Below are 56,946 nucleotides of genomic sequence, written 5' to 3'. Positions count from 1 at the left end.
ATGTGAGCACACCGAGCTCCATCACCGCCGGACCGGCCCGATCGCACCAGGTGCGGAGAGTTCGCGTGACAACACGCAGAACCCGGCCCGGCTGACTAGCCTGAACAACGGCGGCGCAGGGCGCACCCCTATCCGCAACAGTCGAGCGAAGGAGCCACAACCGTGTCCAGTGAATCCGCAGACGGCAATCCCACCCGATCAGCCAACCCGAGCCAGGCCGTCGGGATCGACGTCGGCGGTTCGGGGATCAAGGGCGGCATCGTCGACCTCGAGTCCGGTGAGCTCATCGGCGAACGGTTCAAGGTCCTCACTCCCCATCCGGCCACACCGCAGGCCGTCGCCGGCGGGATCCGTGAGGTTGTCGACCATTTCGAATGGACAGGTCCGGTCGGGGTGACCCTCCCCGCTGTGGTGACAGGCGGGATCGCGCGGACGGCGGCCAACATCGACAAGTCCTGGATCGGTACGGACGTCTATGAACTCCTCACCGCCGAGCTCGGCGACCGCTCGCTGTCGGTCCTCAACGACGCCGACGCCGCCGGGATGGCCGAGGAACACTACGGCGCAGGCAAGGACTACAACGGCGTGGTCATGTTGCTGACATTCGGCACCGGCATCGGTTCGGCGATCATGTACAACGGTGTGCTCATACCCAACACCGAGCTCGGTCACATGCAGGTCGGTAAGAAGGAAGCCGAACACCAGGCGTCCTCCAAGGTCAAAGAAGACAACGACCTCTCGTACCACCACTGGGCCAAAGAAGTCTCCAAGGTGCTGAGTGCCTACGAGGCGCTGTTTTGGCCCGAGGTGTTCATCGCAGGCGGCGGGATCAGCCGCAAAGCCCATAAATGGATTCCACTTCTGACCAACCGAACACCGGTTGTACCGGCGACTTTGCAGAATACGGCCGGCATTGTCGGCGCCGCGATGGCGGTGGCTGCGGGGTTGCGGCCCTGAGTGCCGTTACAATGGCACACAGGCTGGCTTCGAGCCGGTTCCCCCAAGCCCCAGCTTCGCCGAGTTCACTCGGCCTGACACTGCCGCCGCGACGCACCTCCCCGCGGCACAGTGTCGTGTAGATAGCCCGAAAGGTAGTACGTGGCAGCCACGAAGACCCGCCAAACTGAACCAGATGCCGAGCAGTCGGAATCGGAATCAGAGTCGGTGACCGCGCCGCGGGCACGCAAGGCGCCCGCAAAGAAAGCAGCCGCCAAAAAGGCCCCGGCCAAGAAGGCCGCCAAAAAGGCGCCTGCGAAGAAGGCCGGCGCCAAGCGTGGTCCCAAGGACGGCGATGTCGACGGCATCGACGGCGACGGCGTCGAGAATGAAGCCTCGATCGACGACATCGATGTCAACGAGGACGAACTCGAAGACGTCACAGTCGATGATGACGATGACGACGAGGCGACCCCCGCGGTCGCCGTCGCAGCTCCCGGCAAGGCTGCCGCAAAGACCAAGAAGGCCGAAGACGAACCGTCGGAGTCCGACAAGGCGTCCGGCGACTTCGTCTGGGACGAGGACGAGTCCGAGGCACTGCGCCAGGCCCGCAAGGATGCCGAGCTCACCGCCTCTGCCGACTCGGTCCGCGCGTACCTGAAGCAGATCGGCAAGGTCGCACTGCTCAACGCCGAAGAAGAGGTCGAGCTCGCCAAGCGCATCGAGGCCGGACTCTTCGCCACCGAGCGGATGCGTCGACTCGCCGAGGCAGGCGAGAAGCTCACCGTTGCGCAGCGTCGCGACCTGTCGTGGGTCTCCCGCGACGGCGGCCGGGCCAAGAACCATCTGCTCGAGGCGAACCTTCGACTCGTGGTCTCGCTGGCGAAGCGCTACACCGGACGCGGCATGGCCTTCCTCGACCTCATCCAGGAAGGCAACCTCGGTCTGATCCGTGCGGTCGAGAAGTTCGACTACACCAAGGGCTACAAGTTCTCGACCTACGCCACCTGGTGGATTCGTCAGGCGATCACCCGCGCGATGGCCGATCAGGCCCGCACCATCCGTATTCCGGTGCACATGGTCGAGGTCATCAACAAGCTCGGTCGTATCCAGCGTGAGCTGCTCCAGGATCTGGGCCGTGAGCCCACTCCCGAAGAGCTGGCGAAGGAAATGGACATCACGCCGGAGAAGGTGCTGGAAATCCAGCAGTACGCGCGTGAGCCGATCTCGCTCGACCAGACCATCGGTGACGAAGGCGACAGCCAGCTCGGTGACTTCATCGAGGATTCCGAAGCAGTCGTGGCCGTTGACGCCGTCTCGTTCACACTTCTCCAGGATCAACTGCAGTCAGTCCTCGAGACGCTGTCCGAGCGTGAGGCCGGCGTTGTCCGGTTGCGCTTCGGACTCACCGACGGACAGCCGCGCACCCTCGACGAGATCGGTCAGGTCTACGGCGTGACCCGCGAGCGGATCCGGCAGATCGAATCGAAGACGATGTCGAAGCTTCGGCACCCGTCGCGCTCGCAGGTCCTGCGCGACTACCTCGACTAGTCACACCCGCAGCAACCGAACAATTGGCCGGACCCCCCTGGGGGCCCGGCCATTTGTCATTCGCCCTGTTCGACAACTTCGGCAAGCCAATCAAGGATCTCGCCGCGCACCTGCGCCCGATTGGTTTCGTTGAGAACCTCGTGTCGAGCGCCTGCGAAGACCCGGACGCTGACGTCCTCCAGACCGCCGTTGCGATAGTGCGCCGCAAGTAGATCCACCAGCGCTCCCCCACCGTTCACCGGATCTTTGTCGCCAACCGCGATGAGGATCGGCAGATCCGGCCGGATCGCGGCCACCGCGGATCGTTCCGCGATCCGCCGGGCACCGGCGAACATAGCCCGGGCCGAGGCGACGTCGATGCCGAACCCGCACAGGGGGTCGGCGATGTAGTCGTCGACGACGGCGTCGTCGCGGGAGAGCCAGTCGTAGTCCGTTCTGGCGGGGGCGAACGGCGCGTTGAACAGTTTCAGGTCGAGTTCGGCGTCGAGGTCGAGTGCGGGCTCGAGGCCGTCGAGCGCCGCGGTCCCGGTCAGGACCACAGCGTCGATCTGGTTGCTGTCGTCTAGTAGATATTGCTGCATCGCAAACGAACCTATGCTGTGCGCGATCACGACCAACGGCAGATCGGGCTGCTCGGTGTGGACCATCGAGACCACCCGCCCGATGTCCGCGACCAGTTGTTGCCAACCGTCCGGACCGAGGTCGCCGAGGTCGCGGTCAGGCAGTTTGGATCGTCCGTGGCCGCGATGGTCGTAGCCGTACACGACGTATCCGTCGTCCGCCAAGGCCTCAGCGGTCTCGGAATATCGCCGGATGTGTTCACCCATGCCGTGGATCAGGAGCACCGCCGCCACCGGTTCATCGGTGGGATCCCACCGAATACCCGAAATCGTTGCGCCGCGACTCGAATCGACCGTGAACTCGGAAGGCATGTATTCCTTTCAGCTGCGATATGCCGGCAACATCTGCCGGGATATCCGATGATTGCATCTGGTTTCGTATTCTGAGCTATCAATCGGAGTACACCGGCGCTTTCCATCACGCCCGACTGCGCGTGTCGTGTTCCGACCGCCGGATGTTCGGCGTACTTCGGCCATGTCTGACCGTCCTCGATGCAGAGTTGCACACCAGTGACGGGTCCATCTGTGCGGTGTCTATCTGGCGCTGCGCTCGGGCCACGGTCAGCTCTAGCGCCTGATGTCCAACACAGACACCGTCGTGGTCTCGATTCTTGTTGATGCGCAACACGAATCCGCCTCCGATACTGCCAGAGCTTGTTCATTGCTCGGGACATCGCACGACACAGGTCTTCGCACCGAGCTGCTGCTGCAACGACTGTGATTGCGAGATGGTTGTGATTGCTGCGACTTCTGGTCGGCGTCGCGCAGGAACGGTGTCGCGCAGGAACGGTGTCGCGAAACTAGTGCAGCTGCGGGTAACGCCCGGACCCGTCGACGTCATAGCGCTCCACCGCGGTCACCGCACCAGCCGGCAGAGCGCCGTACAGGTGAGGGAACTGCAACCCCGACGGGTCGGGTGGATCTCCGTCCTCCCACACGATTTCGGCGCCGACCCGAAGCGGATCGATGGTCAGCAACACCAGATCGGAGTGATCCAGATACAGGAGATTCGCGGGGATGTGAACCTGCCGACGTTCAGACAAGTGCACGAAACCCTGTTCGGCCAGGGACGCGGGTTCGATCGATCCCGTCGTCCTGGCCTCTAGCCAGTCGGAGATCGAACAGAGATGGACCAGGCTCGTTCCTGCGCTCACCCCACCAGCCTGCCGTATCAGCCCGGCAGCGCGCCAGGGGCAATTTCATCGCCGGCGCCAGGGGCAATTTCATCGCCGGCGCCAGGGGCAATTTCATCGCCGGCGCCAGGGGCAATTTCATCGCCGGCGCCAGGAGTAACTTCACGACCCGCGCCGTGGCGGCGTTCGTCGCGAGCCGTGAAGACGATGGCCGCGATGACCAGTGCAATGCCACACAGTTCGGTTGGCGACGGTATCTGGGACAACATCAGCGCGCCGACCACCGTCGCCGTCACCGGGAGCAACGCCAACAGCAGTGCGAATCGAGCCCGGGCCAGGCGTGCCAACACGATCTGGTCGAGCAGGTACGGAATCGCACTCGAGAGCACACCGACTCCGATACCGAGTGCCAATATCCGCCAATCCCACAGTGCCCCGGGGTCGGTGGCCGTGCTCACCCCGATCACCAGCGGGGCGCAGATCACAGCAGCCATGGACAAGCCGATCGCCAGATCGTCGATGCCGTCCCGCCAGGGCTGCTCCGAGGTTCCGTTGCCCGAAACCAACTTCCCGATCAGGATGTAGCCCGCCCACAGTGCAGCGGCCATCAGCGCGAACACCACTCCGATGGGTGATCCGGAGAAACTGGCACCGCTCAGGAGCACCACACCGACCAGGACCACGAGCACCGCAACGCCGTCCGCCACCCGCCGCGAGCCGGCCGCCGCGACAACGATCGGCCCCAGGAACTCGATCGCCACGGCCACACCGAGATCGATGTGATCGATGGCCAGATAGAACGCCACGTTCATGCCCAGTGTCACCAGACCGAAGGCCGAGGCGATCAGCAGCCGTCTGCGGCCGAACGACACACCAACGCGCGGCCAGCGCCATCCGGCCAGCGGCCACCAGATCGCCAAGAGCGTGGCGCCTGCCCCCAACGTTCGCAACCAGGCAACCGCCGCGGGGTTCAGGTCATCGAACAACGGGACGGCGATCGAGGCGCCGACGTACTGACAGATCGCCCCGACAACAAACAACAGGGGCAACAGTGCGACGCGTCCACCTGAGCGCGGGATGGTGTTGGCGGACCGGGGCATCGATTCACTGTAAGTGCCAGGTGTCGTGGGATTTGCGTCACACCGCCCCGGTTACATATGTTGCAGATCGCGGGTCCGCTGTTACGGGTGAGTGACGACACACCCGAAGGACCTCGGGAACAAAGACGATTCGCAAATCGTCTGAGAGAGTGAGACCTGGATACACCGCCCCGGTGTGTTAGCTCGCGAAGGGAACCGCGCCACGCAGGCCCGGGACGGAGGAAAAATGTCAGACACCATCACCACGCCCCCGATCGCCATGCAACTGACCACTGCTGACCGCTGTGATCGTTGCGGTGCCGCAGCACGAGTGCGCGCCACGCTCTCGACCGGTGGAGAGCTTCTGTTCTGCCGTCACCACTTCAACGAGCACGAAGCACGACTTGTTGACATGGGCGCGACAGTTACATCCGAGGACGAGCTCGTCTAAGACAAATCAAAATAAGCACACTGCCGCGGTTCACCTCAGGTGGACCGCGGCAGTGTTGTATCTCCGGTGTTCGCCACATCGGGCGGTGACGAGGGCCGAGCCCGGCCTCAGCGCCACTTACGCAGTGCGTCGATCCGCTCCTGCAACTGCTCGGCCGTGGCCATCGCGGTGGGTGGACCACCGAGGCGTTCGCGCAGCTCGTTGTGCACCTGACCGTGAGGCCGCCCGGTGCGATGATGATGCATGGCCACCAGGCTGTTCAGTTCTTTGCGCATGGCGGTGAGCTGTTTGCCCACGGACGGGGCCCGTTCGACGGGCGGCGTCGGCGCAGAGTCCGCGCTTCGGTTCTCCACCTGATCGGACTGCCGCTTCCGGAGCAGGTCACGCACCTGGTCGGCGTCGAGGAGCCCCGGCAGGCCGAGGTAGTCGGCTTCTTCGTCGCTACCGGAGAACGTCGCGGTACCGAAGGACGACCCGTCGAAGATGACCTGATCTAGTTCGGCATCGGCATGCAGGGACTCGAATCCCTTCTCGTCCTCACCCGCTTCGTCTTTTTGTTTGTTGGCGTCGTTGAGCAATGCATCTTCGAGGCCGTCGGATTCCCGGTGCGGCTTGCCGAGCACGTGATCGCGCTGCGCCTCGAGCTGGCTGGCCAACTGCAACAACACCGGCACCGACGGCAGGAACACGCTGGCGTTCTCCCCCGGTCGCCGCGATCGCACGAATCGGCCGATGGCCTGGGCGAAATACAGCGGGGTCGACGCGCTGGTCGCGTAGACGCCGACGGCCAGACGCGGAACGTCGACACCTTCGGACACCATCCGGACAGCGACCATCCACTCGTCCTTGGATTCGCTGAACGAGGCGATCCGCCCCGACGCCTTCGGATCATCCGAGAGCACCACCGTTGGCATCTTTCCGGTGATCGCCTCCAGCAGTTCGGCATAGTCGCGCGCGACGGTCTGATCGGTCGCGATCACCAGACCGCCGGCATCGGGCATACCGGTGCTGCGTAGTTGCCTCAGGCGCGTGTGCGCCGCCTGCAGGACGGCCGGGATCCAGTCGCCGTGCGGGTCCAGTGCGGTGCGCCAGGCGCGTGCGGTGTGTTCGGCAGACAGTGGTTCACCGAGCCGGGCGGTGAACTCTTCGCCCGCGTTGTTGCGCCAACTCGCCTCACCTGAATAGGCCAGGAACACCACCGGGCGCACAACGCCGTCGGCGAGCGCGTCGGAGTAGCCGTAGGTGTAGTCGGCGACCGATCGGGCGCCGCCGCCGGGCTCGGGCTCGTACGTGATGAATGGGATGGGGCTGTCGTCGGACCGGAAGGGTGTTCCGGTCAGTGAGAGCCGCCGGGTGGCGTCGGAGAAGGCCTCACGGATCGCATCACCCCAGCTTTTGGCGTCACCGCCGTGGTGGATCTCGTCCAGGATCACCAGGGTGCGGCGATTCTCGGTGCGGACGCGGTGTCGCGACGGGTGCGCCGCAACCTGGGCGTAGGTCAGGACCACGCCGTTGAAGTCGGAGCTGGTCTGGCCCGCGGAGTTGCTGAAGTTCGGATCCAGGGCGATACCCACGCGCGCTGCCGCACCAGCCCACTGATGCTTGAGATGTTCGGTGGGTGCGACCACCGTGATCTGGTCCACCGTGCGGTCGGCCAATAGTTCGGCGGCGATCCGCAGACCGAAGGTGGTCTTACCGGCACCCGGGGTGGCCACTGCCAAGAAGTCTTTCGGCGCGGCCGACAGGTACTTGGTCAGCGCCCGTCGCTGCCAGGTCCGTAGCGACGACGCTGCCGGCGCCGGGGCCGGGGTGGTTGTCGATGGCTCGGAAACGGCTGTGGGTCGGGTCACGGCAGAGCACAACTCCTTGACGCAGTTGAGGTTTGAACAGTGGTGCACCGTTCGACGAAGTCGGACGAGTGCGCCTGGCGGTCGGTGTCGGCGACGAAGCGCTCGGCGAGCCCAGGCATCGGGGAATGCTACCGCGAATCGACAGGCGATCGGGTGCAGGGCGGTGGCGGCGCGGCAACACGCATCGAATCGGAACTTCGGCAATGCTTGACACCATCAGCGCATCAGCCGGGCCCGCCCCCGATTCCGTTCCCGACCCCACGCCGTCGACACAGACCCGTGGTGATGACGCAGATAGACCCACGATTTCGGGGGTCACGAAGCGCCTGCCCTGGATGCTCTGGCGGACCATCACGAAGTCGTGGGACGACTCGATCTTCGCGATGGCAGCGCAGGCGGCGTTCTGGCAGACGCTCTCGCTACCCCCGCTTCTCCTGGGATTGCTGGGCACTGTGGGGTATATCGCAAATTGGTTCGGGCCGGACACCGAAGAGATCATCTCCGACCGGATCATCAGTTTTTCGGATCGGACCTTCAGCGCGAACGTCGTCGACGAGATCATCCGGCCCACCGTCGACAACGTGTTGGTCAGCGGCCGCGCCGAAGTGATCTCGCTGGGCTTCCTGCTGTCCCTGTGGGCGGGATCGTCAGCCATGGCCAGTTTTGTCGACTCGATCGTGATCGCACACGGCCAGCACAACGTGCGGCATCCGGTCACCCAGCGACTGTTCGCACTGTGGCTGTACGTGTGTTTCCTGGTACTCGCGGTGCTCACCCTGCCACTGGTCGCACTCGGGCCCACCTACGTACGCGACGTCATCCCCGATTCGTGGCATCCGGCGAGCACCGTGGCCATCGAGTACGGCTACTTCCCGGCCGTCGCGCTGCTGTTGATCGCGGGCTTGACCACGCTCTATCGGGTGGCCCTTGCCAAACCATTGCCCTGGCACCGGCTGGTCTGCGGCGCGCTGCTGGCCGGGTTGGTGTTCTGGTGCGCCAGCGCGGTGCTGCGCTGGTATCTGGCGGTCATCACCCAGACCGGATACAGCTACGGCGCGCTGGCCACACCGATCGCGTTCCTGCTGTTCACGTTCTTCCTCGGTTTTGCCATCGTGGTCGGCGCCGAGTTCAACTCGATCGTGCAGCAGTTGTGGCCGGCCAATCCCACCAAGATCGACCAGATGCGCGACTGGGTGTCACAGCAGACCAGCGACATCACCGATCAGTTCCGCAGCACTCCCCAATGGCTGCCGACCGGTCCGATCCAGAAGAAGCCCGACCCGATCAAGAACAGGCCGGCAGACGATCAAGGTCCCTCACCGCAGGCCTGAAGACCGGCCACCGGCCTGCGCGACTACTCGCCTTTTTTCATCTTCGCGTAGATCTTCTTGCACTTCGGGCAGACCGGCGAACCCGGCTTGGCCGAACGCGTGACGGGGAACGTCTCGCCGCAGAGCGCCACGACGATGTTGCCCATGACCGCACTTTCGGCGATCTTGTTCTTCTTGACGTAGTGGAAGAACTTCGGGGTGTCTTCCTCGGTGGTTTCGTCGGTGGTGACGTCTGGCTTGTCGAGTGTCTGGGTATCCATGAGATCAATTCTGCATCGACCTGGCCCGCCGGGCCAATATCGACCCGATGTGGCCGACGCAGGGCAGAAAGAGGATAGTAGAAATCGTGGGTTCGAAAGATGACGCGCCCGAAACGTTTCTCATCACCGAGGCACAGACCTCCCTGGAAGAACAACATCGCGCTCGCGTGCGCAGATACCTGACGTTGATGGCTTTTCGCATTCCGGCACTGGTCATCGCGGGAATCGTCTATGCGACCACACAAAACGGACTCCTGGCACTCGGCGTGATCGTGCTGTCCATCCCGATCCCATGGATCGCGGTACTGATGGCCAACGACCGGCCACCACGCTCCAAAGACGAAGTGCTCCACTACAAGTACAGCGGTCCGTATTCACGGAGACTGACCGACGGCAACGATTTCCACGAAATCGATCGACGCAAAGAGTGACCATCACAGAACAAACGGCCGACCTGTACACCCAGGCTGACGGCCTACACGAGGCATTCCTGCGCGCCGACTACACCACCGATGGTGTGCTGCGCCTGCTCGGCGAAGAGGCGCATGCGGCCCTCGGTCGCGGCGAACCCGTCCCGGCGCGCCGAATATGCGCCGATGGCGGCGAACTCGGCGTCCTGGTCCGACTACTCCTGCTCGGCGATACCTGTTCGGAATCTGAGGTCAGCGCCGCATTGCGTCCGGTGTCGGTCGACGACGCGCTCCGACATGGCATCGTCCGCCGCGACGACCGCGGGCTCTACGCCGCCATCGACCTGCGGCCCTTCGACTTCGGTGCGGGCAACCGGTGGCTGTTCTCCGATCTCGACGGCACGCTCCGACGCCACAGCATCACCGAGGACCACGTCCTCGGTGTCGGCCACGCCTCCCTGTCACTGCTCCGGGCCACCCCCACCGAGCCAGTCGGCCGACTGCTCGACGTCGGCACGGGCTGCGGTGTGCAGGCCGTGAACGCCGCGGATTTCGCCGGACATCTCACAGCCACCGACATCACGGACCGATCGCTGGCGTTGACCCGCGCGGGCATGGCCATCAACGACATCGCCCCCTCGCGGTACTCGCTGCTCAAAGGTCCATGGTTCGGTCCGGTCGGCGGACAGAAGTTCGATCAGATCGTCGCGAACCCACCTTTTGTCGTGGGCCCACCGAAGGTCACCCACACGTACCGCGACTCCGGGCTCGATCTCGACGGTGCCAGCGAACTGATGTGCCGGACCGCACCGAACTTCCTGAACGAGGGCGGAACCGCGTCGATGCTCGCCTCCTGGGTGATCACCGGCGACGACTGGCGTGAGCGGATCGCGCAGTGGATCCCCGATGAGGGTGTCGACGCCTGGGTGGTCCAACGTGATGTCGCCGATCCGGCGCTGTACGTCGGCACGTGGTTGCGCGACGCCGGCCACGATCCGCGCGATCCGGCTTCGGCCGAGATGGCCGACCGATGGCTGACCCACCTGCACAAGGCGGGCGTACGCGGCATCGGATTCGGCTTTGTGTTCATGCGCCGCACCGATGAGCCCACCGACCTGCTGGCCGAAGAACTCAGTCATACCTTCGAGGACCCGCTCGGCCCCGAGGCAACCGACTATCTGCGCCGTGTCGCCTGGCTGCGCAGCCACGACGTGGGCGACGAACAGTTCTCGGTCGCCGACGGCGTTGCTCTCGAGCAGGTGTCGACGCTGGCAGAAGAAGGTGGCTGGGAGCGCATCATCACGCGCATCCACCGCCCCGACGGTCCACGCTGGAGCCACGAGATCGACGAGCTGGGGCAGTCTCTGCTCGCCGGTCTGAACCCTGATGGATTGTGTCTGGACGAGATCACCGAACTGCTCGCGGTGGCGACCGGCGAAGAGCACATCGATGCCGCGGCCGTGCACGAATTGGTCGAGGGTTTGGTGCGCCACGGCATCGTCCTGCCTGCCCACTGGGAGCCCCTCAGCCAGAAAACTTCAGTACACTCTCAGTAACTTCTCAGCCCGGTTCTCGAAAGACGCAGGTCACAGGGTTCACATCGGGATCCTGGTTCGGAACTATCTGCACCGGCCCCTCCGTTGAACAGTGTGAAAGCAACCGCACTTGAGGAGGCCGACATGTCCAGCCCTACCACCACCATCCGTCCGGCGATGACCGAACAGGACCTGGATGCGCAGAGCCCGGCCTCGGATTTGGTCCGTGTCTATCTGAACGGGATCGGCCGCACCGCGCTGCTCACCGCCGAACAAGAAGTCGATCTCGCCAAGCAGATCGAGGTCGGTCTCTACGCCAAGCACGTACTGGCGACGCGTAAGCGTCTGTCCGCGGTGAAGAAGAAGGACCTGGCCCAGCTGGTCCGCGAGGGCGAGTCGGCACGCGCCCACCTCCTCGAGGCCAACCTGCGCCTGGTTGTCTCGCTGGCCAAGCGTTACACCGGTCGCGGCATGCCGCTGCTCGACCTGATCCAGGAAGGCAACCTCGGACTGATTCGTGCGATGGAGAAGTTCGACTACGCCAAGGGCTTCAAGTTCTCGACTTACGCCACCTGGTGGATCCGTCAGGCGATCACCCGCGGTATGGCAGATCAGAGCCGCACGATCCGGCTCCCCGTCCACCTCGTGGAGCAGGTCAACAAGCTGGCCCGTATCAAGCGCGAACTGCATCAGCAGCTCGGACGTGAGGCCACCGACGACGAGTTGTCGTCGGAGTCGGGCATCCCCGCGGAGAAGATCGCCGATCTCCTCGATCACAGTCGCGACCCGGTGAGCCTCGACATGCCCGTCGGCAGCGACGAAGAGGCACCACTGGGCGACTTCATCGAGGATGCCGAGGCAACCTCGGCCGAGAACGCCGTGATCGCCGGACTCCTGCACAGCGACGTGCGGTCCGTCCTGTCCACGCTCGATGAGCGCGAACAGCAGGTCATCCGCCTGCGCTTCGGACTCGACGACGGCCAGCCGCGCACCCTCGACCAGATCGGCCGCATGTTCGGTCTGTCCCGCGAGCGGGTTCGCCAGATCGAGCGCGAGGTCATGTCGAAGCTTCGCCAGGGTGAGCGGGCCGAGCGCCTGCGCGACTACGCCAGCTGACACACACAACGTTCATCGCCTAGATCAGCCGCCACCAGACATCGTCGGTGGCGGCTGATCGCTGTGGCGGACCCGGCCCGAAAATCCGGGCCCCGGTGCGTCAGAGCCGGCGAGGTCCGGAATCGTGTTTGGTCGGCACCGGCCCCACGGTCATCCGGGCGGACAGCACGGCAACGCCGCCGGGGGTGGCGTGTATCGGATCGCACACCACGTCCCGCGTCTCGGGTATGTCGTCGACCAGTGCCGAGATCCTGATCACGAGGTCGATCAGGGCCTCCTTGTCGACCGGTTCGGATCCGCCGTACCCGGACAACAGTGGCGCCGAGCGCGGCGCTTCGATGAGATCGGCGGCGTCGTTCTCGGTCAACGGCAGCGCCCGGTAGGCGCGGTCCCCCAGCAGATCACTGGTCACGCCGGCGAGTCCGAACGACATCAATGAACCGAAAGACGGATCGTCTTGAACCCGGATAACGGTGCTGATGCCCTTCGGAGCCATCTTCTGCACGTGCAACCGGGACTCTCCGGTGACCTCCGTGAGTTCGACCATCGCGAGTTCCACAGCGTGCTGATCCGGCAGATCCAGCCGGGCGCCCTCGCGGTCGGCCCGCCCGCGCCACACCGACGAGAATGCCTTGACCACGACCGGATAGCCGAGTTCGTTTGCCGCTGCGACACTTTCTTCGACCGTACTGACCTCCCGGAACGGGACGATCTCGATTCCGTAGCAGCGCAGGACCTGCGCGGTGAGCTCATCATCGAGATCGATGACCGCGCCGCCTGCTCTTTCCACCGCTTCCCGGACGAGTCGCCGAGCCAGATCGGGATCGACGTCGACCGGACGCTTGACCTGCGATGCCGGACGCGAACGCCACTGCGCGTACCGCCAGGCGTGTCCCAATGCTTCGGCGGCCCGCTCTGGACTCGGATAGGACGGGATGGAGCCACGCGCCGGGGTGCCGTATGGCCCCAGGACCGTCAGATGCTGCGGAATACCCTCCACCGCAAGGAATGTGGTGACCACCGGCTTGTCGGCCCCGGACATCCCGGTCATCAGTGCTTGCGCGTATCGATCGACACTGACCGCGACCGGCGGCACGAACACGGCGATGAGCGCGTCGACGTCGTCATCGGCGGCGGCGGTACGCACCGCTTCCTCGAAGGTCTCCGGCGTTGCTCCCGGCCCCAGATCGACGCGCTGGACGACCTGCAGTCCGAAGTGACTGCCCGCCTCCTGCGCCAGCACACCGAGCGCCGTCGAGTTCCCGACGATGCTCACCCGCGGCCCGCGGGGCAACGGCTGATAGGCGAAAACCGTTGCGCAGTCGAACAGTTGGCCGATGGTGCTGACCTGGATGACCCCGGCCTGGGCGAGCAGCGCGCGGGTACTGGCGTCGTCGAGCGAATGGTCGGCAGCTGCCATCGCCGGCGGTACCGCACCGCGGCCCGACTTCACCGCGACCACCGGTTTGCCACTGGCGACCCGTCGCGCGAGTCTGGTGAACTTCCGCGGGTTACCGAAACTCTCGAGGTACAGCAGCACCACTTCCGTGTCGGGATCGGTGTCCCAGTACTGCAGTAGATCGTTGCCCGACACGTCGGCGCGGTTGCCTGCCGAGACGAATGTCGAGAGGCCGAGCTGCCTGCGGGCGGCGGTGTCGAGGATCGCGATGCCCAAAGCGCCGGATTGACAGAAGAATCCGACCGCACCGCGACCGGGCACATGCGGGGCGAGCGTGGCGTTGAGGGAGATCGCCGGGTCGGTGTTGACCACGCCCAGCGCGTTGGGACCCACCAGGCGCATGCCGTGTTCCCGAACCGATTCGACCAGACGCCGCTCCGAGGCGAGCCCCGAATCGCTGGTGTCACCGAATCCCGCGGAGAGCACCAGCATCGTCTTGACGCCCTTGTGAAGACAGTCGTCGAGCACCTCTTCGACGGCGTCGGCCGGAACCGCGACGATCGCCAGATCCACCGGGTCGGGGATGTCCCGCACCGTGGAGTAGGCCCGGATGCCGCGGACCGCACGGTGTTCGGAGTTGACCGGGAAGACCGGGCCGGTGAATCCGCCTGCGACCACATTGGCCAGCACCGCATTTCCCACCTTGAGCCGGTCCACCGATGCGCCGATCACCGCAACGGACCCCGGACGCAACAGGTTGGCGACACTGCGTGCCTCGGATGCGCGTTCGCGGGCATTGCGCACCGACAACAACGCCTCGGTGGGGTCGATGGTGAACTCGACGTGGATGGTGCTGCCGTCGAAACTGCGGCGCAGCTGATAACCGGCGTCACGGAACACCGCGACCATGTTCGGGTTCTCCGCGAGGACCTCTGCCTCGAACTTCTCGAACCCGCATTCGGCGGCCGCGCCCGCGAGATGTTCGAGCAGCACCGGACCGAGCCCGCGACCCTGATGCTCGTCGGCGACGACGAAGGCGACCTCGGCCGTGGTGGGCTTGCCGCTCGCGGCCAGACCCTCGTAGATCCCGATGGCGATGATCTCACCGCCCAGGACACCCACGAACGCCACCCGCGAGTAGTGGTCGACGGTCGTCATCCGGGCGAGTTCGCGTGCCGGGATGTGCGGGAAGGGGCCGAAATATCGTAGGTAGCGCGTGCGTTCGGAGAGTCCCGAATGGAACCGGACCAGCGCGTCGGCGTCCTCCGGCACGATGGGCCGCAGGTGGACCACACCACCGTCGCTGGCAAGCACATCGGCGATCCAGTGGCGCGGATAGTCGTGCGGTCCACGCTGATCGGGCCGGACGTTCTCGGTCACCGGATCGCTGATCTCAGAATTGTCAGTCACGGGGATCCTCCGGGTCTAGACCGCACATCGGGTACACAGCTCGACGCGTGGCCATGATGGTGGCGTCGAGGCGGGTCTGAGCCGCCTCGGTGACACCCTCCATGAGCGGGCCTCCACCGTCACCGTTCCAGGGTAGGTAGTCCAGGTCGCCACCGTCGGTCATGGTGGGTGCCGGATCACCGCGGAGCGACTCGTCGAGCAACTGCGTTTCGACTTTGGCTGCCTCGCGCCAACTTTCATCGATGATCGTATCGGGTGCGATGTCGTTGTCGGTGACCGCGGCGATCAGATGAGTCCAACTGCGGGGCACCACATCGACGATGCCGTAACCGCCACCACCGACGGCGAGCCACCGGCCCTCGCAGTATTTGTCGGCAAGATCACGCATTGTCAGGATCGCGGCGCGCTGACCGTCGACCGTGAGCGACAGGTCGGTCAGCGGATCGCGGACGTGACTGTCGGCACCACATTGGCTGACGATGAGCTGCGGACGGAACTGGTCGATCATGGCCGGAACGATCGCGTTGAACGACCGCAGCCAGAGTTTGTCGTTGGTTTCCGGCATCAGGGCGATGTTGACCGCCGTCCCCCGCGCGTCCTGCTCACCCACCTCTTCGGGCCAGCCGGTCGCCGGCCAGAGCGTTGCCGGATGCTGGTGCAGCGACACCGTCAGCACGCGGGGATCGGCGGCGAACACCTTCTGGACGCCATCCCCGTGGTGGGCGTCGATGTCGATGTACGCGATCCGGTCGTAGCCCTGGTCGAGGAGCCAGCGGATCGCGACCGCACAGTCGTTGTAGATGCAAAAACCTGCCGCGTGCCCGGGCATCGCGTGGTGCATGCCACCGCCGATGTTGACGGCCCGCTTCACCGACCCGGAGGCGATCGCCGCCGCTGCAGCCATCGTTCCCCCGACCAACACACTCGCCGCGCCGTGCATGCCCTCGAAGGCCGGGTTGTCGGCGCTGCCGAGCCCGAACAAACGCTCCAGTAGGTGCGCGGCGCCCTTGCTGTGGTCGTCGATGTTCGATGCGGCCCGGACCGCGTCGAGGTAGGACGAGGTGTGGACGGTCTGCAGCAGCCGGTCGTCCACCGGCATCGGAGCACGGGTCTCGATACCGTCGAGCACCCCGAGGGACCGCGACAGAGACATGGTCAGCGCCAGCCTGACCGGGTTCATCGGGTGTGCGGGCGTCCACCGGTAGCGCAGGAATTCGTCGCTCCAGATCACTGCCGCGGACTGGGGATTCGACGTATGTGACCGAGTACTCATGAATTGAGCCTAGTGTCCTGCTCGACACCACACGTTGATGTGACCCACGACCTCCCGCGGGGCTACCAACAACACCCTTCCGGGCAGGTAACCTGGGTCAAGACGAAAGGGATGGAGATCGTGAACGAACTGATCGATACGACTGAGATGTATCTCCGGACGATCTACGACCTCGAAGAAGAAGGCATTGTTCCCCTTCGGGCACGGATCGCCGAACGTCTCGAGCAGAGCGGACCGACCGTGTCACAAACCGTAGCGCGGATGGAGCGCGACGGCCTGGTACTCGTTGCCGGAGACCGCCACCTCGAACTGACCGACAAGGGCCGCAATCTGGCCACGTCCGTGATGCGCAAACACCGCCTGGCCGAACGGCTCCTGGTCGACGTCATCGGGATGCCCTGGGAAGACGTACACGCCGAGGCATGCCGCTGGGAGCACGTGATGAGTGAAAACGTCGAGCGCAGGCTGCTCGAGGTTCTCGATCATCCGACCACGTCGCCGTACGGCAATCCGATTCCCGGACTGGAACTGCTTGGCTACTCCCCGACCAACGCGCCCACCGCGATGACACGGATCTCCGAACTGCCGCAAGGTGAACCGGTTGCGGTGATCGTGCGCAGGCTGTCCGAGCACGCACAGGCCGACCCCGAGTTGATCAGCGCCCTTCAGGAAGCGGGCGTCGTTCCAAGCGCTCGCGTCAACGTCACGGTGTTGCCGGATTCGATCGTGATCAGCACTCCGGGTCATACCGGACTGCAGCTCTCGGAAGAGATGGCGCATTCCGTCCAGGTCGAGAAAGTCTGATACCGGACCTCAATGAAACTCCTTGTCACCGGCGGAGCCGGTTATGTGGGTAGCGTCTGTGCCCGTGTCCTGATCGAACATGGTCACGACGTGACCATCATCGACAATCTGTCGACCGGCAATGCCGATGCGCTCCCCGAGGGAGCCGCGTTCGTCGAGGGCAATGTCCGCGATGTCGCCGCCGGTGTCCTGACCGGACAGTCGTTCGACGGTGTTCTGCATTTCGCCGCACAGTCGCTGGTCGGTGAATCTGTCGAACAGCCCGAGAAGTACTGGTACGGCAACGTAGTCGAGTCACTCTCGCTCCTCGAGGCGATCCGGATCTCGGGTACTCCGCGGTTGGTCTTCTCGTCCACGGCGGCCACCTACGGCGAACCGGAAGCGGTCCCGATCCTGGAGTCGGCGCCCACCCGGCCGACCAATCCGTACGGCGCCACCAAGCTGGCCATCGACCACGCCATCACGTCGTACGCGCATGCGCACGGCCTCGCGGCAACGAGTCTGCGGTACTTCAACGTCGCCGGTGCCTACGGCGGTGCCGGCGAGAACCGTGTCATCGAGACGCACCTGATCCCACTGATCCTGCAGGTGGCGCTCGGTCACCGCGACCACATCAAGATGTTCGGCACGGATTACCCCACCGATGACGGCACGGCCATCCGCGACTACATCCATGTGCAAGACCTCGCGGCTGCGCATGTGCTGGCCCTCGAGGCCGCAGTTGCCGGCCGCCATGAAATCTTCAACCTCGGCAGCGGCACCGGTTTCTCTGTGCGGCAGGTTATTTCGGCGGTCGAAGAGGTCACCGGACTGACGATCGACGTGGTCGATGCGCCGCGGCGTGCCGGAGATCCGGCGGTGCTGATCGCATCGAGCGACAAAGCCATCGCCGACCTCGGCTGGTACCCGGCGAAAACAGACCTGTCGGTGATCGTGGCCGATGCCTGGGACTACACCCGCTCGCTCGGCGTGCGCGCCCACTCGACGGTCTGATCAGGCCGCCGGGTGCATCACCGCTTCGGGTAGTTCCACTCCGAGCGACCGGGCGACGAGATAGCCGGTCTGGGCACACTCGCCGATCACGTTCGGTGGTATCCCCCGGGTGAGAGCGTCGCTGTACAGCACCGCCATCGAATAGCCCGGGCTCGCCTCGAGTGCACGGTCGAAGGCGATGCCTGCCATCGCCCCGTTGCCGTGCACATAGTGCACAAACCCGAGGAGTGTCGCCGCGGCCGCCTGACTGCGGCCCCGGAGCCGACGGCAGAGCGTCGCCCACACCTGCTCGGCCTCGATCCAGATGGCGGTGACGGCCAACGCAATCAGCGCGTCGCGGACACAGAGTTCCCGCAGCGCCTTGTCGAAGATCCGCAGTTCGTCGCAGGTCAGTGCACCGGTATCACCGCGGTAGATCACGGACAGCGCGAACTCGAGATCGTTTCGTTCCTGCAGGCGCCGCATGTGCTCGACAACGACGTCCAGTGGAGTCCGATGCTCCCCGAACGCACCGATCCCGAACGCATCGACGCAATCTTCCAGCACCCATCGGTCGATGAATGTCTGGTCCACCGAACCCGTTTCGCCGTCGAAGGTGGTCCCGCTCCGACCGGCCCGGTCGGCCGCGAGATCGCGGTAGGCCAGGTCGTCGGCCGCCGAGAGCATGTGCGCGTCACAATCGTCGTCACCACAGTGCGGCAGGGGCGCCAGATGTTCGACCATCTCGCTGCGGGTGTTCAACACCCGCCTGCCCTTGCTGACCGCCCGCGCCACGGCGACGGGGCTGATCTTCGGGTCGCCCACCAGTCCCGTCTGAGGTCCCGAATACACCGGCGCCCCAGACCATTCGCCGGGCGACCGGTTGTCCCACACGGTGTGCCATTGACTGCCCTGTGTGATGGCGGCAGTGGCGAAGGCTCCGTGCAGGCCGCCGGTCGCCGACAAATTCCGGTCGATGATGGCGGCCAGCCGCCGGTACTCACCGGTGTCGATCGGATAGGTGTCGTCGACGATGACCGCGACCACCCGGACCACGTCGTACGATTCGCAGACCGCAGCCAGATGCTCGATCACGCTCAGCGTCGGCGGTGTGGGCAGACCGTCGTCGCCGAACGCCAGATCGTGGCGCATCGTCGTGCCGATCTCGGTCCCGTCACCATCGAAGGTCACCAGGATCAGTGACCGGTCCGGAATGAAGCCGAGTAAGGCCGGGACCGCCGTGATCAGTGCGCCCGGACCGGATACCGAAGTTGTGTATTCGTCAGATGTCATGTGGCGATGGTCGGTCCCACCGCAGACCGGATATCAAGGCCGACTATCACATTGGCCGGCTTATCCACCCCACGGTTAATCATCCACAAGCGGAATCATCCACAAGCGGGCTCAGCCGCGCGAGCGCTCCAGCGCGGTGGTGAACAGCTCGTCGAGTGCCATACCGTCGGGTACCGGCCCCGACCCCGGCGCCATGACGGTGACGTAGACCCGCACCCCATCGTTCTGGCCGACCAGTGCGGTCATCGTCTGGGTCATCGACCCCGACACCGTGACACGCCGGAAAGCCAGCGATTCCTGCGAGTCGGCGGGTGACGGCGGCAGCACCGTCGTGGTCACCGTGGCGGTCACACCCTGATTGGTGGTCGTATATGTCGGACACGCCTCGAGCTGTGCCTCCAACTCGGACAACGGCGAGTCGGTCAGCACTGTGATCGCGGTGAGGATGCCGGCGTTGGCGGCCGCGCCGGTGGCCGTCAGTGCGACGGCCTCATCGGACGTCGCAGGCAACGGGGTGGGCGCACAACTCGCAGGCGACACCAGACCGCCGACGGGAAATCCTGCGGTATCTGCCAGCACCGCGGCCAATTTGTCGGCCGACACCTCGGTCGCGTTGTACGCGGCCGGGAAGTCCTCGGCGGTCACCGATCGCTCGCGTACGTCGATCTCCTCCGACGGGAAGGCCCCCGGTTCAGACGAGAGTTCCGCGCTCTGCGGCGCCGCGACCGGATCACCGTCCACCGCATTCGTGCACGCACCCAGGAACAGGGCAGCAGCCAACGCTGCCGGCAATACCCAGCACGACTTGGTCCGCTTCGAAGACACCTGACTCACCCGCCCACTGTGCCATCGCGACCGCCCCATTGGTGTGCGCGACACGACTAGACTCGCCGGGAGCAACCGAATCGCTAGGGAGAACACCGAATATGGGGATCATCGGCAAGATCAAGGGTGAGCTCGTCGACATCATCGAATGGATCGACGACTCACGCTCCACGTTGGCGTGGCGTTTTCCCCGCTACAACAACGAGATCAAAAACGGGGCCGAACTCATCGTTCGCGAAGGTCAACAGGCGGTTTTCGTCTATCGCGGCAAGCTCGCCGACCGGTTCGGGCCAGGGCACTACACGCTCACCTCCGAGAACCTGCCGCTGCTGAGCACATTGCAGGGATGGAAGCACGGATTCAACAGCCCGTTCCGTTCCGAGGTGTATTTCATCAACACCCGTCCGGTCACCGATCTGCGATGGGGCACGCCCAATCCGGTGACCGTCCGCGATCCCGATTTCACGATGGTCCAGGTCCGGGCCAATGGTTTGTGTGTCGTTCGAGTGGCCGAACCTGAGACCTTCCTGCGCGAGGTCATCGGGACGGACAGCTCGGTCGGTGTCGACGAGATCACCGAGTTGATCCGCCGGGTCATCACCCTCGCGTTCTCGGACATGATCATGGAGACCCGTCTCGGGGTCATCGACCTCCAAGGCCGCCAGGTCGAGTTGTCGGAGAAGCTCCAGGCATTCGTCAATGACCGGGTCGATGACGAGTTCGGTCTGTCGATCGACTCGATCACCATGAACATCTCGCTACCCGACGAGATCACCACCGCGATGACGCGCGGTGTGGCCCGTGGTGTCGAGGAGAGCGGATTCCTCAACAACGTCGGGGATCTCGACCGGTACCAGCAGGGCAAGGCAGCCGACGCGATGATCGCCGCGGCGCAGAACCCGGGCGGCGGCGCGATGGGCGACATGATGTCGGCGGGCATGGGCGTTGCGCTCGGCAGTCAGATGGCCGGGCAGTTCGGTGGCCAGGGCGCGCAACCCGCGCAGGCGCCGGTTCCCCCGCCGTTGCCGGGCGCCGCGACATTCCACATCGACAACGGCGGGCAGCCCGCCGGCCCGTTCACGATCGCGCAACTCCAGGCCGCAGCGGCATCCGGTCAGTTCACCGCGTCCACGCTCGTCTGGAACCAGGGCATGCCGGGCTGGGCGCCTGCCGGCACCGTGCCCGCGCTGTCCGGTCTCTTCAGCACCCCTCCCCCGCTCCCGAACAACCCCACGGCATAGGAACATGGCCGACTCACACCTCCCACCGCCCCTGCCCGACAACAACTACGGCGGGGATACGGCGCCACCGCCGCTACCGCCGCTACCGCCTTTACCTCCGATGCCGCCGGTACCGGAGCCGGGCCCGTCTGATCCGCAGCGTGCGATATTCCAGGTCACCGAACAAACCCGCACGTACCCCTGCGACAGTTGTGGTGCACCACTGGTTTTCGATCCGGCCACCGGAGCCCTGTTGTGCCTCAGTTGCGGTCGCTCGCACGCGATCGTCCTCGACCCGAAGCGACGTGTCGTCGAGCACGACCTGCAGTCCACGATGTCTCAACTGCGCAGCCTGATGGCCGAGCAGCCTGCCTCCTCGGCAGCGGTGACCGAACGTGAGATCATCTGCCAGAGCTGCGGCGGCAGAACCACATTCAGCGGGACCCTGACCGCCACCCGATGCCCCTACTGCGCCACTCCGATCCAGCGCGACGACATCCACGACGCCCCGCTCCGGTTGCCGGTCGACGGGATCCTGCCATTTCAGGTGGACGACAAGCAGGGCCGTGAGGTCATCGAACAATGGATCAACAGTCGCTGGTTCGCGCCGTCGGAGTTCAAGAAGTACCGCGAAGTCGGTTCGTTCACCAGCATTTACGCCGCGTACTTCACCTATGACACGGACACGACCACGTCCTATACCGGCATGCGTGGTGACACCTACACCGTCACCACCGGCAGCGGCGAGAACCGGCGCACCGAGACCAGGACGCGCTGGAGCCATCGATCGGGCGTCCTACACAACAACTTCGACGACGTCGCAGTGCTGGCCAACACCGGTTTCGACACCGACCGCGTCCACGAGCTCGAACCCTGGCCGACCGGGCAGGCCACCCCGTACAGTCCCGAATTCGTTGCCGGGCATCTCTGCCGCACCTACGACCTCGATGCCGAGCAGTGCTTCCCTGTGGCGCAGTCACGGATCAACGCCGGCATCGACGCGGCCATCCGGCGGGATATCGGAGGCGATCATCAACGCATCAACAACAAGGACACCAGGTACAACGCGTTGAGGTTCAAGCACGTGCTGCTGCCGATCTGGCTGCTCACAGTTGTGTACGCCGGCAACCCTTTTCAGGTTTTCATCAACGGTGTCACCGGCGAGGTCCAGGGGCAGCGCCCGTGGAGCACGGTCAAGATCGCCTTTGCCGTGCTGGCCGCGCTCATACTCATCGTCGGCGTCGTCGTGGCCTGGCAGGGCTTGAAATGATCACAGCGATCGTGCTGGTGGTCCTTGTCGCCTGCGTGGCAGCGGTGGCCGGGGTCTTCGTGATGACCCGGCGAATCCGGGCAGGCGCGCTGGCGGCCAACGAGATCATTCCCGGTCAGGCCACCAACGCTCCGGCATCGTGGGCGGGTTCACATGACCCCGAGGCCCGGCTTCACCGCCGGATCCGCGATGCTCTCGCACTGCTGCGGTCCGATCCGAAACTCGAATACGACGGCGCCCGCATCGACGCGCGGGTTCGAATCGAGATTGCGGCAACGGATCTGGACAATCGCCTGATCGCCGCCGCCGCATCGCCGGGCAGATTGCGCGAATCGCTGGTTGCCCAAGCGGATTCAGCGGTCACCGAACTGGAGAACGTGGCAGCGACGCTGTCGGCCGGTGGCGGGATCAACCTCCAACTCGTCGACGCCCTGGTCACCCAGATGAGTTCGCCTCCGCAACTCGAAAACTAGTTTCACCGGTGACGATCGAGCGCCGATATAGGGACGGTCTCAGCTGGACCACGAAACCGCCGTTCTTCCACGGCCCCGCAAACACGGGACCTAGCCTTTATCGGTGAGACAAAACAGGATGCTCCGAGCAGTCGGCATCGTCATCGCGGCAGTCGCAGCAGTGGTGGCAACCTGTGTCGTCGTCTCACCGGCCAGTGCCCACACATTCTCGTACGTTTCCCTCGGTGGCTCGTTCTCCGCCGGTGCCGGAGTTCCGCCGAAAGCGCAGGGCACACCGGCGGGCTGTAGTCGCTCCGGAGTCAACTTTTCCCACCTCGTCGCACAGGCCAAGGGCTACAAGTTGACCGACATGAGCTGCGGCGGAGCTCGAACGGACAACCTGATCATTTCCCAGTTGGCCGGTCAACCGCCGCAGTTCGAAGCCTTGAACGTGAACACCGATCTGGTGACGATGCTGATCGGCTACAACGACGGCTTCGTCTTTTCCGACAGCGTCAACTCGTGCGCCGAGAACCCCTTCGGCGAGATCGGTTCGGACATGCTCACCTGCGAAACCCGCAATGGATCACGGTTCTCTGACACGATCACCCTGTACACCGCCCCTGCAATCGCCAACGCGATAGCAGGCATCAAGAGCCGCGCCCCGTCGGCCAGGATCATCGTCCTCGGCTATCCGGCGATCTTTCCCCAGCAAGGAAATTGCGTGCCGCGAAATCCGTTCTCGGTCAAGGACACCGCGTACCTCAACAACATCGAGAAGCACCTCAACGCCACCTTGAGATCGATGGCAGGCAGCGCAGGCGTCCAGTGGCTGGACACGTTCACACCCACCGTCGCGCACAACTCCTGCCAGAGCTTCCCGCAACGGTGGATAGAGCCCTACAACTCCCCGCAGGGAGCCGTAAGGCTCCACCCCAATGCCGTCGGTGAGAGCGCGATCGCCGACCTGGTGTTGTCGGCGATCGGGAGCTAACTGCCGCGTTTGATCCATTCCTCGAGGTGTGGGGCTTCTTGCCCGACCGCGGTGGAATCACCGTGTCCGGTGTGGACTTTGGTCTGCGCGGGCAGGGTGAGGATCTTGGTCCGGATGGACTCGATGATCGTTCCGAAATCCGAGAACGAGCGGCCGGTGGCGCCGGGCCCACCCGAGAACAGGGTGTCCCCGGAAAACAGGACATCGAGTTCGGGTACGTAGATCGCACACGAGCCCGGTGAATGTCCGGGAGTGTTCAGGACCACGAGATCGGTTCCGGCCACGCTGATCTTCTGCCCATCGGCCAGATCACCGTCGGGAGTGATGTCGGGGTAGGTCTGATCCCAGAGCATGGTGTCGCCGGGGTGCAGCAACATCGGTGCATCGGTGGCCTTCGACAGTTCCGGAGCGGCGGTGATGTGGTCGTTGTGGCCATGGGTCAACACGATCGCCTTGACCTTCCGGCCGCCGACCGCATCGATGATCGGCGGCGCGGTGTGCGCGGCATCGATGATCACCACTTCGGAGTCATCGCCGATGATCCAGATGTTGTTGTCGACATCCCAGGTTCCGCCGTCGAGGCTGAACTGCCCCGAGGTGACGACGTGTTCGACTTTGATGCTCATAGGACCACCACCGAGCGCAGCACCTCGCCGGCCTCCATCTTGTGGAAGGCCGATTCGATGTCCGTCAGACCGATTCGCTCGGACACGAACTTCTCCAACGGCAACCGGCCCTGCTGATACAGGTCGACCAGCATCGGGAAGTCACGTTCGGGCAGGCAATCGCCGTACCAGGACGACTTGAGTGCACCGCCGCGGGAGAAGAAGTCGACCAACGGGAGTTCCAGGGTCATCTCCGGGGTCGGCACACCGACCAAAACCACCACGCCGGCCAGATCGCGGGCATAGAACGCGGTCTTGTAGGTCTCCGGGCGGCCCACCGCATCGATCACCACGTCGGCGCCGTTGCCGTCGGTCAGTTCCTGGATCGCCGCGACGACGTCCTCGACGACCGAACCGTCGATCGTGTGGGTGGCACCGAGGTCCTTGGCCCATTCGAGTTTGCGGGCGTCCCGGTCGACGGCGATGATCTTGGTCGCACCCGCCAATCGGGCACCGGCGATCGCGGCATCTCCGACACCGCCGCAACCGATGACGGCAACACTGTCGCCACGACCGACATTGCCGGTGTTGATGGCCGCACCGATACCGGCCATCACACCGCAACCGAGTAGTCCGACGACCGCCGGATCGGCATCGGCGGCAACCTTGGTGCACTGACCCTCATGGACCAGGGTCTTGTCGGCGAACGCACCGATACCCAGGGCCGGCGTCAATGCGGTGCCATCGGCCAGGGTCATCGGCTTGCTCGCGTTGTGGGTGTTGAAGCAGTACTGCGGGCGGCCCCGCTTGCAGGCCCGGCACTCACCGCAGACAGCACGCCAGTTCAGGACCACGAAATCGCCGGGCGCGACGAGCGAGACCTCATCGCCAACGGTCTCGACGATGCCGGAGGCCTCATGGCCAAGCAGGAACGGGTATTCGTCGTTGATCCCACCCTCGCGGTAGGCCAAGTCCGTATGACACACACCACACGCGAGGATCCGCACCACCACATCGCGTGGCCCCGGATCCGGGATGGTGATGGTCTCGATCGTGGTCGGGGCACCCTTGCCCGCCGACACCACACCACGCACCTGCTCTGCCATGACAACCTCTCGCCGCACTTGTGTTTGTTGGTCCAGGTCTGTTCCCGCACCCGTTTTCGGTCCAGGTCTTCCCGTACTGCTTTTCCGGTCCCGATCGGTATCACCCTATTCGATGCCCAGGTCGACATGTGTGCATCAGTTGCCCGTTCGCCGACGGTGAACGGGCGCCGGGAATCGCGGCCCGAGTGGTTCTGTTGTCCCAATAGGACTGTCTACACAGTGCGAACCAATGGTCTGCCCGGCACAGGGATTGGGACCAAAGGTGATGATGGGGGACAATAGTTGAATACAACCGCACGACCAGGCAGCAAGGAGGTTCGCCATGGACGACAAGTCCACGCTCTATGAACTCGAGTTCCCGGCACCACAGCTGGCTGGTGACGAGGGTGATGGTCCGGTTCTGATCCACGCACTCGAAGGCTTCGCTGACGCCGGGCACGCCATCAAGCTGGCCGCCGATCACCTGCGCCAGAGCCTTGATTCAGAGCTGGTCGCCACGTTCTCGACCGACGAGTTGATCGATTACCGCTCGCGGCGGCCGATCATGACGTTCTCCGGCGAGCAGTTCACCGGTGTGGCGATGCACGAGCTGACCCTGCACGCCATCCGCGACAACGAGGGCAAGCCGTTCTTGCTGCTGGCCGGTTCCGAACCCGACATGCGTTGGGAACGTTTTGTGGCAGCGGTGACCGGTTTGGCCGATCAGTTCGGGGTCTCGACGGTCATCGGGCTCAATGCGATCCCGATGGGTATCCCGCACACCCGCCCCTCGACGATCACCGCACACGGCAACGACAAAGACCTGATCGAACCATTTCCCCGGTGGGGATCGGAACTCAAGATCCCGGCCAGTGCGTCGATGCTGCTCGAGCTGCGGCTCGGTGAGCATGGATTGACGACCGCGGGTCTGTCGGTTCACGTGCCGCACTATCTGGCCCAGACCGAATACCCGGCCGCCTCACACAAGCTGATCGAAAGCCTCGGTGAGGTCGCCGGACTCAATCTGCCGATGGCGGCGTTGGCCAACGCCGCGGAGAAGGTTCGGCACCAGGTCGACAACGAGATCTCCGGCAACCACGAAGTCGAGTCGGTGGTGACCGCACTGGAAACCCAGTACGACACCTTCACGCAGGCTCAGCAGGAGAAGGCGTCGTTGCTCGCTGCCGAAGGCGATCTGCCAACCGGCGACGAACTCGGCGCCGAACTCGAACGCTTCCTGGCCGATCACCTCAGCGGCGGTGGCAACCGGACCGATTCCGGCACCGAGACAGATGGCGATGAGCCCGGGGACGACGCCGGTCAGTGACGACCCCACTCGCCTTTCCGGACAGCACAGGGCCCGATCTCGACGAGTTGTATGCAGACTTCACGGCCTGGTGGTCCGCACGGGGTATCGAGCTGTACCCGCACCAAGACGAAGCACTGATCGAACTCGCCGGTGGGTCGAACGTCATCCTGTCGACGCCCACAGGCTCCGGTAAGTCCCTCGTCGCCAGTGGTGCACTGTATTTTGCTGCGGCACAGGGCAAGCGAGCGTTCTACACCGCGCCGATCAAGGCACTGGTCAGCGAAAAGTTCTTCGATCTGTGTTCACAGTTCGGGGCGGAGAACGTTGGCATGCTCACCGGCGATGCCTCGGTCAACCCCAGCGCACCCATCATCTGCGCCACCGCCGAAGTCGTTGCCAACATCGCGCTGCGCGAAGGTCCCGACTCGCCGATCGGTGTCGTGGTCATGGACGAGTTCCACTATTACGCAGAAACCGATCGCGGATGGGCCTGGCAGGTCCCGCTGATCGAGTTGACCGGTAGTCAGTTCGTGCTGATGTCGGCCACCCTCGGCGACGTCAGTTTCTTCGTCGACGACCTGAGCCGGCGTACCGGCCGGGAGACCGCCGCGATCACGGGCACCACTCGCCCTGTCCCACTTGAATACTCATATTCCACCCGCCCGGTACACGAAACGATCGAGCACCTGATCGCCAAGGACCGGGCGCCGGTGTACGTCGTCCACTTCACCCAGCTCTCGGCGATGGAACGTGCCCAGGCCCTGCTCAGTGCCAACATCTGCAGCCGCGCCGAACGTGACGCCATTGCCGCGGAGATCGGCGATTTCCGGTTCAGCACCGGCTTCGGCAAGACCCTGTCGAAGACCGTGCGGGCCGGAATCGGAATCCACCACGCCGGTATGTTGCCGCGCTACCGGCGTCTCGTCGAACGCCTTGCGCAACAGGGACTACTGCGCGTGGTGTGTGGCACCGACACCCTCGGGGTCGGGATCAACGTCCCCATCAGAACGGTGCTGTTCACCGGACTCACCAAGTTCGACGGAATCCGGCAACGACACCTGCGGGCCCGCGAGTTCCATCAGATCGCCGGGCGCGCAGGCCGGGCCGGCTTCGACATCCGCGGATTCGTGGTTGCGCAAGCACCGGACCATGACGTCGAGAACGCCCGACTGGTGGCGAAAGCCGGCGACGATCCGAAGAAGCTCAAGAAGATCCAGCGCAAGAAGGCCCCCGAAGGTTTCGTCTCCTGGAGTGAGGCAACCTTCGAGAAGCTGATCGTCGCGCCGCCGGAACCGTTGCGTTCCCGGTTCAAGGTCACGACCTCGATGTTGTTGGAAGTCATTGCCCGGCCGGGCAATTGCTTCACCTCGATGCGCCATCTCCTCGAGGACAACCACGAGACGCGGGCCCGCCAGCGCGGTCACATCCTGCGGGCGCTGAAGCTGTATCGATCACTGGTCAACAGCGGTGTGGTGCAACGCCTCGACGAACCCGACGCGTACGGCCGCATGGCGGTCCTGGCCGTCGACCTGCCGAACAACTTCGCGCTCAACAATCCCCTGTCCCCCTTTGCTCTTGCCGCCTTCGAGTTGCTCGATCCTGATTCGCCGACCTATGCGATGGACCTGATCTCGATTGTCGAATCGACCCTCGACGATCCGCGACCGGTCCTCATGGGCCAGCAGAAGGCTGCCCGCGACACAGCCATCGCGCAGATGAAGGCAGACGGCATCGAATACGAAGAGCGCATGGAGTTGCTCTCCGAGGTCACCTGGCCGCGACCGGAGCGCGAGTTCATCTTCGCGGCGTTCGATATGTACCGGCAGGGACACCCGTGGGTCATCGACACACCCCCACGCCCCAAATCGGTGTTGCGACAGATGATCGAAGAGGGCATGGACTGGGGAGACCTGATCTCCCGGTACTCCCTGGCGCGCAGCGAAGGTGTGGTCCTGCGGTACCTCACCGACTGTTACCGGACGCTGCGCCAGAGCATTCCGAATGCCGCGCGCACGGACGAGATCGACGACGTGGTCGAGTGGATCGGCGATTTGGTTCGCCGTGTCGACTCGAGCCTGCTCGACGAATGGGAACAACTCACCCACCCCGATGCCGACATCACCGGACCCACAGACCTGGCACCGCCGCCGATCGGCCGCCCCGTCAACCTGCGTGCCACCCGGGTGCATCTGCGCAACACCATGTTCCGCTTCGTGAATATGCTGTCGCGCCGCGACTGGTCCGGTCTGCAGGCAAGCTATCCCGATCTCGACTGGGCCGATGAGATGGCCGACTTCATCGACGAATACGGTCCGGTGCAAGCCGGTCCGGAAGCGCGTGGACCGGCGCTGTTCAGTTTGACCGAGGACGACGGCGAGTGGCTCGCCCGACAGGTTCTCGACGACCCGGACGGCCACCACGGATGGTCACTGCTGGCACGTTTCAGCATGCCGGAGACCGCAGACGACGAACCCGAACTCCTGGACATGGAGATCATCCCCGGCTGATCACACCCGGCCCAAACAGTCGTTGACAGCACTCTGTCATACTGACAGCATATTGTCATGAGCACATCATCAGTTGAGCCACGTACCGTTCACCTCGCCGTCTACGACACCCTCGCCGACTGGGAAACCGGTCACGCCGTTGCACACATCAACAACCCCGAGTATCAGATCCGCCCCGGCGCCTACCAGGTCCGCACGGTGGGCCCGACCACCGAGCCGATCGTGACCACCGGCGGATTGCGTATTGTTCCCGACCTCGCGCTCGCCGACCTCGATCCGGCGGCCAGCGCAATGCTGATCCTGCCCGGCGCCTCGGCGTACCTGAGCGGTGAATTGACCGAGTTCATCGACACCGCCCGCAAATTCCTCGACGCGGGTGTACCCGTGGCGGGCATCTGCGGGGCAACGGTCGCGATGGCCCAGGCCGGCCTCCTCGACGACCGGCAACACACGAGCAACGCCGCAGAGGCGCTGGCCTGGACCGAATACGCGGGCGCCGACCGCTATGTCGATGCACCGGCTGTCACGGATCGCAGCCGCCCAGGGCACCTGATCACCGCTGCCGCAATGCATCCCGTGCCCTTCGCCCGCGAAATCTTCGCCGAACTCGACCTCTACTCCCCCGAGACACTCGCCGCCTGGTTCAAGTTGTACAGCGGCGACCCGGCCGGATACCACGACCTGATGGCCGCAACCGCATGAGCGACCCGCAGTCACTGCTCAGCGACTCCGCCCTCACCGCGTTCCGGCTCAACGGCCAATTCCTGGCGGTTGCCGAAGCGCTGGCCGCGCCGGTCGGGCTCACCGCCACCAGATGGCAGGTACTGGGCGCCGTTCTGCCCGAACCACTGTCGGTCTCGGACATCGCCCGCGTCATGGGGATCACCCGGCAAAGTGTGCAGCGGACCGCGGATCTGCTCGCCGAAGCCGGTCTTGTCGCCTATCGCAGCAATCCCGCGCATCGGCGAGCCAAACTCGTCGAGGTGACCGCCGAAGGCCGCGAGGCCGTGCGCGGCATCGATCCGCAGCATGCCGAACTCGCGTTGCGCCTCAACGGAATTCTGGGCACGCAGCGCTGGAGCAAGATCGTGGCCGGGCTCCACGAATTGTCGGCGGCCCTCGAATCGCTGGAATCGCTGCCGGATTGACGAGAGCTCAGACCGGCCGCGCGGCACCGTTGCCCGACCCGACGATGGCGGCCGTGATCACCTGTGCCAGCTGGCGATACTCGACCTCACGCCCGCTGGTGGCCCGCATGACCAGCCCGATCCGGCGACCGGGCCGCGGCCGGGTGAAGCTGGCGATGGCCAGAGCCCCACGCGCAGTTTCGGTCTGAACCGCGGTCTGCGGGATGAGCGTCACGCCCAGACCTCCCTCGACGCATTGCACCGCGGTGGCCAGGGACGCCGCCCGGGTCGGTCCGACGTCGGGACGGACACCCGCGAGCCGGCAGACCTCCAATGCCTGATCGCGCAGACAGTGACCTTCGTCGAGCAGCAGCAGCGGCAGATCGGCCAGCGCGGCCGGATCCACTCGGCTTCGTCCGGCCAGCGTGTGACCGGGAGGCAACGCCAGAACGAAATCTTCGTCGTACATCGGAATCTCGATCATGCCGGTGGCATCGGCCGGCAATGCCAGCATCGCCGCGTCGATGGAATTGCGGCGCAATGCATCCAGCAATCGACTGGTCTGATCCTCGACGACCCGCAGCGTCAGGTCCGGGAGCTCGCTCGCCAGATTGCGCAGGACGCCCGGTAGCACGTACGGTGCCACCGTCGGTATCAGGCCAAGTCGCAACGTGCCTGACAACGGTCGCGCGACACCCCCGGCGGCCGCGGTGAACATATCCACCGCTTCGATTGCCGCAGCAGCCCGCGCCAATAATGCATCGCCTTCACTAGTCAAGAAGACACGCCGGGTCGAGCGTTCGACCAGCCGCAATCCCAACCCCGATTCCAGTGCCGCCAGGGCCTGTGAGAGCGAGGGTTGACTCACTCCTAAACTCTCTGCGGCAGAACCAAAATGGCGTTTATCAGCGATGGCCGCGAACGCCTTGAGGCCGGCGATCGTCGGCTGATAAGTTTGATCGGTCATGCCTATCACTATAGTGCTACTCATCACGTATCATTCTCAGTGGATTCAGGGCAGTATTAGTCACGCTGCTTTAACAGACCCCTAAGGAGAGCATTCATGCCATTGCTGACAATTGGTGATCAATTCCCCGCTTACAACCTGACGGCCGTCATCGGCGGTGACCTCTCCAAGGTTGACGCCAAGCAGCCCGACGACTACTTCACCACCGTCACCAGCGACGACTACGCGGGCAAGTGGCGGATTGTTTTCTTCTGGCCCAAGGACTTCACCTTCGTGTGCCCCACCGAGATCGCCGCTTTCGGCAAGCTCAGCGAAGAATTCGCCGATCGTGACGCCCAGGTTCTCGGTGCGTCCGTCGACAACGAGTTCGTGCACTTCCAGTGGCGCGCACAGCACGACGACCTGAAGACCCTTCCGTTCCCGATGCTTTCGGACCTCAAGCGTGAACTCGCCGAGGCCACCGGTGTTTTGAACGCCGACGGCGTTGCGGACCGCGCAACCTTCATCGTCGACCCGAACAACGAGGTCCAGTTCGTCTCGGTCACCGCAGGTTCGGTCGGCCGCAACGTCGACGAGGTCCTCCGTGTTCTCGACGCACTGCAGTCCGACGAATTGTGCGCCTGCAACTGGAAAAAGGGCGATCCCACCATCGACGCCGGCGAACTGCTGACCGCCAGCGTCTGATCGCCTGCTCGTAGAAGGAAATACAGATGAGCATTGATAATCTGAAAGAAGCACTGCCGGAGTACGCGAAGGACCTCAAGCTCAACCTGGGTTCCATCGCACGCACCACCGTCCTCAAGGAAGAGCAGCTGTGGGGCACTTTGCTGTCCACCGCGGCAGCGAGCAAGAACGCGACCGTCCTCAAGGAGATCGCCGACGAAGCTGCCGACAACCTGTCGGCGGAGGCGTACAACGCCGCCCTTGGCGCCGCATCGATCATGGGTATGAACAATGTGTTCTACCGTGGCCGCGGGTTCCTGGATGGCAAGTACGACGACCTGCGTCCCGGACTGCGGATGAACATCATCGGCAACCCCGGCGTCGAGAAGGCCAACTTCGAGTTGTGGTCCTTCGCGGTCTCGTCGATCAACGGTTGCGGCCACTGCGTCGCCGCCCACGAGAACACCCTGCGCGAAGACGGCGTCGAGCGTGAAGCGATTCTCGAATCGCTGAAGGTCGCGTCCATCATCGCAGGCGTTGCTGCAGCACTCAGTACTGCCGAGGTACTTGTCGGATAGCGAAACCTCGCTGCCACAGGCACTGACGTAACAAAAAGAGCAGGGACCCCCGACCGGGGTCCCTGCTCTTTTCGACGTTCTGCCCTCGCTACGTCAGCGCATCGGCCATCCGCGCCGCCATGTCACTGACCTGAGCACTGGTCATCACGAAGGCAGGCGAGATCTGCAGGGCGCCTTGCCCGGCCGCCCGTCCACTGACGCCATGGCGACGCAGCGCGCCGATGACCGCAGGAGCCGTCGTCGGATCAGCCAGCTGCACGGCGGCAACCGCGCCGAGGCCACTGCGGATCTCGCTGACAGCAGGCAGATCGGCCAGCGGCGCGAGCGCGATGTGCAGATCCGATTCGAGCCGTGCGGCCTCTTCGATCAGACCCTCGGATTCGATGATGTCGAGGTTGGCCATCGCCGCAGCCGCTGCGCCTGCATGTCCGCCATAGGTGTATCCGTGGCGCCACCACACGCCGCCCGCATAAAACGGTTCGGCGATCTTCGGGGCTATGAACAGCGCGCCCATCGGGACGTAACCCGACGTCAAACCCTTTGCGGTGGTGATCATGTCGGGCTCGAGCCCGAACCGGCTCGACGCAAACCAGGATCCACCGATCCGGCCGAATCCGGTGACGACCTCGTCGACGACGAACAGCACGTCGTGGTCGCGGCAGATCTGCCGAACCTCGGCCAGGTAACCCTCCGGCGGCAGGTAGATGCCACCGGCACCGATGATCGGCTCGACGAAGAACGCGGCGATGTTGTCGGCGCCGATCCGTTCGATCAGGCCCAGCAGGCTCTTGGCGTCATCCCAGTCGACGGTTGCGGCGTCGGACATGAGCTCGCCGTAGTTCTCGCGATTCGGCGGCAGGCCCGAGAGCGCAGTGCCCCCGACATGCATGCCGTGGTAGGCCTTGGTCCGGCCGACAACGATCTTCTTCTCCGGCTTGCCCATCTCGTGCCAGTACCGGCGGGCGAGTTTCACCGCCGAGTCGACCGAGTCGCTACCACCCGAGGTGAAGAACACCTTGCTCCCCGGGATCGGGGCGATCGCCGAGAGCCGGTCGGCCAGTGCGGCGGTCACATCGGAGGTGATGTCGCCGAACCCGGAATAGTGCGCCAACGTGCCGAGCTGGCGGGCAACGGCGTCCGCGATCGCGGTCCGCCCGTGTCCGACGTTGGTGAACCACAGACCGGCCGTGGAATCGATGTATTTGTTTCCGGAGGCGTCCCAGATGTAGGCGCCCTCGCCCCTGGCAACAACAAATGGTCCCGAGGCGCTCACGGCGCCCATGTCGGCAAACCCGTGCCAGAGACCGGTAGAAGAAGAAGCAGTCATGGGGTACATCATGCCTGTCCAGGTGGCGAGACGATGCCGGGACTCCGGCGACTACCATTGAGGCGATATGTCGACCGCGCCCGATCAGCCCAGCAGGCCCGCCGCGTCCGGGCAGCCCACCACATCGGGGCAGCGCCGACGCCGCGGACGTCCTTCGTCCACCAAATCCGGCTCGACCAGAACTGGATCGCGCACACCCGCCGGCCCCAGCCCCGAGGAGCTCGCACGGCGTCGCGCGCTGGTCCCGGTGCTCAAATATCCGCCGGAACTCCCGGTGTCGGCGGCGCGCGCCGAGATCGCCGCCGCGATCGAAGCGCATCAGGTTGTCGTTGTCGCCGGTGAAACCGGGTCGGGCAAGACCACGCAGCTCCCGAAGATCTGCCTGGAACTCGGCCGCGGGGTCGCGGGAAAGATCGGCCATACGCAGCCACGACGGCTCGCAGCACGGTCGGTCGCCGAACGCATCGCTGAAGAAACCGGCACCGAACTCGGCGGTGTGGTCGGCTATTCCGTCCGGTTCACCGACAAGGCGTCACGCGACACCCTGGTGAAGGTGATGACCGACGGCATCCTTCTGCGCGAACTCTCCCAGGACCGCATGCTGCGCGACTACGACACACTGATCATCGACGAGGCCCACGAACGCAGCCTCAACATCGACTTCATCCTGGGATATCTCAAACAGCTACTCCCCCGGCGTCCCGATCTGAAGGTGATCATCACCTCGGCGACCATCGAACCCGGTCGATTTGCCGATCACTTTGCCACCGAAGATCGACCCGTTCCCGTCATCGAGGTGTCCGGGCGCACCTATCCGGTCGAGATCCGTTACCGGCCACTTGTCGTCGAGGACGAGGACGAAGCCGACCTCGATCAGTTGCAGGCGATCGGCGCCGCAGTGGACGAGTTGTTCGCCGAGGGGCCCGGCGACATCCTCGTGTTCTTGCCCACCGAACGCGAGATCACCGATACCGCTGCCTCCCTCAAACACCTCGAAGCGCGTGGTGTCGAGGTGATCCCGCTGTTCGCCCGTCTGTCCGCCGCTGATCAGCACCGCGTGTTCGCCTCCCACAAGGGCCGACGGATCGTGTTGTCCACCAACGTTGCCGAGACTTCGTTGACGGTGCCGGGCATCCACTATGTGATCGACGCCGGAACCGCTCGCATGTCGCGCTATTCGACCCGCACCAAGGTTCAGAGACTGCCGATCGAGCCGATCTCGCAGGCCAGCGCCCGCCAGCGTGCCGGACGTTGTGGTCGTGTGGCCGCCGGTGTCTGCATCCGCCTCTACAGCGAAGACGACTTTCTGAGCAGGCCCGAATACACCGAGCCCGAGATCCTGCGGACCAATCTGGCCGCGGTGATCCTGAACATGACCTCGCTCGGTCTCGGCGATGTCGGCAAGTTCCCGTTTGTCGAGCCTCCCGATCCCAAGGCCATCCGCGACGGACAGCAACTTCTCGAAGAACTCGGCGCGCTCGTCCCTGCCACCCCCGACAACCCGGTACGGCAGCTGACGCCGATCGGCCGATCGCTGGCGCGGATCCCGGTGGACCCGCGTTTGGCCCGCATGCTGGTCGAGGCCGACAAGCAAGGTGTCCTGGGGCCGATGCTGGTACTCACCGCCGCACTGTCGCTACCCGATGTCCGGGAACGGCCCGCCGAACACCGGCAGGCGGCGGACGAGTCACACCGCAGATTCGCCGCAGACGGCTCCGAGTTCCTGACCCTCCTCAATCTGTGGACGTATCTCGAGGACACGCGAAAAGAGCTGTCCTCAAGCCAGTTCCGCAAACGCATGCGCCGCGAATTCCTGCACGGACTGCGCATCCGCGAGTGGCGTGATCTACATTCGCAACTCGTCCGGATCGCCCGGGATCTGGGCTGGACCGTCCCGGCGGACTTCGAGACGCCCGAATCCGATTCGGCGACGGCGGTCGCCGTCCACCAATCGGTCCTGTCGGGTCTGCTCAGCCAGATCGGCGTCCGCGAAGGAGAATCCAAAGAGTTCCTCGGGGCTCGCGGGACGAAGTTCATGATCTTCCCCGGCTCACATCTGTCGAACAAACCGCCTCGGTTCGTGATGGCGGCCGAGATCGTCGAGACCTCCCGCCTGTGGGCCCGGACCGTCGCCCGCATCGAACCCGAATGGGCCGAGCGACTGGCAGGCGATCTGGTCAAACGCCAATACAGCGAACCACATTGGTCGAGCAAACACTCTGCGGCGATGGCCTACGAAAGGGTCACGCTCTACGGCGTTCCCCTGGTCACCAGACGTCGGGTGAACTTTGGATCCATCGACCCCGAGGCAGCCCGCGAGCTGTTCATCCGCAGTGCCCTCGTCGAAGGAGACTGGCGCACCCAGCATCCGTTCTTCCATCGCAACCGGGCGTTGCTCGACGATGCCGAAGAGTCGGTGCACCGGGTCCGGCGCACCGATGTCGTGGTCGACGACGACACCCTGTTCGCGCACTACGACCGCCACGTTGGTCAAGAGGTGGTCTCGGGCAGGCACTTCGACACCTGGTGGAAAACCGCACGCAAGAAGGACCCGAACCTCCTCGATCTCGATCCCGCCGACGTTGTTTCAGGCGATCCGGCCGGTTTCCCGGACACCTGGCGCCAGGCTGATGCCACGTACGATCTCCGGTACCACTTCGAGCCCGGCGCCGAGGACGACGGCGTCAGTGTGCTGATTCCGCTGCCCCTGCTGATGCGGGCGCGGCCTTCGGGCTTCGACTGGCTGGTCCCCGGTATGCGCACCGAACTGGTCACCGAATTGATCCGCACCCTGCCGAAAACCCTTCGGCGCCAGATCGGTCCGGCGCCGGATCTGGCCTCACAAATCCTTGATGCGGTCACACCGCGTGCCAAGCCCCTGACGTCCAGCGTCGCCGCCGAACTCACCCGGCTCACCGGAGTGAGAATCGCAGCCGCCGATCTGAGGCCGACCGCACTGCCCGACCACCTGCGGATGACGTTCGTGGCGCTCAGCCCGGACGGCCAGGAGTTGGGCCACTCCAAATCGTTGACAGAGCTCCAAGAACGACTCGGCGGCAAGGCCCGCGCGGCTCTGGAGAAAGAGGCCGCGACCGAGTCGACGCCGGTGGCAACCACCTGGACAGACAAGACGTTCGGAACAATCGCGCGCTCGGTCCGCAACACTGTTGCCGGACAAGAGATCACGAGTTACCCGGCCTTGGTGCCCCGCAGAGGTGGCTTCACCGTCGCACCGATGTCGACCGAGTCCGAGCAGCGCAGCGCGATGTACAACGCCCTGATCGGACTGCTGATCAACGATGTACCTGGCCTACGGCACAACGCGACTTCTGTTCTCGGAACCGCGGAGCGGCTGGCGCTGAGCCAAAGCCCTTACCCAACCGGAGAGGCGCTGCTTGCCGATTGCGTACGAGCGGCCGTGATCGACCTGGTCCCCCCGCAGCCGGAGGTCTGGACCGCTGCCGATTACACCGCCCTGAAAAGCCATGTCGCCGGGCAGGTCACGAGCCGGGCCACGACCAAACTGCGCCAAGCCGCGGCGATCCTGACCCGGGTGGCTCCGCTGCGCACCGCCATCGCGGCCACCACGGTGGCCGACGCTGCCGACGACGTGCGGGATCAACTCGGCGATCTTGTTTTCGACGGATTCATCTCGGCCACCGGCGCCGAACACCTCCCCGAGATCCCGCGGTATCTGGATGCCGCCCTGGCCCGGCTGGAACAGCTGCCTGCCTCCGCCGCACGGGACGCCGCGTCGATGGCAGCCATCGATCGCGTAGTGGCCGCATGGACAGACCATCTGCGGATGATCCCGCCGCAGCGGCGCGATGCGGTCAGCGAGGCTGCAGGCTGGATTGTCGAGGAATTGCGCGTCGGACTGTTTGCTCAACAGCTGCGAACTGCGTACCCGATTTCAGAAAAGCGTGCCATCAAGGCAATCCGAGACTTACGGTAGCGGCGCTAGGACTTGCGGTAGTGACGCTAGGACTTGCTTGATCGGAGGTCGTCGATTTCTTTCTGGAAATCGTCCACCGAGTCGAATGACCGGTAGACAGAGGCGAACCGCAGGTATGCGACCTCGTCGAGATCGCGAAGCGGGCCGAGGATGGCCAGGCCGACCTCATTGGCCGGTACCTCCGCCGAACCTGATGCCCGCACTGCTTCTTCCACCTGCTGCGCAAGATGCTGCAATTTGTCGTCGTCGACCGAACGGCCCTGGCAGGCCCGGCGGACGCCGCGCATGACCTTCTCGCGACTGAACGGTTCCGTGACGCCGGTCCGTTTGACCACCGAGAGCACCGCGGTCTCCACCGTGGTGAAACGGCGTGCACACTGCGAACAGGCGCGGCGGCGACGGATGGCCTGCCCCTCGTCCGCCACTCGCGAATCGACTACGCGGGTGTCCTCGTTCTTGCAAAACGGGCAATGCATGCACGAATCCTCGACGGTCGACGGCCTGGGCGGAGTGACCAGACACTGTGACTCCGAGGATACCGTCCGGGATTGCAGCCCCTCCACGTCTACCTCGCGTAGACGGGCGTGACCAATGCCTGGCCCACCGACAGTGCCGAGTTGTTCATGGCGTTGAGCTCCATGATCTTCGCCACCACGGCTTCGGTCGGCATCTCGGGTGCGATGCGGGAGGCGATGGCGCCCAACGACTCCCCCGATTGGACCCGGACGACCTCGGTGCCGACGCGGGCCGGATCCGCGGACTGCTGCATGACCCCGCCGAAGAAGGTCATGAAGGCGACCACGAGCATCAGACCGACACCGGCGACCGCTGCGCCCGCCCAGGCGCGCCTGCGGGCGAAGACCATCTCGCGAGCGGTCGGTATCCGCCGCTCGGAGTTACGCGAATCGGCACACGAGACGGCCACCCGGCGCTGCGCAGGCAGACGGCGACCGGCCGGGCGTGATGTGTCCTCGGGCCGTACCGGGCGCGTGGTGCGCGTGCGGGTACCGCTCTCGGGGTGGTGAACAGGCCGAGCTGTGGCCGGCCGGATAATGGTGGTGGCTGCAGTCATGGGGTTCAGTCCTCGGTCATCGGTTCGATCCCTATTCGATCACTCGTTCGATTGAAAGAGTGTTCGATTAGTACCACGGGCCTCCGACAAAGCGCCACGCCTGATCGAACAAATGTTTGAGACTTGTGACCATTTGCACTATCTTTGTCGACATGGACCCCGCCCGACACCGCATGAACTGGAGGACCTGATGGCCGATAGAACCCAGCCCCCGACACCGGCGGACGGGACCGCGACCACTGTTGTCGCCACCGAACCACTCGCCGAGGGCTCACTGACCCCCCGCCAAAAAGCGGTTCTCGAGGTCATCCGTACCTCGGTCCGCGAGCGCGGCTACCCACCGAGCATCCGGGAGATCGGTGACGCTGTCGGCCTGACCTCGACATCGTCCGTCGCCCATCAGCTCCGCACGCTGGAACGCAAGGGTTTCCTGCAGCGCGAGAACAACCGGCCTCGCGCGGTGAACATCCAGGACACCGATCTGAATCCGGCCACAGCCGCCGGACAGGTTCAGGCACCGGACGAATCCCTGCCGACGCCGACGTTCGTCCCGGTCCTCGGCCGGATCGCGGCCGGCGGTCCGATCCTCGCCGAACAAGCTGTCGAAGACGTTTTCCCACTCCCCAAAGAGCTGGTGGGCGAAGGTTCGCTGTTCATGCTCAAGGTCGTCGGTGAATCGATGATCGACGCCGCGATCTGCGACGGCGACTGGGTGGTCGTACGCCAGCAGAATGTTGCCGACAACGGCGACATCGTGGCGGCGATGATCGACGGCGATGCCACGATCAAGACGTTCAAGCGCACCAAGGACGCCGTGTGGCTGATGCCGCACAACCCGGTGTTCGATCCCATCCCGGGTAACGATGCCGTCATCCTGGGCAAGGTCGTCACTGTGATGCGTCGGCTCTGACCTCCGAGTCGTAGGCAGATCACTCTCATACAGATCAAAGGCGGGGTGTACCGGGATATCCCGGTACACCCCGCCTTTCGAGTTCAGGGGACCACTGGGTGATCAGACCCCGAGACTACGTCCGATCACTTCCTTCATGATCTCGGTCGTCCCGCCGTAGATGGTCTGCACACGAGAGTCGAGGAATGCCTTGGCGACCGAGTATTCACGCATGTAGCCGTATCCACCGTGCAGCTGCAGACACCGGTCGACCAGGTGCACCTGATTCTCGGTGGCGTAGTACTTGGCCATCGCGGCATCCGGGACGGTCAGCTTCTTCTCGTTCAGCAGACCGATGCAGTGGTCGACGAAGACGCGGGTCGTCGTGGTCGACGTCGCCAGTTCGGCCAGCAGGAACCGGGTGTTCTGAAAGTTCCCGATCGAGCGACCAAAGGCCTTGCGGTCCTTGGTGTACTGAACGGTGGTCTCCAGCACCTGCTCCATCGCCGCCGCGGCGACAACAGCGATCGACAGGCGTTCGCGAGGCAGGTTCTGCATGAGGTAGATGAAGCCGAGGCCTTCTTCACCGAGCAGGTTCTCGGCGGGCACACGGACGTTGTCGAAACTCAGTTCGGCGGTGTCCTGCGCCTTCATGCCGACCTTGTCGAGGTTGCGGCCGCGTTCGAAGCCCTCCATGCCACGCTCGATGACCAGCAGGCTGAAACCTTTCGCGCCGGCCTCGGGGTCGGTGCGCGCGACCACGATCACCAGGTCGGCGTTGATGCCGTTGGTGATGAAGGTCTTCGATCCGTTGAGCACCCAGTGGTCGCCGTCTTTCTTGGCGTTGGTCTTGATGCCCTGCAGGTCCGAACCGGTTCCGGGCTCGGTCATGGCGATGGCGGTGATGAGCTCGCCGGAGGTGAATCCCGGAAGCCAGCGCGCCTTCTGCTCCTCGGTGGTCAGTTCCAGCAGGTACGGCGCGATGACGTCGTTGTGCAGGGTGAAGCCCAAACCGCTGTACCCACCCCTGGCGGACTCTTCGGAGACGATGGCCTGGTAGCGGAAGTCGTCGACTCCGCCGCCGCCGAACTCTTCGGGAGCGTCCACGGCCAGGAAGCCGTTCTTACCCGCTTCGATCCACACATCACGATCGACGATGTTCTGCTCTTCCCAGCGGGCGTGATACGGCGCCACATGCTGTTCGAGGAAGCTTCTGTACGAATCGCGGTACAGAAGATGTTCAGGCTCGAAAATCGTACGTTCCATCAAGGTCTCCATAACGAGGTGTCAAAACGCGGACGTGCCAGTAACTGTAACGGGATTCTACATTTTGCCCAAGGGCCTGGAGGCCTGGATTTTTAGAACAGATCAGATGCGGCGAACTCGGCCAGCTGGCTGGCCAGCGCAGAAGGCACACTGGCGACGATCTCCGTGCCATCGGCTCCGTGCTCCTCCCGCGACACATCGCCTTCGGCGTGGATGCGTGAGACCAGGTCACCCCGGGAGTACGGCACCCGGACGGTGACATGGACGTCATGCCGCGACACCAACTCGCGGACCCGCTCGAGCAGTTCCGGGATACCTTCGCCCGTGGCCGCCGAGATGAAGACCGCGTCGGGGAACAGACTGCGAAGCTGTGTCAGGACCGTCGGATCGGCGACGTCGATCTTGTTCACCACGAGAAGCTCCGGTGGTGCGGTTGCCTTCTCGTCCTGGATCACCTGATCGACGACCTTGCGCACCGCGCTGATCTGCTCGGTGGGAATCGGGTCCGAACCATCGACGATGTGCAACAGCAGATCTGCGTCGATGACCTCTTCCAGGGTCGAACGGAACGCCTCGACCAGCTGGGTGGGCAGGTGCCGGACAAATCCGACGGTGTCGGTGACCACGATTTCTCGACCGTCGTCGAGGGACATCTTCCGGGTTGTCGGATCGAGGGTGGCGAACAGCGCATTCTGCACCAGCACACCTGATCCGGTCATCGCGTTGATCAGACTGGACTTGCCCGCGTTGGTGTAACCGACGATCGTGACCGATGCGACAGCGGACTCTTTCCGCTTGGTGCGCTTGGTGTTTCGCGACGTCTTCATCTCACGGATCTCGCGGCGCAACTTCGCCATCCGCTCGCGGATACGGCGGCGGTCCGTCTCGATCTTCGTCTCACCGGGACCACGCAGACCCACGCCACCGTTGCTGCCCGCCCGGCCACCGGCCTGACGGGACATCGATTCACCCCAACCGCGAAGACGCGGCAGCATGTATTCCATCTGGGCCAACGCGACCTGAGCCTTGCCCTCGCGCGACGTGGCGTGCTGGGCGAAGATGTCGAGGATAAGGGCGGTGCGGTCGATGACCTTGACCTTCACCACCTTCTCCAGCGCGGTGAGCTGTGCGGGCGTCAGTTCACCATCGCAGATGACGGTGTCGGCACCGGTGGCCTCGACGATGTCGCGAAGTTCATGGGATTTGCCCGATCCGATGTAGGTGGCCGGATCCGGCTTGTCCCGACGTTGGATGAGACCTTCGAGCACCTCGGACCCGGCGGTCTCGGCCAGGGCCTTGAGTTCGGCAAGACTCGATTCCGCCTGGGCGGTGGTGCTTCCCTGCAGCCAGACACCGACCAGAACGACCCGTTCGAGGCGAAGCTGCCGGTATTCGACCTCGGTGACGTCGGTGAGTTCGGTGGACAGACCTGCAACCCGTCGCAACGACGCACGATCGTCGAGTTGCATGTCGCCGATCGTCGGACCCTTGTGGAAGTTCGGCAGGTGAACCTCCGGGGCGCGTGGCGCTCGGGCTTTCGACTCCGGAAAGTCTGAGTCGGGGCCGTCTGCGTCGGGGCCGTCCGAGTAGGGGGTATTCGGATCGGCTTCGTTCGCGTCGGCTTCGTTCGCGTCGGCTTTGTTCGAGTCGGGTTCGTGTTCAGTCATGAGATGAACATCGTGACATTCGGACAGGTCTGCTGCATAACGGATTTAACGCCACCCTGCGTTGAGCATTCCGGCACCGACCAAGACCGAGGGTCCACGGAGCTCGTTGTCGTTCTCACCGACAGTGACGGTCACCGCACCACCGGGAACGTTCACGACCACCGCACCGGTGCTCCGCCCGACCGACCGCAAAGCCGCATTTGCCGCCGCGACGGTGCCGGTGCCGCAGCTGCGGGTCTCTCCCACACCGCGCTCGTGCACCCGCATCGACACCTCACCGACCACCGCGTCGTCGGCCGACTCGGCCAGCGGTGTCATCAGCTCGATGTTGACGCCTTCGGGAAAGTCGTTGTGGTCGAAGGCAATCGGCGCGGTGAGGTCGATGTTCCTCAAACGCTCGAGAGTGAGGCCCTCGACAACGCAGGCCAGATGAGGATTGCCGACGTTGACCGACAAACCCGAATACGTCTGGTCTCCGATGGTGGCCTTGCTTTCGACGCCGGCGCGGGCCCGGCCCATCAGGACACTGACGTCGGCCGAGGATTCGGTCAGATGGTGGACGGTCACTTCGCGCCCACCTGCGCGCGAGCCGACCGTGAAGGTCCGCCCGGTCACCAGATCGTGTGCGGCGAGGTAGTGCGCAAAAACCCGCACCCCGTTGCCACACATCTCTGCAACCGATCCGTCACCGTTGCGGTAATCCATGAACCAGTCATCCCCGGCGACGCCGGGTGGGAGCACCTCGAGGACTCCGGCACCGAGCAGTGCGCCTGCAGTGGCCACTCGGAGCACACCATCAGCACCGATACCACGGTGGCGATCACAGAGTGCCGACACGAAATCGGGTGTCAGATCCAGTTGCACCCCGGCATCGGGCAACAGCACGAAGTCGTTCTCCGTGCCGTGCCCCTTCACAAAATCAACACGCCCGAACATTTCGTCAAGACTACCCGTCCTGGGGTCTGTCCGGTTCTCACCTGCCTGCGGCGCGTAACGCCTGACCGAGCAGATCGGGTGTCGCCGCATCGAGCCAGTGCACCCGCGGGTCGCGCCGGAACCACGACCGCTGCCTGCGCACGTAGCGGCGGGTGCCGATGAACGTCAGTTCCTGCGCCTGTGCGAGGTCGTATTCGCCGTCGAGGGCGGCGATCACCTGCGAATATCCGATCGCCCGCGCCGCGGTGACACCCTCGCGCAGGCCCTGCGACAACAGCGCCTGCACCTCATCGACAAACCCCTGCGAAAACATCTGTTCGGTCCGCGACGCGATGCGGTCGTCGAGCTCTGCGGTATCGCGATCAAGCGCGATGATGGTTGTGTCCCAACGTGGTTCACCGATTGTCGGTGCCGAGGCGGCAAACGGTTGCCCGGTCAGCTCCACCACCTCCAGCGCGCGCACGATGCGCCTGCCGTCGGTGTCGAGGATGTTGCGGGCGGCTTCGGGATCGACCGTGCCCAGCTGATCGTGCAGCGCCAGTGAACCCAGCCGTTCCAGGTCGGCCTCGTAGCGCCCGCGGATCTCCGGATCGGTCGCCGGAAACTTCCAGTCGTCGAGCAATGCCTGGATGTACATCATCGACCCACCGACCACGACCGGTGTGCGACCCTGCGCCAGCAGCGCCTCGACGTCGGCCCGCGCCGCCTGCTGGTAGCGCGCGACGGTCGCGGTCTCGGTGACCTCGAGGACGTCGATCTGATGGTGAACGATGCCGCGGCGCTCGCCGGCCGGCACCTTTGCGGTGCCGATGTCCATCCCCTTGTACTGCTGCATCGCGTCGATGTTCACGATGTCGCCACCGAGTGCTTCGGCGATGTCGAGTGCCAGATCAGATTTGCCACTGGCCGTGGGACCGATCACGGCAATCGGGGTCACCATGCGGGGTCCCCAGGCGTCAGGTCCCCCGGTGTCAGATCCCATAGGGCGACGCTATATCCGACACCGAACGGCGCTCCGGCATAACGCAATTCGGGTGTGACCGCAAAACCCTGCGTCGCTGCCGCGGCGACCTGCCACGGGCCCCGACCATCGACACCGAAGATCTCGCACTCCGGCTGCCCGAGGGCGGCAAGTGCGGCGCGGTCCCCCGAACCGAGGGCGCTGTCGATGCCGTCCTGGAACGCCTCGGAGCCATCGGCGACGCCACCGGGAGCCTTGGGGCCGAGCGTATTGGCCCCGTCGGCCACCACCAGCAGTCCCACCGGGTACGGCCGCGTCGCCAGATAGCGGGCCAGCGTGTGCCCCTGCTGCGCGCAGGCCGATGGACCACTCGAGCTGAACACCAATTCGGTGGTCATCCGGACCTCCGGATCGACCTCATTGCGAAGCCATCCGCCGATCAACAACGACAGATCCATCTCCGGGTCGGCCGGGCCGGTCGCCTCGGGGGCCAGATCCACCTGAATGTCCACCCCGAAGCCGATAAAGCTCCCTCGCGGCGCGATCGGCTTCGCCGGATCGCCCGCTCCGACGATCACCCAATCGCGACACCGAACGGCCAGATCTGCACATACCTGCAGCGTCGCGGCCCGAACAGGCACCAACTCCGGCACCTGCGACCCGGACAGTTCGGGCACCAGAGCGGGTGCGGAGGGCACAAAGGCGGTAGCGATCAACACTTGCGCAACGCTAGTCGACCGGCCGCAGGGCGCACTGCCGACGCCATCGCAACCGGGGATCCGCCGGTCATTTGTCGGCGACTGTCCCCACCCGTGCCGGTGACCTGCTTCAATGGGTGTGGGCGGTGGAGGTGAATCACCGTCGGCATCAGATGTGACTGGCAGCCGTGTCGCGCGGCAGGGATAAGGAATGACATGACCGACCACACGCCGCAGCCGGCAGCCACCGACAACCCCACCCCGTCTCCGGGCCCGAAACCGGGTCCCAAGCCGGGCCCCCGGCCCGGTCCGCGGCCCGGCCATCATCCGCCGGCCCATCCTCATCCCGCACCCGTCGAGCCCGGTAGGCAGGCTTCCGATCCGTCCGAGTTCGGACGCATCGACGATGACGGTGCGGTGTGGCTGAAGAACTCCGCCGGAGAGCACCAGATCGCCTCCTGGCAGGCCGGCACCGCCGCCGAGGGTCTCGCCCACTTCGGACGCCGCTTCGACGACCTGGTCGTCGAGGTCGAACTGCTCGAGGAGCGACTCGACGCCGGCACAGGCGATCCGCGTAAGACCAAGGTCGGCGCCGCAGCACTACTCGAATCGCTTCCGACCGCAGCGGTCATCGGTGATGTCGACGCTGTCGCGGTTCGCCTGCAGGCCATCATCGATTGGGCCGAAGGCGCTGCCGAAAAGGTCAAGCACGAACGGGACGAATCCCGGGCCAAGGCCGTCGCCCGCAAAAACGAGCTGGCCGAAGAGGCCGAGTCCATCGGCGCCGAATCCACGCAGTGGAAGGTCGCAGGCGACCGGATGCGTCAGATTCTCGACGAGTGGAAGACCATCAAGGGTGTCGATCGCAAGACCGATGACCTGTTGTGGAAGCGCTACTCAAAGGCCCGCGACACCTTCAACAGGCGGCGCGGTGCCCACTTCGCCGAGATGGACCGCGAGCGCGCAGGCGCGCGGTCCCGCAAAGAGGAGCTGATCGCAGAGGCCGAGGGGCTCTCGTCCTCCACCGAGTGGACCGACACCGCGGCAAAGTTCCGCGATCTACTCACCCAGTGGAAAGCCGCAGGCCGCGCACCCCGCGATCAGGACGACGCACTGTGGGCCCGGTTCAAAGCCGCCCAGGACGTGTTCTTCAGCGCCCGCAACGCGGCATCGTCAGAACGCGATGCAGAGTTCGAGGAGAACGCCGCGGCAAAGATCGAACTCCTCGTCCGTGCCGAGAAAACGATCGATCCCGATGGTGATCTCGAGGCCGCTCGTCGTGACTTCCGCTCGATCCGGGATCAGTGGGACGAGATCGGTAAGGTTCCCCGCGACCAGATGCACTCCCTCGAAGCCCGGATCAAGGCCGTGGAGAAACGTATCCGCGATGCCGAGTCCGCACAGTGGGAGCGCACCGATCCGGCCGTGAAGGCCCGCGCCCAGCAGTTCGCCGACCGCGTTGCCCAGCTCGAAGATCAGGCAGCCAAGGCAGAGGCGAACGGCAAGGCCAAGGACGCCCGCAAGCTCCGCGAGCAGGCCGAGCAGTGGCGTGAATGGGCCAGCGCGGCCGAGGGTGCGATCAACGACTGACCTTCATACAGATACAAAAATGACCGGGCCGATGGCCCGGTCATTTTTTGTACGATCGGTACTTCAACGCGTCGGTCAGTTGTCTTTCTTGGGATGCTTGGTAGCCGACTTGCGCTGCAGCGCAACAGCCTTGAGCTCCTGCGCGGCTGCATCGTCGCGCCGCTGCGCTTCCAATGACAGCTGCACCGAGGTGCGTACCCACACCACGCGCGCCCAGTGGAAGGTCAGGACGAACATCGCCAGCCAACCCACCACGAGTCCGGCGCCGATCCCGCTCGGCGGGTCGAAGCCCGATACGCCGGGGGTGTTGCGCGACCACCAGGCCAGCATGCCCGCGACACAGCCGACCGCGCAGCCGCACAGGGCGATCCACGCAAAGAACCAGCGCCGGGTGAGCAGGGCGAGCGTCGAGAAGCCGATACCGAAGATCAGCTGGAGCCAGACCGAGATACGTGAGGTGATGGTGACGTTTTCCGCCACGGCCTCGGAGTTGAATGTCAGGACATCGATACCGCTGACCGAACCGGTATGTGGCAACACAATCGACAACATCACCACCAGCACCGCGCCCGCGACCACCAATGCGCGGGCGCCGGGATCGATCTCCCCCGCGACCTTCCGCTCGGCTTTGCGCAGGTCGCCTTCGAACTGTTCGAAATCGTCGCTTCGGTTTTTGCTGGCCATCAGTTCTCACATCCCGAGCCGCAGCCGGATTCAACCGGCGCTTCCATTGGTTTTCCGATTGTCGGCAGTCCCAGGCCCACCCCGATCGGCGGGGTCTGGGGTGTGGTGCCGGCGGCATGCGCATCGCCCGCGCGGGTGCGGCGGTGATTCCGCACACCCGAGTCGGCAAGTAGGTAGTGCGGTGCCGCACCTGTCACGTCGGTGTCGATCAGATCGCCGGGACGGATCGCGGGGTCGCTGGTCTCGAAATGCACCAGTCGCCCATCGCGAGCGCGTCCGGTCATCCGACCGGAATCCTTGCGCCCATCGGCGGTCACCAAGACCTCGACCGGGCTTCCGATCAACTTCTGGTTCTCTTCCAGACAGATCCGGTCCTGCAGATCGGTCAGGCGCATATAGCGCTCCGAGACAACCTCTTTCGGAATCTGGTCAACCATGTCGGCTGCGGGAGTACCCGGCCGAGGTGAGTACTGGAACGTGAAGGCACTGGTGAACCGCGCCTTGGCCACCACGTCGAGAGTCGCCTGGAAATCCTCTTCGGTCTCTCCGGGGAACCCGACGATGATGTCGGTCGTGATCGCCGCGTGCGGCATCGCGTCCCGGACGCGCTCGATGATTCCGAGGAACTTGGTGCTCCGGTAGCTGCGCCGCATCGCCTTGAGGATTCGATCGGAACCCGACTGCAGTGGCATGTGCAACTGGGGACACACATTGGTGGTCTGCGTCATCGCCTCGATCACGTCGTCGGTGAACTCGGCCGGATGCGGAGAGGTGAAACGGACCCGCTCGAGCCCTTCGATCTCACCGCAGGCGCGCAACAACGCCGCGAACGCCCCACGGTCACGTCCGAGCTCGGGGTCGGCAAACGACATCCCGTACGCATTGACGTTCTGGCCGAGCAGCGTCACCTCGAGGACACCTTCGTTGACGAGTGCCTGCACCTCGGCCAGCACGTCCCCGGGGCGACGGTCGACCTCTTTGCCACGCAACGCCGGAACGATACAGAACGTGCAGGTGTTGTTGCACCCCACCGAGATCGACACCCAGCCCGAATACGCAGACTCACGCTTGGCCGGCAGCGTCGACGGAAAGGCCTCGAGCGAATCGATGATCTCGACCTGCGCGACCTCGTTGTGGCGCGCCCGTTCCAGCAGGACGGGCAGCGAACCGAGGTTGTGCGTGCCGAAGACGACATCGACCCACGGCGCCTTCTGGACCACGGTGCTGCGATCCTTCTGCGCCAGACAACCACCGACAGCGATCTGCATTCCCGGGCGCTGGGCCTTCACCGGGGCCAGGTGCGAAAGATTGCCGTACAGCTTGTTGTCCGCGTTCTCGCGGACCGCGCATGTGTTGAAAACAACCAGATCGGGCTCGGCGTCGGCGTCGGCCCGGACGTAGCCGGCTTCCTCGAGTAACCCGGAGATCCGCTCGGAGTCATGGACGTTCATCTGACAGCCGTAGGTGCGGACCTCATAGGAACGGCCTTCGGCGATCTGGCCGACGGTACGGTCCGTGGCCTGCGGATCTGTCAACGAGATTGTCACCTGCCCCAGGGTACTTGCCATGTTCGACCTGGCGAAATGACGCCGGTCAGCTGCTTAGTCCACTGCTAGGCATCAGCAACCACCCAGGACCGGCCCAGGTCTGTTGCCGGGGTTGCGCTGCCGAGTGCCAGGTCATACTAATAGGGTCGGTATTCATGACAGCATTTTCGGACGGTTCGGACGCCGAGAAGTCGGTCCCGACATCTCAGGCCGGCACCGCGAACACCATGATCAGCATGAAGAACGTGCAAAAGCACTTCGGCGATCTACATGTGCTCAAAGACGTCCAACTCGACGTGCCCGCCGGCCAGGTGGTCGTGGTCCTGGGCCCCTCGGGTTCAGGCAAGTCCACCCTGTGTCGCACGATCAACCGCCTCGAGCCGATCGACAGCGGCGAGATCTGGATCGACGGGAGCGTCCTACCCAGTGAAGGCAAGGCGCTGGCGGCGCTGCGTGCCGACGTCGGCATGGTGTTCCAGTCGTTCAACCTCTTCGCCCACAAGACAATCCTGCAGAACGTCACGCTCGCACCGATCAAGGTGCGCGGCAAGAGCAAGGCCGAGGCCGAGAAGCGCGGGCTCGAGCTCTTGGAGCGGGTGGGGATCGCCAGCCAGAAAGACAAGTACCCAGCCCAGCTCTCCGGTGGTCAGCAGCAGCGTGTGGCCATCGCCCGTTCGCTGGCGATGGCGCCGAAGGTGATGTTGTTCGACGAGCCCACCTCTGCGCTCGATCCCGAGATGGTCAACGAGGTGCTCGACGTGATGGTCTCGCTGGCCAAGGAGGGTATGACCATGGTCGTGGTCACCCACGAGATGGGCTTTGCCCGCAAAGCCGCCGACCGGGTGATCTTCATGGCCGATGGAGCCATCGTCGAGGACGACGATCCGGAGACGTTCTTCACTGCGCCCAAGTCCGACCGGGCCCGTGACTTCCTCGGCAAGATCCTGGGCCACTGATGAGTGAGACGAACAACATGCGCCTCACGAAAAGAGCACGACCAAAACGATTGACCACACTGATCGGTCTGGCGCTCGCCGCGGTGCTGGTCACGGCCGGGCTCGCCGCCTGTGGCAACACCAATCCACGCAACCTGCTCGAGTCGATCGAGAACGGGTCGGTGATCGCAGGCACGAAGTTCGATCAGCCCGGACTCGGCCTGCGTCACCCCGACGAGTCGTTCACCGGATTCGATGTCTCGGTGTCGGAGTATGTGGTCAACAACATCGCCGAGACCAACGGCTGGGACAAGCCGAAGATCGAGTGGCGAGAAACACCGTCGGCACAACGCGAGACGCTCATCGCCAACGGTGAGGTCGACATGATCGCGGCCACCTACTCGATCAACGCGGCGCGTTCCAAGAAGGTCGCCTTTGCCGGTCCCTACCTGATCAACTACCAGGGTCTGCTGGTCCGCGAAGACGACGATGAGATCCAGACCCTCACCGACCTCAACAATGGCAAGAAACTGTGCTCGGTGACCGGCTCGACCTCGGCCCAGAACGTCAAGAACCAGTTGCCGAATGTCCAGCTGCAGGAGTTCGATTCGTACTCGTCCTGTGTCGAGGCCCTGCGCCGCGGCAAGGTCGACGCGCTGACCACCGACGAGGCGATCCTCGCCGGATTCTCGAACTTCTATCCCGGCGAATTCAAGCTGGTCGACATGACTTACCCCAAAGACGCCTGCGCGGGCAATCCCGAATCGCTGAAGAAGGCCGGGACCCCGTTCTCGACCGAGCGTTACGGCATCGGTCTGGCCAAGGAGTACCCGGAAGCAGTGGCGGCGGTCAACGAATCGCTCATCAACATGATGACGCCGCCTCCCGGGGGTGGACCGTCCGCATGGGAGCTCGCGCTACGCGAGGCCATCGGTGATTCGGAGGTCGACGCGATGATCGCCCGTACCGAGACAACCGACACCAAGTACACGTTCACCCCGACGCCGGGTGATCTGGCTTTCCTCGACTCCACACCGACGCCGTGCCCGGAAGGACTCTCATGAGCGAGCTGTGGTCCGACATCGGACCTGCACTGTGGCCTGCGTTCTGGGTGACCATTCAGCTGACGTTCTACTCCGCCATCGGCGCATTGATCTGGGGAACGATTCTCGCAGGCATGCGGGTGTCGCCGGTTCCGGTGATGCGCGTGTTCGGCACCTGGTACGTCAACATCGTGCGCAACACCCCGTTGACGTTGATCGTCATCTTCTGTTCGGTGGGGCTGTACCAGAACCTCGGTCTTGCGTTGGCACCTGAGAACGAGAACTTCGTCAAGAACAACAACTTCTGGCTGGCCGTTCTCGGGTTTGTGCTCTACACCTCGACGTTCGTCTGCGAAACTCTGCGGTCGGGTTTCAACACCGTGCCGATCGGCCAGGCCGAAGCCGCTCGATCGCTGGGATTGCCGTTCTCCAAGGTGTTTTCAATCATCGTGTTGCCTCAGGCCCTGCGATCGGTGATCGGACCGATGGGCAGCGTACTGATCGCCCTGACCAAGAACACAACCATCGCTTCGGCGATCGGTGTGGCCGAGGCCTCGTTGCTGATGAAAGAAGAGATCGAGAACCACGCGGATCAGGTGGTCTGGATCTTCGTCATCATCGCCGCCGGCTTCATGGTGATCACACTCACCGAAGGCTTTGTCTTCGGCTACCTGGCAAAGCGATTGGCGGTCAAGCGATGAGCGGCGCAACTGTTCTGTACGACGCACCCGGACCGAAGGCCCGCAGACGTAACCTGTTGATCGCGATCGCGTTCGGCGTGGTCCTGCTCGCGGTGTTCGTCTACGTGATGGTGGCACTCGGGGACAACGGGCAGCTCACTGCCGAGAAGTGGGATCCGTTCATCAAGGCCGACACCTGGACCACCTACCTGTTGCCGGGTCTGTGGGGAACGATCAAGGCGGCGGTGCTCTCCATCGTGTTCGCTCTGATCCTCGGAGCGCTCCTGGGCATCGGCCGGCTTTCTGAACACCGGTGGATCCGGATGCTCAGCGGCGGCACTGTCGAGATCTTCCGCGCCATCCCGGTGCTGATCCTGATGATCTTCGCGTACTACCTGTTTGCCGAGTATGCGGTGTTCCCCGCCGAGCAGCTGGCGTTTGCCGCCGTGGTCACGGGCCTGACCCTGTACAACGGCTCCGTGATCGCGGAGATCCTGCGGTCCGGCATCAATTCGCTGCCCTCCGGACAATCCGAGGCCGCCCATTCATTGGGTCTGCGTAAATCGCAGACCATGCGAATGGTGTTGCTGCCGCAGTCGATCACCGCGATGCTCCCGGCGTTGATCTCGCAGATGGTCATCGCATTGAAGGACAGCGCTCTGGGATACGCGATCGGCTACATCGAAGTGGTGCGCTCCGGAATCCAGTCGGCATCGTTCTACGGCAACTACCTGCCGGCCCTGGTGGTTGTCGCGATTGTGATGATCATCCTCAACTTCGGATTGTCGAATCTGGCCACCGTGGTCGAGCGTCGTGTTCGAGAGGGCAAGCGCAGGGGCTCCGTCGGCAAGGTGACCATCGAGGACGACGCGATCACCGCAGATCGCTGAGTTCGGCCCTCACCAGATCAAACGCAAGCGACGGCGCATAGCCGCGACGAGCAAGCATCGCCACCAGTCGGCGTGTGTGCTTGTCGCGGCTTTCGCGTTCTGACACGTCCTCGGCACAGAGTCGTGCTGTTTTGCGTCGGAGCAATTCCGCGGCCCGCTCACGCTCGGCTTCGTCGTCGACCTGACTGACGGCCTGCTCGATCACCGTGTCCACCACGCCTTTCTGGCGTAGCTCATGGCGCAGCGCGGTACGTCCCTTGCCGCTGTGCAGGTGGCGCGAACGTACCCATTGGTCGGCGAAATCCACGTCGTCGAGCAGACCGGCACGTTCGAGCCGTTGCATCACCGAATCGATCTCGGCCGCCGGAAAGTCTTTGTCCTGCAGCCGCCCTCGCAGTTCGGAACGACTACGCGCCCGGACACCGAGTAACCGAAGCGCGGCGTCGTATGCCGACGCACCGGTGCTCGACGCAGACGATCTCGACTCGGGTGCGGATGCCGACAGCGGCGGCGTCTCGAGGACGGGGCCCCGACACTCTGGTACCGGGGCGTCGATGGATACAGGTCGGGAGAGGATCTCCGCGGTCGCCGATCGTAGCTCGGCGATGTCAGCGCGGACATCCTCTCCCCCAGGTTCGTTCACCTGTTGCTGACCCTTTAGAACTCGACCGGTGCCGGCGCCACGGCGTCGTCCGCGGTCAGCACTGCACCGATTCCGAGCTTTTCTTTGATCTTCTTCTCGATCTCATCTGCGATCTCGGTGTTCTCCAGCAGGAACTTACGAGCGTTTTCCTTGCCCTGGCCGAGCTGTTCACCCTCGTAGGTGAACCACGAGCCGGCCTTACGGACGAATCCGTGCAGCACACCCATATCGATGAGCGAGCCTTCCTTGCTGATGCCGAGGCCGTACAAGATGTCGAACTCGGCCTGCTTGAACGGCGGTGCCACCTTGTTCTTGACCACCTTGACGCGGGTCCGGTTACCGACCGCGTCGGTTCCGTCCTTGAGGGTCTCGATCCGGCGGACGTCGAGTCGTATCGACGCATAGAACTTCAGCGCCTTACCACCGGTGGTGGTCTCCGGCGATCCGAACATGACACCGATCTTCTCGCGGAGCTGATTGATGAAGATCGCGGTGGTACCGGAATTGCTCACGGCACCGGTCATCTTGCGCAGCGCCTGGCTCATCAGACGGGCCTGCAGGCCGACGTGGCTGTCGCCCATCTCGCCTTCGATTTCCGCGCGCGGAACCAACGCTGCCACCGAGTCGATGACCAGGATGTCGAGGGCACCGGACCGGATCAGCATGTCTGCGATCTCGAGGGCCTGCTCACCGGTGTCGGGTTGCGAGACCAGCAGCGCGTCGGTGTCGACACCGAGCCGCTGTGCATAGTCCGGGTCGAGCGCGTGCTCGGCGTCGATGAAGGCTGCGATACCGCCGGCTTTCTGCGCATTGGCAACCGCATGCAGGGCCACGGTGGTCTTACCCGAGGATTCCGGGCCGTAGATCTCGACGACCCGGCCACGCGGCAATCCGCCGATACCCAGAGCGACATCGAGTGCGATCGATCCGGTCGGGATGGTGGCGATCGGCTGGCGGGCGTTCTCGCCGAGTCGCATCACCGAGCCCTTGCCGTAATTCTTGTCGATCTGGGCCAAGGCCAGGTCGAGTGCCTTTTCGCGGTCTGGTTGGGCTGCCATTTTTTCCCCTAGTGGTCTGGCCGAGTTCTCGGCGGTGGTGCCGCCGGTCTGGCGGGAGCGATCTTTTTTTCGCGTATTCGGCATCTCTTTGCGCACTGACGTCACGCTAGATCAACCCTCTGACAATTCCTCGACTCGCAGTCCGGAGTCCCGACGTTTCCCAACGTTGCTTGCCCACCACTGTAGGCGAACATCTGTTCGAGTCAACTACCATCGCACGCGACACGCCGAAGGAGGGTCTGGCGTAGAAGCGCTCTACCAGCGATTGCGAGGCACATCGAAGTCCCGGCACAGGGCCACCCACACGTCACGGGGATCCACCCCGGATTCGAGAGCCTGCGCGGCCGTCTTGCCGCCGAACTCCATGAGCGCATGGTCGACAAGCATCGAATCGGCCGTGGCGGCGCCGAACTCGGTGGTCAGAAGTTCGGTGAATTCGGTGAGTCGCACGCCGTCAAGGCTAGCGAAACGGTTGTGGGCCCGCCGCACGGGCACACAACGCCACCGGATCGAGGACATCGGCATTGCTCTGAGCTGCCCGGCGGGCAGAGATGGCAAATGAATTGTTCTGCAATATTTTTCGAACCGCCGACGCCATCGCATCGACTGTCGGCGGTCGGACGACCTCCGCGCATCCCCATCGCCGGGCCCGCTGTGCGAGCTCCCACTGATCTCCGCCACCGGGAACCAGCACCTGCGGAACGCCGGCGAGCATTGATTTCGCGAGCATCCCGTGGCCCCCACCACAGATCACCAGCGTCGCCTCGGCGAGCAACTCGTCCTGCCTGCCGTGCCCGGCGACGGCCCAGACGGGCAGTTCATCGACCTGCGGCGCCAGTCCCGAGACGACGGCGCGGACCGGCATGCCGAGCACATCCGGGTCCAGTGCCATCAATGCAACTTCGATCAAACCCACCGAACCCGTTGTTGCCGTGGACGGTGCGATGACGACCAAGGGCGCATCGCCCGCCGGACGGTCGAAGATCTTGTCGGTGGGTTCCCACAGCAAGGGGCCGATCAGCTCAGCGCCTTCGGGCCAATCCGGACGCGGAACCTCGAGAGCAGGCAGGGTGGCGATGATCCGGGCGGTGGGTTCGGGCGCCCGGGGCGGCAATCCCATCCCCGCACGTGCGGCTTCTCGTTGCCGATCGCCCTGCCTGATCGAACGTGCGGTGGCCGCTCGCATCAATCCGTCCCGAATCCGCCCCGACAGACCGGTCCCCGGTTCCAGCCCGCTACCGATCGGCGGGAGGCCCACCGAGGCCCGGTAGAGCGGATGCGGGGAGAGTTCGATCCACGGGACTCGCAGCGACTCGGCCGCCCATCCCCCGCAGACTGTGATGACATCGCAGATGACGAGATCGGGGTCGAAGTCGGCAAGTTCAGGCACCAGTAACTGGCACATCCGCGCGGCGCGGGCACTGAGCTTGGCACCGGCGTCGCTGTCGTCATCGTCGGCCTCTGCGGCCAGCCCCGGCAGCTGCCGAACCTGCAACCCCCGTGCCGCGGCTGCCTGTGCCCAACCCGAACCCGTATAGACAACTGGCGAAAAACCGTTGCCCTGCAACAGGTTCGCGAGAGACAGCATGGGGAACGCATGACCGGCATCAGAACCGGCCACCAGCGCTACCCGCACCTACGACTCCTCGCCTATCGGCCCCGCCGTCACAGTCCGGTGTTCGTCGGACTCTTGTCAGAACTCGACCACTTGATCAGCGCGATCACGCCGATCACCACGAGGCCGATCACCAGAATTGTCAGCAAACCCTTCACCAGCGCCATGATCAGGCCGAAAGCCAACCACACCACCAGGATTGCCAGCAGCACCTTCCACCACATGTCATCCTCCTCGTTGATCCATCCGTTGACATCAACGGTGCCAGCACAGCACCCGTTTGTCATCGGTGAACAGGCAAGATGGGGGAAAGTTCAGGGACTACCCCGAGTACGCGCTCAGTTCGACTGGGGCTTCTCGACGTTGACCGACGGTGCCGCAGGCTCCGCGGCGGGTGCGGCGGTGGTCTCACCGGCAGCCAACGACTCACCGGCCATGGAGGCCCGGATCTGTTCGAGTCGGGAG

54 protein-coding genes (1 of these 54 only partly in view) are annotated in these 56,946 nt (G+C 64.4%); 26 read left to right on the top strand and 28 right to left on the bottom strand.

Going from position 1 to position 56,946, the window contains the following annotated elements:
• Positions 1-162: 162 nt before the first annotated feature.
• The gene (gene ppgK, locus AC1TPF_RS17485) at positions 163-957 is read left to right on the top strand and encodes a polyphosphate--glucose phosphotransferase (RefSeq protein WP_482139255.1); all 795 of its coding nucleotides are present in this window, start codon (positions 163-165) and stop codon (positions 955-957) included.
• Positions 958-1,098: 141 nt separating this feature from the next.
• Positions 1,099-2,487 (top strand): RNA polymerase sigma factor, encoded by a 1,389-nt coding sequence (locus AC1TPF_RS17480; protein ID WP_482144854.1) that lies wholly within the window; start codon positions 1,099-1,101, stop codon positions 2,485-2,487.
• Positions 2,488-2,543: 56 nt separating this feature from the next.
• Here AC1TPF_RS17480 and AC1TPF_RS17475 read toward each other — a convergent pair whose 3' ends face one another.
• The 3 genes from AC1TPF_RS17475 to AC1TPF_RS17465 form a co-directional block, all read right to left on the bottom strand.
• On the bottom strand, positions 2,544-3,419 hold the full coding sequence (locus AC1TPF_RS17475; RefSeq protein WP_482144853.1) for an alpha/beta fold hydrolase: 876 nt from the start codon (positions 3,417-3,419) through the stop codon (positions 2,544-2,546).
• A 488-nt stretch (positions 3,420-3,907) separates the two neighbouring features.
• Positions 3,908-4,261, bottom strand: coding sequence for a DUF952 domain-containing protein (locus tag AC1TPF_RS17470; protein WP_482139252.1), 354 nt, complete (start codon positions 4,259-4,261; stop codon positions 3,908-3,910).
• Positions 4,262-4,278: 17 nt separating this feature from the next.
• Positions 4,279-5,340 (bottom strand): EamA family transporter, encoded by a 1,062-nt coding sequence (locus AC1TPF_RS17465; protein WP_482144852.1) that lies wholly within the window; start codon positions 5,338-5,340, stop codon positions 4,279-4,281.
• A gap of 226 nt (positions 5,341-5,566) precedes the next feature.
• On the opposite strand from AC1TPF_RS17465, the gene AC1TPF_RS17460 reads away from it, so the two are divergent.
• Positions 5,567-5,770, top strand: a complete 204-nt coding sequence (locus AC1TPF_RS17460) for a DUF7455 domain-containing protein (RefSeq protein WP_482139250.1) — start codon at positions 5,567-5,569, stop codon at positions 5,768-5,770.
• Positions 5,771-5,877: 107 nt separating this feature from the next.
• On the opposite strand, the gene AC1TPF_RS17455 is transcribed toward AC1TPF_RS17460, so the two are convergent.
• Positions 5,878-7,620 carry a DEAD/DEAH box helicase gene (locus AC1TPF_RS17455; protein WP_482139249.1) on the bottom strand — a complete coding sequence of 581 codons (1,743 nt, stop codon included), beginning with the start codon at positions 7,618-7,620 and terminating at the stop codon, positions 5,878-5,880.
• Positions 7,621-7,823: 203 nt separating this feature from the next.
• On the opposite strand from AC1TPF_RS17455, the gene AC1TPF_RS17450 reads away from it, so the two are divergent.
• Positions 7,824-8,951, top strand: a complete 1,128-nt coding sequence (locus AC1TPF_RS17450) for a YihY/virulence factor BrkB family protein (RefSeq protein WP_482144851.1) — start codon at positions 7,824-7,826, stop codon at positions 8,949-8,951.
• A gap of 23 nt (positions 8,952-8,974) precedes the next feature.
• Here AC1TPF_RS17450 and AC1TPF_RS17445 read toward each other — a convergent pair whose 3' ends face one another.
• Positions 8,975-9,211, bottom strand: a complete 237-nt coding sequence (locus AC1TPF_RS17445; protein ID WP_482139247.1) for a DUF3039 domain-containing protein — start codon at positions 9,209-9,211, stop codon at positions 8,975-8,977.
• 47 nt (positions 9,212-9,258) lie between these two features.
• On the opposite strand from AC1TPF_RS17445, the gene AC1TPF_RS17440 reads away from it, so the two are divergent.
• The 3 genes from AC1TPF_RS17440 to AC1TPF_RS17430 all read left to right on the top strand — a co-directional run bounded on the left by AC1TPF_RS17440 (position 9,259) and on the right by AC1TPF_RS17430 (position 12,272).
• Complete coding sequence (locus AC1TPF_RS17440) at positions 9,259-9,642, top strand: DUF3099 domain-containing protein (RefSeq protein ID WP_482139246.1); 384 nt, start codon at positions 9,259-9,261, stop codon at positions 9,640-9,642.
• On the top strand, positions 9,639-11,177 hold the full coding sequence (locus tag AC1TPF_RS17435; RefSeq protein WP_482144850.1) for a DUF7782 domain-containing protein: 1,539 nt from the start codon (positions 9,639-9,641) through the stop codon (positions 11,175-11,177). The genes AC1TPF_RS17440 and AC1TPF_RS17435 overlap by 4 nt, the downstream gene beginning before the upstream one ends.
• Before the next feature lie 123 nt (positions 11,178-11,300).
• Positions 11,301-12,272 carry a sigma-70 family RNA polymerase sigma factor gene (locus tag AC1TPF_RS17430; protein ID WP_482139244.1) on the top strand — a complete coding sequence of 324 codons (972 nt, stop codon included), beginning with the start codon at positions 11,301-11,303 and terminating at the stop codon, positions 12,270-12,272.
• 100 nt (positions 12,273-12,372) lie between these two features.
• Here AC1TPF_RS17430 and AC1TPF_RS17425 read toward each other — a convergent pair whose 3' ends face one another.
• Positions 12,373-15,081: a bifunctional acetate--CoA ligase family protein/GNAT family N-acetyltransferase gene (locus tag AC1TPF_RS17425; RefSeq protein WP_482144849.1), complete on the bottom strand. Its 2,709-nt coding sequence runs from the start codon at positions 15,079-15,081 to the stop codon at positions 12,373-12,375.
• Entirely contained in the window at positions 15,074-16,354 is a 1,281-nt protein-coding gene (locus AC1TPF_RS17420) for an acetoin utilization protein AcuC (protein WP_482144848.1), read from the bottom strand. Before AC1TPF_RS17420 ends, AC1TPF_RS17425 begins: the two co-directional genes overlap by 8 nt.
• 120 nt (positions 16,355-16,474) lie before the next feature.
• Here AC1TPF_RS17420 and AC1TPF_RS17415 point away from each other — a divergent pair, with 120 nt between their 5' ends.
• Both AC1TPF_RS17415 and galE read left to right on the top strand, forming a co-directional pair.
• The gene (locus AC1TPF_RS17415) at positions 16,475-17,158 is read left to right on the top strand and encodes an iron-dependent transcriptional repressor DtxR (protein ID WP_482139241.1); all 684 of its coding nucleotides are present in this window, start codon (positions 16,475-16,477) and stop codon (positions 17,156-17,158) included.
• 12 nt (positions 17,159-17,170) lie between these two features.
• A complete protein-coding gene (gene galE / locus AC1TPF_RS17410; RefSeq protein ID WP_482139240.1) occupies positions 17,171-18,151 on the top strand; it encodes a UDP-glucose 4-epimerase GalE in 981 nt (326 codons plus the stop codon).
• Here galE and AC1TPF_RS17405 read toward each other — a convergent pair whose 3' ends face one another.
• Positions 18,152-19,423 (bottom strand): DUF4192 domain-containing protein, encoded by a 1,272-nt coding sequence (locus AC1TPF_RS17405; protein WP_482144847.1) that lies wholly within the window; start codon positions 19,421-19,423, stop codon positions 18,152-18,154.
• Positions 19,424-19,534: 111 nt separating this feature from the next.
• Complete coding sequence (locus tag AC1TPF_RS17400; RefSeq protein ID WP_482139238.1) at positions 19,535-20,257, bottom strand: DUF5642 family protein; 723 nt, start codon at positions 20,255-20,257, stop codon at positions 19,535-19,537.
• 92 nt (positions 20,258-20,349) lie between these two features.
• Here AC1TPF_RS17400 and AC1TPF_RS17395 point away from each other — a divergent pair, with 92 nt between their 5' ends.
• The 4 genes from AC1TPF_RS17395 (at position 20,350) to AC1TPF_RS17380 (ending at position 24,184) form a co-directional block, all read left to right on the top strand.
• Positions 20,350-21,489 (top strand): SPFH domain-containing protein, encoded by a 1,140-nt coding sequence (locus AC1TPF_RS17395; RefSeq protein ID WP_482144846.1) that lies wholly within the window; start codon positions 20,350-20,352, stop codon positions 21,487-21,489.
• A 4-nt stretch (positions 21,490-21,493) separates the two neighbouring features.
• Positions 21,494-22,738 (top strand): TFIIB-type zinc ribbon-containing protein, encoded by a 1,245-nt coding sequence (locus AC1TPF_RS17390; protein ID WP_482144845.1) that lies wholly within the window; start codon positions 21,494-21,496, stop codon positions 22,736-22,738.
• Entirely contained in the window at positions 22,735-23,211 is a 477-nt protein-coding gene (locus tag AC1TPF_RS17385) for a hypothetical protein (protein ID WP_482144844.1), read from the top strand. Before AC1TPF_RS17390 ends, AC1TPF_RS17385 begins: the two co-directional genes overlap by 4 nt.
• Positions 23,212-23,314: 103 nt before the next feature.
• The gene (locus tag AC1TPF_RS17380; RefSeq protein WP_482144843.1) at positions 23,315-24,184 is read left to right on the top strand and encodes an SGNH/GDSL hydrolase family protein; all 870 of its coding nucleotides are present in this window, start codon (positions 23,315-23,317) and stop codon (positions 24,182-24,184) included.
• On the opposite strand, the gene AC1TPF_RS17375 is transcribed toward AC1TPF_RS17380, so the two are convergent.
• Both AC1TPF_RS17375 and AC1TPF_RS17370 read right to left on the bottom strand, forming a co-directional pair.
• Positions 24,181-24,810, bottom strand: a complete 630-nt coding sequence (locus AC1TPF_RS17375) for an MBL fold metallo-hydrolase (RefSeq protein ID WP_482144842.1) — start codon at positions 24,808-24,810, stop codon at positions 24,181-24,183. The genes AC1TPF_RS17380 and AC1TPF_RS17375 overlap by 4 nt on opposite strands.
• Positions 24,807-25,895, bottom strand: a complete 1,089-nt coding sequence (locus AC1TPF_RS17370) for an S-(hydroxymethyl)mycothiol dehydrogenase (protein ID WP_482139232.1) — start codon at positions 25,893-25,895, stop codon at positions 24,807-24,809. Before AC1TPF_RS17370 ends, AC1TPF_RS17375 begins: the two co-directional genes overlap by 4 nt.
• 322 nt (positions 25,896-26,217) lie before the next feature.
• On the opposite strand from AC1TPF_RS17370, the gene AC1TPF_RS17365 reads away from it, so the two are divergent.
• Genes AC1TPF_RS17365 through AC1TPF_RS17350 form a run of 4 tightly spaced genes read left to right on the top strand, consistent with a single transcriptional unit; the run spans position 26,218 to position 30,838 of the window.
• Positions 26,218-27,201, top strand: a complete 984-nt coding sequence (locus tag AC1TPF_RS17365) for a proteasome assembly chaperone family protein (protein WP_482139231.1) — start codon at positions 26,218-26,220, stop codon at positions 27,199-27,201.
• A complete protein-coding gene (locus AC1TPF_RS17360; RefSeq protein WP_482139230.1) occupies positions 27,198-29,690 on the top strand; it encodes a DEAD/DEAH box helicase in 2,493 nt (830 codons plus the stop codon). The genes AC1TPF_RS17365 and AC1TPF_RS17360 overlap by 4 nt, the downstream gene beginning before the upstream one ends.
• A gap of 57 nt (positions 29,691-29,747) precedes the next feature.
• A complete protein-coding gene (locus AC1TPF_RS17355; protein WP_482144841.1) occupies positions 29,748-30,392 on the top strand; it encodes a DJ-1/PfpI family protein in 645 nt (214 codons plus the stop codon).
• On the top strand, positions 30,389-30,838 hold the full coding sequence (locus tag AC1TPF_RS17350) for a MarR family winged helix-turn-helix transcriptional regulator (protein WP_482144840.1): 450 nt from the start codon (positions 30,389-30,391) through the stop codon (positions 30,836-30,838). Before AC1TPF_RS17355 ends, AC1TPF_RS17350 begins: the two co-directional genes overlap by 4 nt.
• A 7-nt stretch (positions 30,839-30,845) precedes the next feature.
• On the opposite strand, the gene AC1TPF_RS17345 is transcribed toward AC1TPF_RS17350, so the two are convergent.
• A complete protein-coding gene (locus AC1TPF_RS17345) occupies positions 30,846-31,784 on the bottom strand; it encodes a hydrogen peroxide-inducible genes activator (RefSeq protein WP_482144839.1) in 939 nt (312 codons plus the stop codon).
• A 96-nt stretch (positions 31,785-31,880) separates the two neighbouring features.
• On the opposite strand from AC1TPF_RS17345, the gene AC1TPF_RS17340 reads away from it, so the two are divergent.
• Positions 31,881-32,468 carry a peroxiredoxin gene (locus AC1TPF_RS17340; RefSeq protein WP_482139226.1) on the top strand — a complete coding sequence of 196 codons (588 nt, stop codon included), beginning with the start codon at positions 31,881-31,883 and terminating at the stop codon, positions 32,466-32,468.
• A gap of 26 nt (positions 32,469-32,494) precedes the next feature.
• Positions 32,495-33,025: an alkyl hydroperoxide reductase gene (locus tag AC1TPF_RS17335; RefSeq protein ID WP_482144838.1), complete on the top strand. Its 531-nt coding sequence runs from the start codon at positions 32,495-32,497 to the stop codon at positions 33,023-33,025.
• Between the two features lie 88 nt (positions 33,026-33,113).
• Here the strand turns inward: AC1TPF_RS17335 and AC1TPF_RS17330 are convergent, their stop codons facing one another.
• Positions 33,114-34,352, bottom strand: coding sequence for an aminotransferase family protein (locus tag AC1TPF_RS17330; RefSeq protein ID WP_482144837.1), 1,239 nt, complete (start codon positions 34,350-34,352; stop codon positions 33,114-33,116).
• Between the two features lie 67 nt (positions 34,353-34,419).
• Here AC1TPF_RS17330 and hrpA point away from each other — a divergent pair, with 67 nt between their 5' ends.
• The gene (gene hrpA, locus AC1TPF_RS17325) at positions 34,420-38,307 is read left to right on the top strand and encodes an ATP-dependent RNA helicase HrpA (protein ID WP_482144836.1); all 3,888 of its coding nucleotides are present in this window, start codon (positions 34,420-34,422) and stop codon (positions 38,305-38,307) included.
• Positions 38,308-38,333: 26 nt separating this feature from the next.
• Here the strand turns inward: hrpA and nrdR are convergent, their stop codons facing one another.
• Both nrdR and AC1TPF_RS17315 read right to left on the bottom strand, forming a co-directional pair.
• A complete protein-coding gene (nrdR, locus tag AC1TPF_RS17320) occupies positions 38,334-38,783 on the bottom strand; it encodes a transcriptional regulator NrdR (protein WP_482139222.1) in 450 nt (149 codons plus the stop codon).
• 89 nt (positions 38,784-38,872) lie between these two features.
• Positions 38,873-39,379: a LysM peptidoglycan-binding domain-containing protein gene (locus AC1TPF_RS17315; protein WP_482139221.1), complete on the bottom strand. Its 507-nt coding sequence runs from the start codon at positions 39,377-39,379 to the stop codon at positions 38,873-38,875.
• Between the two features lie 190 nt (positions 39,380-39,569).
• Here AC1TPF_RS17315 and lexA point away from each other — a divergent pair, with 190 nt between their 5' ends.
• A complete protein-coding gene (gene lexA / locus AC1TPF_RS17310; RefSeq protein WP_482139220.1) occupies positions 39,570-40,289 on the top strand; it encodes a transcriptional repressor LexA in 720 nt (239 codons plus the stop codon).
• Between the two features lie 102 nt (positions 40,290-40,391).
• On the opposite strand, the gene AC1TPF_RS17305 is transcribed toward lexA, so the two are convergent.
• From AC1TPF_RS17305 to AC1TPF_RS17285, 5 genes are all read right to left on the bottom strand, one after another.
• Positions 40,392-41,534 (bottom strand): acyl-CoA dehydrogenase family protein, encoded by a 1,143-nt coding sequence (locus AC1TPF_RS17305; RefSeq protein ID WP_482139219.1) that lies wholly within the window; start codon positions 41,532-41,534, stop codon positions 40,392-40,394.
• Between the two features lie 92 nt (positions 41,535-41,626).
• Entirely contained in the window at positions 41,627-43,003 is a 1,377-nt protein-coding gene (gene hflX, locus AC1TPF_RS17300; protein ID WP_482139890.1) for a GTPase HflX, read from the bottom strand.
• 243 nt (positions 43,004-43,246) lie between these two features.
• Positions 43,247-44,137 (bottom strand): diaminopimelate epimerase, encoded by an 891-nt coding sequence (gene dapF / locus AC1TPF_RS17295; RefSeq protein ID WP_482144835.1) that lies wholly within the window; start codon positions 44,135-44,137, stop codon positions 43,247-43,249.
• A gap of 37 nt (positions 44,138-44,174) precedes the next feature.
• On the bottom strand, positions 44,175-45,119 hold the full coding sequence (gene miaA / locus AC1TPF_RS17290) for a tRNA (adenosine(37)-N6)-dimethylallyltransferase MiaA (RefSeq protein WP_482139216.1): 945 nt from the start codon (positions 45,117-45,119) through the stop codon (positions 44,175-44,177).
• On the bottom strand, positions 45,071-45,817 hold the full coding sequence (locus AC1TPF_RS17285) for a class III extradiol ring-cleavage dioxygenase family protein (protein WP_482144834.1): 747 nt from the start codon (positions 45,815-45,817) through the stop codon (positions 45,071-45,073). The genes miaA and AC1TPF_RS17285 overlap by 49 nt, the downstream gene beginning before the upstream one ends.
• Positions 45,818-46,012: 195 nt before the next feature.
• Between AC1TPF_RS17285 and AC1TPF_RS17280 the strand changes: the two genes are divergently transcribed.
• Complete coding sequence (locus tag AC1TPF_RS17280) at positions 46,013-47,386, top strand: DUF349 domain-containing protein (RefSeq protein WP_482139212.1); 1,374 nt, start codon at positions 46,013-46,015, stop codon at positions 47,384-47,386.
• Between the two features lie 75 nt (positions 47,387-47,461).
• On the opposite strand, the gene AC1TPF_RS17275 is transcribed toward AC1TPF_RS17280, so the two are convergent.
• Positions 47,462-48,070: an Rv2732c family membrane protein gene (locus AC1TPF_RS17275; RefSeq protein ID WP_482139210.1), complete on the bottom strand. Its 609-nt coding sequence runs from the start codon at positions 48,068-48,070 to the stop codon at positions 47,462-47,464.
• Positions 48,070-49,617, bottom strand: coding sequence for a tRNA (N6-isopentenyl adenosine(37)-C2)-methylthiotransferase MiaB (gene miaB, locus AC1TPF_RS17270; RefSeq protein ID WP_482144833.1), 1,548 nt, complete (start codon positions 49,615-49,617; stop codon positions 48,070-48,072). Before miaB ends, AC1TPF_RS17275 begins: the two co-directional genes overlap by 1 nt.
• A 227-nt stretch (positions 49,618-49,844) precedes the next feature.
• On the opposite strand from miaB, the gene AC1TPF_RS17265 reads away from it, so the two are divergent.
• From AC1TPF_RS17265 to AC1TPF_RS17250, 4 genes are read left to right on the top strand one after another with little or no spacing between them, the layout of a single operon-like run.
• Positions 49,845-50,573 (top strand): amino acid ABC transporter ATP-binding protein, encoded by a 729-nt coding sequence (locus AC1TPF_RS17265; protein ID WP_482139888.1) that lies wholly within the window; start codon positions 49,845-49,847, stop codon positions 50,571-50,573.
• Positions 50,573-51,616, top strand: a complete 1,044-nt coding sequence (locus tag AC1TPF_RS17260) for a glutamate ABC transporter substrate-binding protein (protein ID WP_482144832.1) — start codon at positions 50,573-50,575, stop codon at positions 51,614-51,616. Before AC1TPF_RS17265 ends, AC1TPF_RS17260 begins: the two co-directional genes overlap by 1 nt.
• A complete protein-coding gene (locus AC1TPF_RS17255) occupies positions 51,613-52,296 on the top strand; it encodes an amino acid ABC transporter permease (protein ID WP_482139206.1) in 684 nt (227 codons plus the stop codon). The genes AC1TPF_RS17260 and AC1TPF_RS17255 overlap by 4 nt, the downstream gene beginning before the upstream one ends.
• On the top strand, positions 52,293-53,165 hold the full coding sequence (locus AC1TPF_RS17250) for an amino acid ABC transporter permease (protein ID WP_482144831.1): 873 nt from the start codon (positions 52,293-52,295) through the stop codon (positions 53,163-53,165). The genes AC1TPF_RS17255 and AC1TPF_RS17250 overlap by 4 nt, the downstream gene beginning before the upstream one ends.
• Here AC1TPF_RS17250 and AC1TPF_RS17245 read toward each other — a convergent pair.
• From AC1TPF_RS17245 to pspA, 6 genes are all read right to left on the bottom strand, one after another.
• A complete protein-coding gene (locus AC1TPF_RS17245) occupies positions 53,149-53,808 on the bottom strand; it encodes a regulatory protein RecX (protein ID WP_482144830.1) in 660 nt (219 codons plus the stop codon). The genes AC1TPF_RS17250 and AC1TPF_RS17245 overlap by 17 nt on opposite strands.
• 14 nt (positions 53,809-53,822) lie before the next feature.
• Positions 53,823-54,866, bottom strand: coding sequence for a recombinase RecA (gene recA, locus AC1TPF_RS17240; protein ID WP_482139200.1), 1,044 nt, complete (start codon positions 54,864-54,866; stop codon positions 53,823-53,825).
• Positions 54,867-55,121: 255 nt separating this feature from the next.
• Positions 55,122-55,316 (bottom strand): DUF3046 domain-containing protein, encoded by a 195-nt coding sequence (locus tag AC1TPF_RS17235; protein ID WP_482139198.1) that lies wholly within the window; start codon positions 55,314-55,316, stop codon positions 55,122-55,124.
• Between the two features lie 10 nt (positions 55,317-55,326).
• Positions 55,327-56,502 (bottom strand): glycosyltransferase, encoded by a 1,176-nt coding sequence (locus AC1TPF_RS17230; protein ID WP_482144829.1) that lies wholly within the window; start codon positions 56,500-56,502, stop codon positions 55,327-55,329.
• A gap of 29 nt (positions 56,503-56,531) precedes the next feature.
• A complete protein-coding gene (locus tag AC1TPF_RS17225; RefSeq protein WP_482139194.1) occupies positions 56,532-56,705 on the bottom strand; it encodes a hypothetical protein in 174 nt (57 codons plus the stop codon).
• A 114-nt stretch (positions 56,706-56,819) separates the two neighbouring features.
• Positions 56,820-56,946, bottom strand: the end of a protein-coding gene (gene pspA, locus AC1TPF_RS17220) for a phage shock protein PspA (protein ID WP_482139192.1). The gene runs 683 nt beyond the window's last position; only the last 127 of its 810 coding nucleotides appear in the window; its start codon lies beyond the right edge, outside the window; it ends in the stop codon at positions 56,820-56,822.

This window comes from Williamsia sp. Y853, from assembly GCF_056786495.1.
Note: the sequence above shows the minus strand (reverse complement) of the source record. Positions and strands in the feature narration are given on the sequence as shown.

Coding starts and splice junctions, on each gene's coding strand:
- AC1TPF_RS17475 (WP_482144853.1), bottom strand. CDS start 3,419: ATGCCTTCCGAGTTCACGGTCGATTCGAGTCGCGGCGCAACGATTTCG.
- AC1TPF_RS17465 (WP_482144852.1), bottom strand. CDS start 5,340: ATGCCCCGGTCCGCCAACACCATCCCGCGCTCAGGTGGACGCGTCGCA.
- AC1TPF_RS17460 (WP_482139250.1), top strand. CDS start 5,567: ATGTCAGACACCATCACCACGCCCCCGATCGCCATGCAACTGACCACT.
- AC1TPF_RS17450 (WP_482144851.1), top strand. CDS start 7,824: ATGCTTGACACCATCAGCGCATCAGCCGGGCCCGCCCCCGATTCCGTT.
- AC1TPF_RS17445 (WP_482139247.1), bottom strand. CDS start 9,211: ATGGATACCCAGACACTCGACAAGCCAGACGTCACCACCGACGAAACC.
- AC1TPF_RS17440 (WP_482139246.1), top strand. CDS start 9,259: ATGTGGCCGACGCAGGGCAGAAAGAGGATAGTAGAAATCGTGGGTTCG.
- AC1TPF_RS17430 (WP_482139244.1), top strand. CDS start 11,301: ATGTCCAGCCCTACCACCACCATCCGTCCGGCGATGACCGAACAGGAC.
- AC1TPF_RS17420 (WP_482144848.1), bottom strand. CDS start 16,354: ATGAGTACTCGGTCACATACGTCGAATCCCCAGTCCGCGGCAGTGATC.
- galE (WP_482139240.1), top strand. CDS start 17,171: ATGAAACTCCTTGTCACCGGCGGAGCCGGTTATGTGGGTAGCGTCTGT.
- AC1TPF_RS17405 (WP_482144847.1), bottom strand. CDS start 19,423: ATGACATCTGACGAATACACAACTTCGGTATCCGGTCCGGGCGCACTG.
- AC1TPF_RS17395 (WP_482144846.1), top strand. CDS start 20,350: ATGGGGATCATCGGCAAGATCAAGGGTGAGCTCGTCGACATCATCGAA.
- AC1TPF_RS17390 (WP_482144845.1), top strand. CDS start 21,494: ATGGCCGACTCACACCTCCCACCGCCCCTGCCCGACAACAACTACGGC.
- AC1TPF_RS17385 (WP_482144844.1), top strand. CDS start 22,735: ATGATCACAGCGATCGTGCTGGTGGTCCTTGTCGCCTGCGTGGCAGCG.
- AC1TPF_RS17375 (WP_482144842.1), bottom strand. CDS start 24,810: ATGAGCATCAAAGTCGAACACGTCGTCACCTCGGGGCAGTTCAGCCTC.
- AC1TPF_RS17370 (WP_482139232.1), bottom strand. CDS start 25,895: ATGGCAGAGCAGGTGCGTGGTGTGGTGTCGGCGGGCAAGGGTGCCCCG.
- AC1TPF_RS17365 (WP_482139231.1), top strand. CDS start 26,218: ATGGACGACAAGTCCACGCTCTATGAACTCGAGTTCCCGGCACCACAG.
- AC1TPF_RS17355 (WP_482144841.1), top strand. CDS start 29,748: ATGAGCACATCATCAGTTGAGCCACGTACCGTTCACCTCGCCGTCTAC.
- AC1TPF_RS17350 (WP_482144840.1), top strand. CDS start 30,389: ATGAGCGACCCGCAGTCACTGCTCAGCGACTCCGCCCTCACCGCGTTC.
- AC1TPF_RS17345 (WP_482144839.1), bottom strand. CDS start 31,784: ATGACCGATCAAACTTATCAGCCGACGATCGCCGGCCTCAAGGCGTTC.
- AC1TPF_RS17340 (WP_482139226.1), top strand. CDS start 31,881: ATGCCATTGCTGACAATTGGTGATCAATTCCCCGCTTACAACCTGACG.
- AC1TPF_RS17335 (WP_482144838.1), top strand. CDS start 32,495: ATGAGCATTGATAATCTGAAAGAAGCACTGCCGGAGTACGCGAAGGAC.
- AC1TPF_RS17330 (WP_482144837.1), bottom strand. CDS start 34,352: ATGACTGCTTCTTCTTCTACCGGTCTCTGGCACGGGTTTGCCGACATG.
- hrpA (WP_482144836.1), top strand. CDS start 34,420: ATGTCGACCGCGCCCGATCAGCCCAGCAGGCCCGCCGCGTCCGGGCAG.
- nrdR (WP_482139222.1), bottom strand. CDS start 38,783: ATGCATTGCCCGTTTTGCAAGAACGAGGACACCCGCGTAGTCGATTCG.
- AC1TPF_RS17315 (WP_482139221.1), bottom strand. CDS start 39,379: ATGACTGCAGCCACCACCATTATCCGGCCGGCCACAGCTCGGCCTGTT.
- lexA (WP_482139220.1), top strand. CDS start 39,570: ATGGCCGATAGAACCCAGCCCCCGACACCGGCGGACGGGACCGCGACC.
- AC1TPF_RS17305 (WP_482139219.1), bottom strand. CDS start 41,534: ATGGAACGTACGATTTTCGAGCCTGAACATCTTCTGTACCGCGATTCG.
- hflX (WP_482139890.1), bottom strand. CDS start 43,003: ATGCAACTCGACGATCGTGCGTCGTTGCGACGGGTTGCAGGTCTGTCC.
- dapF (WP_482144835.1), bottom strand. CDS start 44,137: ATGTTCGGGCGTGTTGATTTTGTGAAGGGGCACGGCACGGAGAACGAC.
- miaA (WP_482139216.1), bottom strand. CDS start 45,119: ATGGGATCTGACACCGGGGGACCTGACGCCTGGGGACCCCGCATGGTG.
- AC1TPF_RS17280 (WP_482139212.1), top strand. CDS start 46,013: ATGACCGACCACACGCCGCAGCCGGCAGCCACCGACAACCCCACCCCG.
- AC1TPF_RS17275 (WP_482139210.1), bottom strand. CDS start 48,070: ATGGCCAGCAAAAACCGAAGCGACGATTTCGAACAGTTCGAAGGCGAC.
- AC1TPF_RS17265 (WP_482139888.1), top strand. CDS start 49,845: ATGATCAGCATGAAGAACGTGCAAAAGCACTTCGGCGATCTACATGTG.
- AC1TPF_RS17260 (WP_482144832.1), top strand. CDS start 50,573: ATGAGTGAGACGAACAACATGCGCCTCACGAAAAGAGCACGACCAAAA.
- AC1TPF_RS17255 (WP_482139206.1), top strand. CDS start 51,613: ATGAGCGAGCTGTGGTCCGACATCGGACCTGCACTGTGGCCTGCGTTC.
- AC1TPF_RS17250 (WP_482144831.1), top strand. CDS start 52,293: ATGAGCGGCGCAACTGTTCTGTACGACGCACCCGGACCGAAGGCCCGC.
- recA (WP_482139200.1), bottom strand. CDS start 54,866: ATGGCAGCCCAACCAGACCGCGAAAAGGCACTCGACCTGGCCTTGGCC.
- AC1TPF_RS17225 (WP_482139194.1), bottom strand. CDS start 56,705: ATGTGGTGGAAGGTGCTGCTGGCAATCCTGGTGGTGTGGTTGGCTTTC.